The sequence below is a fragment of the Nocardiopsis baichengensis YIM 90130 genome, assembly GCF_000341205.1.
In the GTDB taxonomy this organism is placed as follows: domain Bacteria; phylum Actinomycetota; class Actinomycetes; order Streptosporangiales; family Streptosporangiaceae; genus Nocardiopsis_A; species Nocardiopsis_A halophila.
Genome location: NZ_ANAS01000033.1, coordinates 1 through 54844 on the forward strand (window position 1 = coordinate 1; position 54844 = coordinate 54844).

Below are 54844 nucleotides of genomic sequence, written 5' to 3' on the forward strand. Positions count from 1 at the left end.
CGAACGTGCGCCGCCGACCCGCCTCGGCCAGAACCTCCTGAGCGGTCCTGGCGCCTTCGCCCTGCGTCGTCGCGGTCACCGTGTCGCCTCCCCGTTGCCTCCGGCAGGTCCGTTCCGGCGCTGGTCAGATGCGCCCACGCGAATCTACCGCAGGGGGCGGATCGCCCGGATCGAGCGCTGTGCGCACCCGGCGCGCGACCTCGTCGGGGGAGGTCCCGGCCGGATAGACCGCGACCACCACCTCCTCCCCTCCACGCGGCCGCGCGGGCCCGCCGCGGAGCACGTCGGCCAGGCCCTCGGTGACGAACGCCATCGCCCGGTCGAACCGGTCCCAGGGGACCGGGTGCTCGGGTTCGCGCAGCCAGGAGCGCAGCACGTGGTTGTGCGCGGCGATCACCGAGGCCGCCACGGCCTCGGCCGCCAGCGCGCGTTCGGTGTCCCGCTCCCCGCCGGCCAGGTACCGGCGGAAGGCGGACTGGTAGCGCGCGGTCATCGCGATCTCCCGGTCGCGCAGCCGCGGCACCGCCCGGACCAGGCGGAAGCGGCGCACGGAGGTGTCCGGTTCGGCGGCGTAGCCCTGGAAGACCATGCGCGCGGCGGTGGTCACCGTGGCCACCGGGTCGCCGCCCGGGGCGGCGTCCAGGAAGCGCCGCACCCCCTCGTACAGCTCCTCGTGCTCGGCGAAGAGGATGTCGTCCTTGGTGCCGAAGCGCCGGAAGAGGCTGCGCCGGCTCAGCCCCGCCTCCTCGGCGACGTCGCCCATCGTGGTGGCCTCGTAGCCGCGCCGCTCGAAGAGCCGCACGGCGGCCGCGACCACCTCGTGCCCGGCGGGGCGCCCCCCGCCGCCGTCCGTACCGGTCCTACCCGTGCCGTCGGCCATGCCCCTCCTCCGTCTTCCTCCCGATAACGTACGCTGTCACTTAATGCCAGTATCAGGCACTCAGTGCCACACCCAGCCCCGGGAGGGCCGATGAGCTTCGACCTGTTCACCACCGCCGAGGAACACGAGGAGCTGCGCGACGCGGTGCGCGCGGTGGCCGAGGACAAGATCGCGCCGCACGCCGCCGCGGCCGACGAGAACAGCGCCTTCCCCCAGGAGGCCTACGACGCGCTGCGCGCGACCGACTTCCACGCCCCGCACATCGCCGAGGAGTACGAGGGCGTGGGCGCCGACGCGCTTGCCACGTGCATCGTGATCGAGGAGGTCGCGCGCGCCTGCGGCTCCTCCTCGCTGATCCCGGCGGTGAACAAGCTCGGCACCATGCCGCTCATCCTGGGCGCCTCGGAGGAGGTCAAGAGACGCTACCTGCCGGAGGTGGCGCGCGGGGAGGCGATGTTCTCCTACGGCCTGTCCGAGCGCGAGGCCGGCTCCGACACCGCCAGCATGCGCACCCAGGCCGTCCGGGACGGCGACTCGTGGGTGGTCAACGGCCAGAAGTCGTGGATCACCAACGCGGGCGTGAGCAAGTACTACACCGTCATGGCGGTGACCGACCCCGGGGGCAAGCGCGGCAGCAACGTCACCGCCTTCGTGCTGCACGAGGACGACCCGGGCTTCACCCTGGGCGAGCCCGAGCGCAAGCTCGGCATCAAGGGCTCGCCCACGCGCGAGCTGTTCTTCGACGACGTGCGCATCCCCGACGAGCGCCGCGCGAGCGGGGTCGGCGAGGGCCTCAAGATCGCCCTGCGCACCCTGGACCACACCCGGGTGACCATCGGCGCCCAGGCCGTCGGCATCGCCCAGGGGGCCCTGGACGCCGCCGTGGCCTACGTCAAGGAGCGCAAGCAGTTCGGCAAGGCCGTCGCCGAGTTCCAGGGCGTGCAGTTCATGCTGGCCGACATGGCGATGAAGCTGGAGAGCGCCCGCCAGATGGTCTACGCGGCGGCGGCCAAGTCCGAGCGCGGCGACGCCGACCTGCCCTTCTTCGGCGCGGCCGCCAAGTGCCAGGCCTCCGACGCCGCCATGGAGATCACCACCGACGCCGTCCAGCTCCTCGGCGGCGCCGGCTACGTGAAGGACTTCCCGGTCGAGCGCATGATGCGCGACGCCAAGATCACCCAGATCTACGAGGGCACCAACCAGATCCAGCGCATGGTGATGGCGCGCCAGCTGCTGAAGTAGGCGGCAGGGACGCGGAAGAGCCCTGGTGGCCCCTCCTTCCCAGGGGGCGACCAGGGCCCCGGTCAGCGGTGCCCGAGCTCCTCGGCGATGCTCGCGGCCCACGCGTCGATCGCCCCCTCGTCGCGGTGGTCGCCGTACCGGCCGCCCATCAGCCGGAACACCAGGCGCCCCGCCCTGGACAGGTGCTCGGGCCCGACCACCCCGGAGAACAGCCGGTGCCCGCGGACGGGGAAGGGCGCCGCCAGGTCCGCCTCGATGGCCGACGCCTCCGTGGCGGCCAGTCTCCGCCACGGTCCGCGCAGCGCGTCCGGCATGCCCACGCTGAACAGCCACACCGGGCGGGACCGGGTACGGGCGAGGTCGCGTCGGACGAACTCACGGCCCGTGTCCAGCCACGAACGGTCGTGCACGGCGCTGCCGACGACGAAGGCCCCGTACCCCCTCACGTCGCCGACGTCCGTGAGCGAGCGGACGTGGGCGTCGACTCCGGCCGCCCGGAGCCCCGATCCGATGCGCTGGGCGATCTCCCGCGTGGAGCCGTGCTCCGTCGCGTATCCCACCAGGACGATCATGGCGCCTCCCATGCCGTGGTGCCCGTACGGTCCAGCGAACGCCGCGCCGACCGCCCCTGGCAAGGGACGTCGGTCAGCGGCCGCGCAGGGCCACGGCGGTGAACAGGGCCGTGGCCGCCATGACGGCCGCCCCGGTCAGGGCCGCCGCGTTCAGGCCCTGGGTGAAGGCCGCGAACGCCGTCTCCAGCAGGTGGTCTCCCGCCGCGCCCATGCCCGCGGCCTGCTCGGCGGCGCCGGCCACGGTCCCGGGGACCTGCCCGGGCACGGCGCCCCGGTAGACGGCCGCGGCGACGGTCCCCAGGACCGCGATCCCGAGCGCGTTGCCCAGTTCGACGGCCGACTCCGACACACCGGACGCAGCGCCCGCGCGCTCGCGCGGGGCCGCCCCCAGGACCAGGTCGTTGGCGAGCGACCCGACGGCCCCCACGCCGAGGGTGACCACCGTGTAGGCGCCGATGAACAGCGCCACGGGCGACTCCGGCCCCACGGCGGCGATCCCGGTGAAGCCGAGCGCGCCCACGGCCAGCCCTGTGGACAGCACCGCGCCCCGGGAGAGGCGGCCGGCCAGTGCGCCGGCGAGCACGACCCCGGCGACCGTGCCGAGGAAGGTGGGCAGCGCCCACAGGGCGGCCTGGAGGGGGCTCAGGCCGTGCACGGTCTGCAGGTAGGTGAAGGCGAGGAAGCCCATGCCGGCGGCGGCCAGGGAGACCGCGCCGTTCGCGGCGACGGCCGCCCCGAACGCCGGGTTGCGGAACAGTCCCAGGTCGATCAGCGGGTGCGCGGCGCGCATCTGGCGGCGGACGAACAGCGCCCCGCAGGCCAGTCCCCCCGCCAGGGCGGCCCCGGCCGCGGCGTCGGGGCCGTACTCGGAGGCGTGCTTGACCGCGAAGACCGTGCCCAGCAGTGCGCCCAGCGAGAGCAGCGCCCCCGGCAGGTCGAAGGCCCCGCCCTCGGGCGCCTTGGACTCGGGCACCAGCAGCGGCGCCGCGAGCAGCAGCAGCGCCATCACCGGGACGTTGATGAGGAAGACCGATCCCCACCAGAAGTGCTCCAGCAGGGCGCCGCCGATGACGGGGCCGGCGACGGCGCCGCCGGTGAAGGCGGCCGTCCAGGCGCCGACCGCGGTCCGGCGCTGCGCGGGGTCGGCGAAGAGGGTGCGGATCAGGGCGAGCGTGGAGGGGGCGAGGGTGGCCGCGCCGACCCCCAGCAGGGCGCGTCCGGCGATGAGCAGCCCGGCGGTGGGGGCGAAGGCCAGCAGCGCCGAGGCCGCCCCGAAGGCGGCGCCCCCGGCGATCAGCAGCCGCCGGCGGCCGAACCGGTCCCCCAGCCCGCCCATGGCGATGAGCAGTGAGGCGAGCACGAAGCCGTAGACGTCCATCATCCACAGCCACTGGGCGGCGGTGGGGTCGAACGCGGCGGCGAGCGCCGGCGCCGCCACGAACAGCACCGAGATGTCCATCGATACCAGGAGCGCGGGCAGCAGCAGCACGGCCAGCCCGGCCCAGGCGCGGGGGCCGGCGCGGGGCGGGACGGCGCCGGGGTCGGCGGGGCCGGGGTCGCGGGTCGTCGTCATGGCCGTGATCGTACGTACGTCATAGACACCCGTCAATATGTACGTACGTCCAAGGACCGAGGTAGGATGCCGCCATGAACCACCGCGACGACCTCCTCGAAGGCGCCAAGAAATGCCTGGTGGAGAAGGGCTACGCGCACACCACCGCGCGCGACATCGCCGCCGCCTCCGGCGCCCACCTGGCCTCGATCGGCTACCACTACGGGTCGAAGGACGCGCTGATGAACGCCGCGGTCATCGCGGCGACCAGCGAGTGGGGCGACACCGTCGCCGAGGCGCTGGACGCGGTCGAGGCGCCGGACCCGCAGGCGCGACTGGCCGCGCTGGTGGACCGGATGCGCGCGAGCACGCCGCAGGAGCGCGAGCTGCTGATGGCGAGCGTTCAGGCCTACGCCGAGGCGCAGTTCTCCCCCGAGCTGCGCTCGGCGCTCGGCGCGGCCTACCAGGAGGCGCACCGGGAGTTCGCGGCGCTGCTGGACCCGGGCTCGCAGGACACCCCGCAGGGCCGGGCGCTGGGCGCCGCCGCCTACGCGGTGTTCTCCGGCATCCTCCTCCAGGAGCTGGTCGACCCGGACGCCCTGCCGGACACCGGGGCGCTCATGGCGGCGCTGCGCCGCCTCACCGGTGCGCCGTAGCCCCGCGGAAGGTCCGGCGGTACTCGGTGGGCGAGACCCCGGTCTCGGCCTTGATGTGCGCCCGCAGCGAGGCGGCGGTCCCCAGCCCCGACCGCTCGGCCACCCGGTCCACCGCCAGGTCGCTCTCCTCCAGCAGCCGGCGCGCGTAGTCCACGCGCTGCCGGTGCAGCCACCGCGCGGGCGAGACCCCCGTCTCCTCGCGGAAGCGCCGGGTGAAGGTGCGCACGCTCATCGAGGCCCGGCCCGCAAGCTCGGCCAGCGGCATCGGGCGTGACAGGTCCTCCTCGGCCCAGGCCCGGGCCACCGCGGTCGCCCCGCCGCGCGCCGACGGCGGCACCGGGCGCCGGATGTACTGGGCCTGCCCGCCGTCCCGGTGCGGCGGCACCACCGTCCCGCGGGCCACCTCGGCCGCCACCGCCGCCCCGTGGTCGCGGCGGACCATGTGCAGGCACAGGTCGATGCCGGAGGCCACCCCGGCGGCGGTGAGCACGTCCCCCTCGTCGGTGTAGAGCACGTCGGGCTCGACCCGCACCGCCGGGTACAGCTCGGCCAGGCGCGCCGCCGACCGCCAGTGCGTGGTGGCCCGCAGCCCGTCCAGCAGCCCGGCGGCGGCGAGCACGAAGGTGCCGGTGCAGATGGAGGCGTACCGCGCACCCGGCGGGATCCGCGCGAAGGCCTCCGCCAGCTCCCCCTCCAGCGGCCCGCCGACGGGCTCGTAGTCGACGTCGGAGGCGGGCACGACCACGGTGTCGGCCGCGGCCAGGACCTCCGGCCCCCGGGCCACGTTGAGGGTGAAGTCGGCGTCGGTGCGCACCTCCCCCGGCCGCACCGCGCAGGTGAGCACGTCGTACAGCCGTCCGCCCTGCGGGGACCGCGCCTCGCCGAAGATCCGGTGCACGATGCCGGTCTCCATCGGCAGGGCCCCGTCGCGGACCAGGACCGCCACCGTGTGCCGTGTTCGCTCCCGAGGGGTTCGCTCCATGGCCCGATTATTGCGCATGTCGGCCGACGGGCCACTCGTACCCCGGCGGGCCCGGGCCGCATGATCGATGCGGTCCCGAAAGCGAGGAGAGCGCTCCGATGAACGTCCTGTGGGTCTTCGCGCACCCCGATTCCCGGTCCCTGAACGGCATGCTGCGCGACACCGCCCAGCGCGCGCTCAGCGACTGCGGCCACGCCCTCATGGAGTCCGACCTGTACGCGATGGAGTGGAACCCGGTGGTCGGACCCGACGACTTCGGCCACGATCCGACCGAGCGCCTACGGGTGCCCGCCGCCACCAAGCGCGCGCGGAGCGCCGGGACCATGGCCCCGGACATCGTGGCCGAGCAGGAGAAGCTCGCCTGGGCCGACACGGTGGTCGTGCAGTTCCCGCTGTGGTGGTACGGGCTTCCGGCGATCCTCAAGGGGTGGTTCGACCGGGTCTTCACCATGGGCTTCGCGTTCGGGATCCAGGACCCCGAGACCGGCCGCACGCTCCGCTACGGAGAGGGGCCCCTGGCCGGCAGGCGCGCGCTGGCCGTGACGACCGTCGGTGCCCGGGAGACCTCCATCGGCCCGCGCGGGGTCAACGGCGCCATCGAGGACATCCTGTTCCCGCTGAACCACGGGACGTTCTGGTACACGGGGATGGACGTGCTGCCGCCGGTCGTCGTCCACAGTGCCGACCGCGCCTCGGCCGAGGACGTCGAGCGCGCCGGCAAGCACCTGGCCGAGCGGGTGCTGACCGCCTGGCAGACCGACCCGGTCCCCTACCGGTCGCAGAACGGCGGCGACTACGACGACGCCCTGGTGCTGCGCCCGGAGCTGGCTCCCGGGGAGACGGGCCTGGCCGCCCACCTGCTCCGCTAGGCGGCCGGCTCGAAGGAGGCCGTGATGGCGTCCAGGAGCCCGCGGTTCTCCTCCCAGGTGTCGGTCGGGGAGACGAGGAAGAGGGCGTACCCCTTCTCCTCGGTGTGGAAGGCCCGGTTGACCGCGTGCCGCTCGTCGAAGGTGAACTCCCAGTCGGCCGCGCTGATGTACCGGTCCACGAAGGGCTCGTCCAGGGCCGTGATCGCCTGCTTCTCATAGCCCGAGAAGTTGCCGGAGATCGCGCCCTCCTGCCGCAGCCAGTCCTGCTCGGCGTCGTCGCCGGGGTCGTCGGTCTGGTCGATCTGCAGGTAGCCGCCGCCGGGGAGGTCGAAGAAGACGCTGGTGCCGCTGCGCTCGCGGAACTCCCACCCCTCGGGCAGGTCCACGGAGAAGCCGGTCTCGTCCTCGTACCGGGCCATGGCGACGTCGGCCTCGGGCCCCTCTTCGGGCTCCTCGGGCTCGTCGGCCTGCGCTGAAGGGTCGCCGTCCTGCGCTGACGGTGCGCTCGGCCCGGGCTCCTGCGTTCCGGCCGCCTCCGGGGGCGTGCGGGGGGCCGGGTCGGCGCCGTCCAGCCCTCCGTCGCCCAGCCAGAAGGCCAGGGCGACGGCGGCGAGCGCCGTGGCGGCGGCGCCCCCCAGCGCCGCGAACCGGCGTCCGCGCCCCTTCCCGGACGGCGGGGGCTCGGCGGCGGACGCGGCGGCCGGGGCCTTCCCGGCCCGCTCGGCCGCCTCGCTCAGCATGCGGTGCGCCTCGGCGATGCCGGGCCGCCGCTCGGGCTCCTTCTCCAGCAGGGCGGCCAGCACCGGGGCCAGCGGGCCGGCGTTGCGCGGCGGCGGCACCTCCTCGGTGACGATGGCGGTCAGCGTCGCCACCGCCGCCTCCCGGTGGAAGGGCACCCGGCCCTCCACCGCCTGGTAGAGGGTGACGCCCAGCGACCAGATGTCCGAGGCCGGGGTGGCCGGGCCGCCCTGGGCCTGCTCGGGGGACAGGTAGCCGGGCGAGCCCACCAGCAGGCCGGTGCTGGTCAGCCCGGAGGTGCCCTCCAGCCGGGCGATGCCGAAGTCGGTGAGCACCGCCCGGTCGCCGGGGGCGATGAGCACGTTGCCGGGCTTGATGTCGCGGTGCACGATGCCGCGGTCGTGGGCGAGGGACAGCGCGGTGGCCATCTGCAGGCCGATGGCGGCCGCCCGGCCCGGGTCCAGCGCCCCGTCGCTCTTGATGACCTCGGAGAGCGAGCGCCCCCGCACCAGCTCCATCACGATCCAGGGCCGGTCGTCGCCGTCCACCACGTCGAAGACGGTGATGATGGAGGGGTGGCCCAGCCGCGCGGCGCTGCGCGCCTCCCGCAGCATCCGGGTGCGCAGCACCTCGACCTCGGCCTGGGGCAGCTGCGGGGGGATGGTCAGCTCCTTGACCGCCACGGGCCGGTCGAGCAGCTCGTCGGTGCCGCGCCACACGCGGCCCATGCCGCCCGCGCCGATCAGCTCGGTGAGGCGGTAGCGCCCGGCCAGCAGGTGGCCGGGCGCGGTCTGCTCTGAACTCATGGGTGGGGCTTTCCTCGGGTCCTCGCGGCCGCGGCCGCCGCGGCCGTGCCGTCACCTGGCGAGTCTAAATCCCCCGCAACGCCATGAAAGCGCACGACGAGGGACATCGTGCGCACCCGTCAGGCGGTGTCCGCTTCCGGACACCGAACGGCCGGACCGGACTCAGGCCGGGGCCGCCCCGCCCAGGCGCACCCGCAGCGCGGCCACGCCGTTGGAGACGATCGAGGGCACCTGCTCGGGCTCGGTGTCGAGGAGCTCCATGCCGGGGAAGCGGGCGAAGAGCGCGGGCAGGGCGGTGCCCAGCTCCAGCCGGGCCAGGTTGGCCCCCAGGCAGTAGTGCGGGCCGTGCGAGAAGGACACGTGGGACTTGTCCTCACGGGTGATGTCGAAGCGGTCGGCGGTGCCGCCGTGCTGCCGGGGGTCGCGCCCGGCGGAGCCGTAGGACACCAGCAGCGCGTCGCCCTCGGGCACGGTGGTGCCGTCGATCACCAGGTCCTTGGCGGCGAAGCGGAGCGGGACGTTCTGGATGGAGGTGTTCCAGCGCAGCGTCTCCTCCACCGCGTCGCTCCACGGGCGCTCCCCGCGCACCAGCGCCTCCAGCTGGTCCCGGTGGGTCAGCAGCGCCTGCACCGCGTTGGTCAGCAGGTTCATGGTGGTCTCGAACCCGGCGCCGATGATCAGGATGAGCGTCCAGACCAGCTCCGACTCGCTGAGCCGGTCGTTGTCCTCGTCGCGTGCGGCGATGAGCGCGCTGGTCATGTCCTCGCCCGGGGCGGCGCGCTTGCGCGCCACCAGGTCGGCCAGGAACCGCTGGGTGCCCTCGTGGTTCTCCAGCGCCTGCTCAGGGGTGATGGTCTGGTCGAACATCATCCCGATGCGCCGGTGCAGCTCGTCGCGGGCGCCGCCGTCCACCCCGAACAGGTCGCTGATCACCGTCATCGGCAGCGGGTAGGCGTAGTCGGCCTTGACGTCGGCGACCGGCCCGCCGGCGGCCATCGCGTCCAGCAGTTCGGCCACCAGCGCCTCGATCCGCGTGCGCATGCCCTCCACGCGGCGCGGGGTGAAGGCCTTGGAGACCAGCTTGCGCAGCCGGGTGTGGTCCTCGTCGTCGCGCGCGAGCATGTTCTCGGCGGCGACCCAGGAGATCAGCTGCCAGTCGGCGCGGATCCGCCCCTCCCGCCAGGCCCGCCAGTGGACGGGGTTCTTCTTCACATCCGGGTGGGTGACCACCTCGCGCACCGCGTCATAGCGGGTCACCGACCACGCAGCAACCTCACCAGGAAGTTCGACAGGGACGACGGCTCCGGTCTCGCGGAGCCGGGCGGCTTGGGGGTGGAGGTCTCCGGTGACGAGTCGGACGGGGTCCACGGCGTTCCTTCCTCTACCGGGGTCTGGGGGTCGAAAGCGACGGGAAGCCGCGTGAGGGCGTGGGCGAAGGGGGAGATCCTCCAGGACAGCTCCTCGGGCGCCGTGCCCAGCCGCAGCCGGGGCAGGCGCCGCAGGAGGACCTCGATGCCGGCCACGGCGATGGCCGTGGCGATGTCCTTGGCCGGGCAGCGGTGCGCGCCCACGCCCCAGGCGAGGTGGGCGCGGTTGGGCGCGTCCTCCAGGCGCTGGGCGTACTCCTCGGCGAGGAAGCGGTTGGCGGCGGCGAAGCCCAGCAGCACCGGGGTGCCCTCGGGCAGCGTGCCGCCGCCGGGGACCTCCACGTCCCGCACCGGGTACATCACCGGGTAGTTGGTGACCGGGGGCGCGCTCCACATGACGCGGTCGATCGCCTCGCCGATGCCGGTGCGCGCGCCGGCCAGGTCCTCGCTCAGCGCGCGGTCGGTGAGCAGCACCCGCACCGCGTTGGACAGCAGGGAGGCGCTGGGCTCGTGCCCGGCCCCGACCATGAGCACCAGGTGCTGCAGGACCTCCTCGTCGCTGAGCCCGGCCCGGTGCCGCATGAGGGCGCTGGTGACGTCCTCGCCCGGGTGCGCGCGCTTGCGGTCGATGTGGGCCGAGAGCACCGACTCCAGTTCGGCGTTGGCCCGCTCGGCGTCCACCCCGTCCCACATGTCGCGCAGGGCGGTGAAGAAGCGGCGGCCGGAGGAGGCGTCCATGCCGAACATGTCGTTCATGACCAGCAGCGGCAGGGGGCGGGCGAACTCCTCCATGAGTTCGGCCTCGCCGCGCGCGCAGAAGCCGTCCACGAGGCGCTCGGCGACGGCCCGCGCCTGGGCGCCGACCTTCCCGGGCTCGAAGGGCGCCAGGGAGTCGACCATTGCGCGGCGGACCCGCCGGTGCTCCTCGCCGTCGGAGAACAGCGCGTTGGGCCGGTGGCCCATCATCCCCAGCAGGGAGGAGTCGTCGGGGATGCGCCCTTCGCGCCAGTCCTTCCAGCGGCGGGCGTCCCGGCTGAACGTGCGCTCGTCGCGGCACCAGGCGGTGATGAGCGCGTAGTCGACCACCAGCCGTCCCTCCACGCCGGGTTCGAGCATGACCGGGACGACCGGGCCGTGCTCCTCGCGCATGCGCGCGTAGGCGGCGTGGTGGTCGGCATGGAAGCCGGGGTCGTACAGCTCCAGGTGGGGGCAGCCGGTCGCCAATTCACGGTTCCGTTCGCGCTCGCTCGCCGGGGGGGGGCGCGAGGAACGGTAGCGGTCCGGGGCCCAGAACGACAGGGGCGCCCCCACGGTCCGTGACCGCGGGGGCGCGCTGTGCTGGACATTCGGGTTGCGGACGGGCCGGAATCAGGAGGGGTCCACGGCCCGGAACCGGCGCAGCCGTAGGCTGTTGCCGACCACGAAGACGCTGGAGAAGGCCATCGCCGCGCCGGCGATCATCGGGTTGAGGAGGCCGGCGGCGGCCAGCGGCAGCGCCGCGGCGTTGTAGGCGAAGGCCCAGAACAGGTTGCCCTTGATGGTGGACAGGGTGCGGCGGGAGAGCCGGATGGCGTCGGCCGCCGCCCGCAGGTCCCCGCGGACCAGGGTCAGGTCGCCGGCCTCGATGGCCACGTCGGTGCCGGTGCCCATGGCCAGCCCGAGGTCGGCCTGGGCCAGGGCGGCCGCGTCGTTGACGCCGTCGCCCACCATGGCCACCGCGCGGCCCTCGGCCTGCAGCCGCCGCACCTGCTCGACCTTGTCCCGGGGCAGCACCTCGGCGACCACCCGGTCGATCCCGACCTCGGCGGCGACGGCCTCGGCCACCGCCCGGTTGTCCCCGGTGAGCAGGACCGGGGCCAGCCCCAGGCCGCGGAGGCGGCGCACCGCCTCGGCGCTGGTCGGCTTGACGGTGTCGGAGACGGTCAGCACGGCGCGTGCGGCGCCGTCCCAGGCCACGGCCACGGCGGTGCGGCCCTCGGCCTCGGCGGCCTCCTTGGCCCGGCGCAGGTCCTCGGGCAGGGACAGGGACCACTCCTCCAGCAGCGCGGTCCGGCCGACCAGGACCTTGCGGCCCTCGACGACGCCCTGCACGCCCAGCCCCTCCTGGTTGGCGAACCCCTCGGCGGCCGGCAGGTCCCCCGCGCGCCGGGCGGCGCCCTCGGCGACGGCCCGCGCGATGGGGTGCTCGGAGGCGTCCTCCAGCGCCCCGGCCAGGCGGAGCACCTGCTCCTCGTCCTCCCCCTCGGCCACGTGCACCCCGGAAAGGGACATGGTGCCGGTGGTGACGGTGCCGGTCTTGTCCAGGACGACGGTGTCGATGCGCCGGGTGGACTCCAGCACCTCCGGGCCCTTGATGAGGATGCCCATCTGGGCGCCGCGGCCGGTACCGACCATGAGCGCGGTCGGGGTGGCCAGGCCCAGGGCGCAGGGGCAGGCGATGATGAGCACCGCCACCGCCGCGGTGAACGCCGCGGCCGCCCCGGCCCCGGTGGCGAGCCAGAACGCCAGGGTCCCGGCGGCCAGCAGGATGACGACGGGGACGAACACCCCGGAGACCCGGTCGGCCAGGCGCTGGATCTCGGCCTTGCCGTTCTGCGCCTCCTCGACCATGCGGGCCATCTGCGCCAGCCGGGTGTCGGCACCGACCCGGGTGGCGCGGACGGTGATCCGGCCGCCGGAGTTCACGGTGGCCCCGGCCACCTGGTCCCCAGGGGCCGCCTCCACCGGCACCGATTCGCCGGTGAGCATGCTCATGTCGACCGCGGAGGTGCCCTCCTCCACGACGCCGTCGGTGGCGATCTTCTCGCCGGGGCGCACGACGAACAGGTCGCCCTCGGCCAGCTCCCCGATGGGGACGCGCCGCTCGGTCCCGCCGCGCAGCACCGCCACGTCCTTGGCGCCCATCTCCATCAGCGCCCTGAGGGCGGCTCCGGCGCGGCGCTTGGACCGGGCCTCGAAGTACCGCCCGAGCAGGATGAAGGAGGTGACGCCCGCGGCGACCTCCAGGTAGATGTCGCCGGCGCCGTCGCTGCGCGCGACGGTCAGCTCGAAGGGGTGGACCATGCCCGGCTCGCCGGCGGTGCCGAGGAACAGGGCGTAGAGGGACCAGAGGAAGGCGGCGAGGGTGCCCATCGACACCAGGGTGTCCATGGTGGCCGCGCCCTGCTTGAGGTTCTTCCAGGCGGCCCGGTGGAAGGGCAGCGCCCCCCACACGATGACGGGGGCCGCCAGCGTCAGCGACAGCCATTGCCAGTAGGTGAACTGCAGGACCGGGAACATCGCCATGGCGATCACCGGGACGAACAGCGCCAGGCTGACCACCGTGCGCTCGCGCAGCGGCCGTACCGGGTCGTCCCCGGCCGCGTCCGCCTCCTCGCCGCCGCTGCCGTCGGCGGCCGGGGCGGGCAGCGCCGCGCCGTACCCGGCCTTCTCCACCTGGGCGACCAGGTCCTCGGGCGCGACCCCGTCGGCGTAGTCGACCTGCGCCTTCTCGGTGGCGTAGTTGACGGTGGCGGTGACGCCGTCCATCCTGTTCAGCTTGCGCTCGATCCGGTTCGCACAGGAGGCGCAGGTCATGCCGGTGATGGCCAGTTCCACCCGATCGGTTCCGCTCATGCCGCTCTCCTGTCGTCTCCTCTACCCCTGATCATCGGGGATCACCGGGGGCGCACGCCCCGCGTTCGCCCACACCCCCATTGGTACCATACCCCCCCAGGGTATGAAAAGAACCGGGGTCCGCCCCCCGCGCCGGCGGGGGCGGCGGCTACATTTCCCCCATGTACTCCCTTGAGGACCGGACGGTGGCGGTCGAGGCGCACATCTCCGCCTCCCCCGCGCGGGTATGGGCCCTGGCCTCGGACATCACCGTTCCGCCGCGGTTCAGCGGCGAGCTGCAGAGCGCCGAATGGCTCGACGGAGCCGAGGGCCCCCGGGTCGGGGCGCGCTTCTCGGGCCGCAACCACAACGAGCACATGGGCGAGTGGACCACCACCAGCGAGGTGGCGGAGGCCGACGAGCCGCACGCCTTCGCCTGGCACGTCCTGCTCCCCGACGGGCGCCGGGTCGCCACCTGGCGCTTCGACCTGCGCGCCGAGGACGGCGGGACCGTGCTGCGCCAGTCGATGGCCGTCGGCCCCGACCCCGGACCGATGGACGAGCTCGCGGCCGAGCGGCCCGAGCGTGCGCGCCGGATCCTGGAGAAGCGCCTGACCATGCTGGAAGAGGGCATGCGGGCCACCGTCGACGGGATCCGCGGCCTCGCCGAGGGGTGAGGCCTACCCCGGGCGGGTATCCCCGGCGCCTCAGCCCTCCTTGAGGTCCAGACGGGCGATGGGGCGCCCGCTCACGGGGTGCGGGCCGCAGCCGAACCCCGCCTTGCGGAACATGCGCACGGTGCCGGTGTACACCTCGGCGCTGGGCGCGCGCCCGCCTGCGGTGTCCACCGGGTACCCCTCCAGGACGCGCCCGCCCTCGGCGCGGGCGTACTCGACCGCGGCGTCCAGGAGGCGGGTCCCCAGCCCGTGCTTGCGCCGGCGCGGCGGGAGCCAGAAGCACACCACCGCCCACACGCCGGGCTCGTCGGGGTCGACGGGGCGCAGCGCGCGGGAGCGGGACAGGCGGATGAACGCCTCGCGCGGGGAGACCGCCACCCAGCCGCACGGCTCGGCGCCGTCGTAGGCGATCAGCCCGGGGATCCTGCCGTCGAGGGTGAGTCTTCGCAGGGTCTCCTTGTTGGTGCGCCCCCGTTCGGGCGGCGGGCAGGACAGGCTCTCGGAGAAGTCCTTGGCCCGGCGGCGGAAGAACGCGCACCAGCAGTGCCCGTAGGCGCCGGTCGGGCCGAACATGCGCTCCAGGTCGTTCCAGCGGTCCGGGGTGGCGGGCTCGATCGAGACGATGGTCATCCAGTCCCCCTGGGAACAGGCACACAGATGTGAGGAAGAACACTAGCGAGTCGGGACGGTTCCGGCATCATCCCGCCGTCCGTCTTGCCATGATTCGTCGTCTTATCCGCGCTTTGCCGGATTCCCCGGCCCCGCCGCCCCGGCGAACGCGAAGGGCGCCCCTCCGGGAGAGGGGCGCCCTTGGAGGAAGAGAGGCGGTCAGCGGAGCGTCTTGACCTCTTCGCCCTCGCCTTCCCAGCACTGCACACCGGGGATCTGCGGGATCCGGTCACGGGTGAAGACCGGGTCCACCCCCTGCTTGCGCTGGTCGGTGTAGTCGCGCAGCACCAGCACGGCGGCGCCGGCCAGCGGCGCCAGCGCCACCAGGTTGACCAGCGCCATCAGGCCCATCGTGGTGTCGGCCAGGCTCCACACCAGCGCGACCTGGCCGATGGAGCCCAGGAAGGTCGCGACCAGGAAGACGAGCTGGAACCCGAGCATCACCTGCGGCCTGCCGCTCATGAAGCGCACGTTGGCCGCGCCGTAGTAGTAGTTGCCCAGCACCGAGCTGAAGCACAGCAGCAGCAGGACGAAGGTCAGCGCGTGCACGGACCAGCCGCCCAGGCTCGCCTGAAGGGCGTCCTGGGTCATGGAGGGGCCGCGCTCCTCGCCGTAGACCGGGTCGGAGACCAGGATCAGGAACGCGGTCATGGTGCAGATGACCAGCGTGTCGAAGTACACGCCGAACGTCTGCACCAGCCCCTGCTTGGCCGGGTGGCTCACCGAGGCGCTGGCGGCGGCGTTGGGGGCCGACCCCAGGCCGGCCTCGTTGGAGAACATGCCGCGCCGGACGCCCTGCACGATCACGGTGCCCAGGGCGGCCCCGGCGACCTCGCGCAGCCCGAAGGCGCTCTCGAAGATGAGCACGAAGACGGGCACGATCTGGTCGGTGTTGAGGGCGACCACCGCCAGTGCCATGAGGATGTAGACCAGCGCCATGAAGGGCACCAGCGCCTGGGTGACGTGGGCGATCCGTCGGACGCCGCCGAAGACGACCAGCGCGGTGACCGCGACCAGGACGGCGCCGATGGCCGGGGCCAGCCAGCCGGGGACCGACGCGCCGGTCACCTCGACGGAGTTCTGGACGGCGCCGGAGATGGTGTTGGACTGCACCGCGTTGAACACGAACCCGAAGGTGATGGTGATCAGGATGGCGAAGACCACCCCGAGCCAGCGCGCGCGCAGCCCGTGCTGCATGTAGTAGGCGGGGCCGCCGCGGAACCCGGTGGAGTCGCGCACCTTGTACAGCTGGGCCAGAGTCGACTCCACGAAGCTCGCGGCGCCCACGAGCAGGGCCATGATCCACATCCAGAAGACGGCCCCGGGGCCGCCGACGGCGATCGCGCCGGCGACGCCGACGATGTTGCCGGTGCCGATGCGCGCCGCGGCCGAGATGGAGAAGGCCTGGAACGGGGAGATCGCCTTCTTGCCGTCGGGGGCGGTCTCCGGATCTCCGCGCAGCTGGCGGACCATGTCCGGCACCAGGCGGATCTGCACGCCCGCGAGCCGCACGGTGAAGTAGAGGCTCAACAGGGCCAGCAGGGGGATGAGAAGGTACATCCAGAACGCGTCTGTGGCGCTCACCAGGAGGTCGTTTACGGTCTCCAAAACCCTGGGGCTCCTTTGCTTGCAGGGGGAGTGAGGTGGGCAACTGCCCTCAGTACCCCTGTACCGGGCGGGAACACCGGATTCCCGCACGCGTTGCCGGATGACTACCGTTCTGTGACCTCACGCCCGGTCCGCCGCCCCGATCTCCTGCGCAGGGTCACCCGTCCTGTTCGGAGGGTCAGTCGGCGGTCAGTCGGTCGCCGTGCTCTCCGGGCGTTTGTAGACCAGGTCCGCGTACTCGCGGTGGCGCTCGATCCACCCTTTGTAGAAGGGGCACAGCGGCAGCACCACCATGCCGCGCGAGCGCACGTCGTCCAGGGAGGAGCGCACGATCGCGCTCCCCACGCCGCGCCCCTCGTAGGCGGGGTCCACCTCGGTGTGGGTGAACACGACCATCTCCCCCGCCAGCAGGTACTCGGCGAATCCGGCCACCGCGTCCCCCGCACCCGCGTCCCGCGCCTCGTAGCGCCGCCGGGCCGGGACGTCGGTGACCGTCAGGCTCACGTCTGCCACCAGTTGCTCCTCAGCTTGTCGTCGGGGTCGGTCACCCCGTCCGGGCAGGCGAGGCCCGCGGTGTCCCACCCGAGCAGCGGCGCCCCCGCCTCGTACGCCGCCTGGTAGAAGGAGAGCACCGCCGCACGCGGGTCGGCGGCCGCGCGCGCCCGGCCGTAGCGCAGCAGCGCCAGGTGCCCGTGCGCGCCGTCCAGCCACTCGGCGCCGTCGGGGAGCGGCGCCCCGGTGAGCCCCTCGGGCTCGGGCGCCGTGTAGGAGTAGAAGGCCGGCTCGGGGACCGATTCGTCGCCGAACCAGAACCCGAAGCTGACCACCTCCTCGGAGTAGGCCTCGCGGACGAGCGCCCCGGCCTCCTCGGGGTGGCGGACCGCGCCGCCCCCGAAGCGCGTGACCGCGATGTCGAAGGTGTGCCAGAAGTGGTGCACAGGGCTGGTCTTTCCCGAGTAGCCCGCGGCGAACTCCTCCAGGACCCCGCCCACCCGGCCCAGCACCCTCCAGTACCGGTTCGCCCAGAACGGGTCGTAGGCGGCGTGCTCGGTGTCCTCGGCGAACGGCCGCGCCGCGTCCGGCAGGTCGTAGGGGTAGGGGCGGGCGATCTCCACGTGCACGCCCAGGGTGTCCAGGGCGGCGAGCACCTCCCGGTAGAAGGAGGCCACGCTGTGCCCGGCCAGCGGGAACGAGGCCTCGCGCCCCTCCTCGGTGCGGGCGGTCAGCCGGTGCCGCACGAAGTCGAAGTCGACGGTGAACAGCGGGTTGCCGTCCACCACCCCCATCGGGCGCGTGGTGAGCCCGGTCCCCGTCAGCCGGAAGGGCACGTGCCACCAGTGGTTGCGGCGCGGGCTGGACGCGAGCCGGATCTTGCCCACGATCTGCTCGAACCGGTGCAGCGTCTCCTTGGTCGCCGCCCACTCCTCCAGGGGCATCGACGGCAGGTCCTCCATGGTCAGCTCCATCCCCGTCGTGTCGCGCGCACCGCCGGGCCCGTGCGGCCGTCCCGCGAGCGGTAGACCACGTAGGGCCGGAAGAGGTAGAACCACGGCGCGCTGAAGGCGTGCACCAGCCGGGTGAACGGGAAGAGCGCGAACAGCGCCATCCCGACCAGGGCGTGGACCTGGAAGGCGGCGCCGGAGGCGGCCATGGCCGGCACGTCCGGGGAGAGCACCCAGATGCTCCGCCACCACACCGAGACCGTGGTCCGGTAGTCCGGCTCGTGCGCACCGGTGAACTCGGCGGCCGTGGAGACCAGGGTGGTGGCCAGCCCGGCGACGATCGCCAGCACCAGGACCAGGTACATCACCTTGTCGTTGGCGGTGGTGGCGCTGAACACCGGCCCGGTGGTGCGGCGCCGCCACACCAGCAGCGCCACCCCGGCCAGGGTGCACAGCCCGGCGACGGCGCCCAGCCCCAGGGCCACGGCGTGGTAGGCGGCGTCGGAGACCCCGGCCGCTCGGGTCCACTCCCGCGGCACGACCAGGCCGACCGCGTGGCCGACGATCACCACCAGGAGGCCGAAGTGGAACAGCGGGCTGCCGATGCGCAGCAGCCGGGACTCCTGGAGCTGGGAGGAGCGGGTCGTCCAGCCGAACTGGTCGTACCGGTAGCGCCAGAGGGCACCGCCGACGAAGAGCACCAGCACGACGTAGGGCAGGACGCCCCACAGCATCAGCTCGACCGTGCTCACGGCGCTCCCACCCCCGGCATCCCCAGATCGACGGGGGTGCGCTGCGCCCCGTAGGGCTCCAGGCCCACGTCCTCGGCGGGCGGCCCCTGCTCGGCCAGGCGGCGCGCCTGGCTCCGCTGGGCCGCCGCCGGGGGCGGCAGGGTCGCCGCGACCGCGTCGAGCACCCCGGCGTAGGGCGTACCGTGCCGGTGCAGGGCCGCGCGCAGCAGCTCCAGGCCCGGTTGGAAGCGGCGCAGCAGCGCCTCGCCCCACTCGGTGTCGCCCCGGGAGGCGAACTCCAGCACCACGCACAGGTGGTCCGGCAGCTCCTGCGGTCCGGGCCGCCAGCCGCACCCGGCGTAGATCTCCTTCAGTCGGGCCAGGGCGTGCCCGCGCCTGCGCGTGTCCCCGTCGGTGTAGAAGGTCAGGTGCAGCGCCCGGCGGCGGCGCATGTCGAAGGTCTCCACGTAGTGGGCGCCCAGTTCCAGCTCCCCGGCCGCCGAGGCGTGGGCGCAGAACGCGGCCAGCCCTTCACGGGCCGGTCCGGCGGGCAGCTCCTCCACGGCCGCGCGTACCGCCGGGAGCCGCTCCAGCATGCCCCGGTCGGGGTAGTCCAGCAGCAGGGCGGCGGCGCGCCGGACCACCGCGGCGTCCCGTGCGCGCATCACCGCTCCTCCCCTCGCGGAGGGAAGAGCCCTTCGGGCCGGCCGTTTCCGTCCCAGTTCAACAGGTTCACCCGGCCCTTCAGGTCGGCACGGTCGGCGGGGGCGTCGCTGGTCTGGCGCGTCCTGAGAGCGTGGAAGGTCTCCACACTGGCCGGGTCGGGCCGCCCGGATGCCTCCCCGAACGGAGGCGCGGGGGCGCGGCCGTGCGCCGGGCCCATCCCGCCCATGCCCGGCCCGGACTCGAAGTCCAGGCTGCACCCGATCTCCTCGATCACCCCCCGGTCGGCGTCGTCGACGCCGTAGGCGGTGGGGATGACGTAGCGGTCGTCGTACTTGGCCAGCGCAAGCAGCCGGTACAGCTCCTCGATGCGGGCGCCGGTGGTGCCGGCCTCCCGGGCGATGGACTCGTCGCGCTCCTGGCCCAGGTTGATCCGGCGCATGTAGGAGCGCACGGCGGCCAGGGTGCGCAGGGAGTGCTCGACCGGCCCCGGGTCGCCCGCGGTGAACAGTTCGGCCAGGTACTCCACGGGGATGCGCAGGGCGTCGATGGCGCCGAAGAGGTTGTGCACGTCCTCCCCGTCGTGGCCGGCGGCCCCGACCGCGTCCACCACCGGTGAGAGCGGGGGAATGTACCAGACCATGGGCAGGGTGCGGTACTCCGGGTGCAGCGGCAGGGCGATCCGGTGCCGCGCGATGAGCGCGTACACGGGCGACCTGCGGGCCGACTCCAGCCAGGCCTCGGGGATGCCGTCGCGGCGGGCCGCCTCCTGCACCTCGGGGTCGTCGGGGTCGAGGAACACCCCGAGCTGGGAGCCGTAGAGGTCCTTCTCGTCCTCGACCGCCGCGGCCGGCCCGACCTGCTCGACGTCGTAGAGGACCACGCCGAGGTAGCGCAGGCGCCCCACGCAGGTCTCCGAGCAGATGGTGGGCATGCCCACCTCGATCCGCGGATAGCACAGCGTGCACTTCTCGGCCTTGCCGGTCTTGTGGTTGAAGTAGACCTTCTTGTACGGGCAGCCGGTCACGCACATCCGCCAGCCCCGGCACTTGTCCTGGTCGACCAGGACGATGCCGTCCTCGACGCGCTTGTACATCGCCCCGCTCGGACAGCTGGCCACGCACGAGGGGTTCAGGCAGTGCTCGCAGATCCGCGGCAGGTAGAACATGAACGTCTGCTCGAACTCGAAGCGGACCTTGTCGCCGACCCGCTGCACCACCGGGTCCTGGGAGGCCAGCTCCGGGCCGCCGGCCAGGTCGTCGTCCCAGTTGGCGCTCCAGGAGACCTGCATCGGCTCGCCGGTCAGCAGCGAGCGCGGCCGGGCCACCGGGATGTCGTCGCCCAGCGGGGCGGTGATCAGGTGGCCGTAGTCGTAGGTCCAGGGCTCGTAGTAGTCGTGGATGGAGGGCATCACCGGGTTGGCGAACAGGGTGGCCAGCTTCTTGAGGCGGCCCCCGGCGCGCAGCTTGAGCCGGCCCGAGCGGGTGCGGACCCACCCGCCCTTCCACCGCTCCTGGTCCTCGTAGCGGCGCGGGTACCCCTGGCCGGGGCGGGTCTCGACGTTGTTGAACCAGGCGTACTCGACACCGCTGCGGTTGGTCCAGGCCTGCTTGCAGGTGACCGAGCAGGTGTGGCAGCCGATGCACTTGTCCAGGTTCATCACCATGGCCACCTGGGCCATGACGCGTCCGATGGCCATCAGTACTCCACCTCGCCGGTGCGCTTGCGCACGACGGTGACCTCGTCGCGCTGGTTGCCGGTCGGTCCGATGTAGTTGAAGGCGTAGCTGAACTGGGCGTAGCCGCCGATCAGGTGGGTGGGCTTGACCAGCAGGCGGGTCAGGGAGTTGTGGATGCCGCCCCGGCGCCCGGTCGTCTCGGTCTTGGGCATGTCCACCACGCGCTCCTGGGCGTGGTAGATGTACACCGTCCCGGCCGGCATGCGGTGCGAGACCACCAGCCGGGCCGCGATCACCCCGTTGCGGTTGACGGCCTCGACCCAGTCGTTGTCGCGGGCGCCGATCGCCTCGGCGTCGGCCGGGCTCATCCACAGCGCCGGGCCGCCGCGGGAGAGCGTCAGCATCAGCAGGTTGTCCTGGTACTCGGAGTGGATCGACCACTTGGAGTGCGGCGTCAGGTAGCGCACGGACACCTCGCGCTCCCCTCCGGCGCCCAGGGCCGGTTCCCCGAAGAGGCGGTGCATGTCCAGCGGCGGCCGGTAGCCCGGCAGCGCCTCGCCGAACTCCAGCATCCAGTCGTGGTCGACGTAGAAGTGCTGCCGCCCGGTGAGGGTGTGCCAGGGCTTGGCGTTCTCCACGTTCACGGTGAACGGCGAGTAGCGGCGGTCGGGCGCCTCCTTGCCCGACCACTCCGGGCTGGCGCCCACCGTCGTCGGGCGGGCCTGGGTGTCGCTGAAGACGACGCGGCGCTCGGCGCCGGCCTGGACGAGGTCGGAGAAGTCGGTCCCGGTCCGCTCCGCCAGCCGCTCGAACCCCTGGGCGGCCAGCCGCCCGTTGGAGGTCCCGGACAGGGCCAGGATCATCTCGCAGGCCTTGACGTCGGTGTCCAGCAGCGGCCGGCCGTCGGCCACGCCGCCCTGCACGGCGCCGTTGCGCTCGCGCAGCCACTCCACCTCGCGGTCGGGGGTGAAGGAGACGCCCTTGACCGGCAGCCCCAGCCGCTCGGCGAGCGGACCCAGCGCCGCCATGCGCTCGGCCACCGCCGGGTAGTCGCGCTCCACCACCACCAGGTTCGGCATCGTGCGTCCGGGCACGGGGCGCTCGCCCGTGCGCTTCCAGTCCGGCACGGTGCCGCCCGGCTGGGCCATCTCCCCCGGGGTGTCGTGGGCGTGCGGGGCGGCGACCAGGTCCTCGGCGGCGCCGAGCCGGGACTCGGCGAGGCCGCTGAACACGCGCGCGAGCCCGTGGAAGGCGTCGAAGTCGGTGCGCGCCTCCCAGGGCGGGTCGATGGCCGGGGTGAAGGCGTGCACGAAGGGGTGCATGTCCGTGGTGGACAGGTCGTGCTTCTCGTACCAGGTGGCGGCCGGGAGCACGATGTCCGACATCAGCGTGGTGCTGGTCATCCGGAAGTCCAGGCTCAGCAGCAGGTCGAGCTTGCCCTGCGGCGCGGGCTCGCGCCAGCGCACCTCCGCGGGGCGGTGGGCGGCCCCCGCCTCCGCGCCCTGCACCGAGGAGTCGGTGCCCAGCAGGTGGCGCGAGAAGTACTCGCTGCCCTTGGCCGAGGACCCGAGCAGGTTGGACCGCCACACGGTGAGCACGCGCGGCCAGTTCTCCGGCGCGTCGGGGTCCTCGGCGGCGAAGCGCAGCCGTCCGGCCTCCAGCTCCTCCACCGCGTACTCGGCGGGGTCCTTGCCCGCCTCGCGGGCCTGGCGGGCCAGGCGCAGCGGGTTGCGGTCGAAGGTGGGGTAGGAGGGCATCCACCCCATCCGCGCGGAGGCCGCCACCAGGTCGGCGGTGTGCCGCCCGGCCACCGAGCCCGTCCCCAGCGGGGAGGCCAGGGCGTCGGCGCCGTAGGTGTCGTAGCGCCACTGGTCGGTGTGGGTGTACCAGTAGGCGGTGCCCGCCATGAAGCGCGCGGGCCGGCCCCAGTCCATCGCCGAGGCGTAGGCGGCCCACCCCGCGCTGGTGCGGCACTTCTCCTGGCCCACGTAGTGCGCCCACCCGCCGCCGTTGACCCCCTGGCAGCCGGTGAGCAGCAGCAGCCCCAGGAACGCCCGGTACATGGTGTCGCCGTGGAACCACTGGTTGGTGCCGGCGCCCAGCACGATCATGGCGCGGCCGCCGCTGGCCTCGGCCGTGGCGGCGAACTCCCGGGCGATGCGCACCGCCCGGTCCGCCGGAACCGAGGTCAGGCCCTCCTGCCAGGCCGGCGTGCAGGGCTGGGTGGGGTCGTTGTAGCCCACCGGCCAGGTCCCCGGCAGCCCCTCGCGCCCCACCCCGTACTGGGCCATCATCAGGTCGAGGACGGTGGTGACGGTGTGCCCGCCCAGGGTGCGCACCGGGACCCCGCGGCGCATCTCGCGCCCGTGCCCGTCGGCGGTGTCGAAGCGGGGCAGCGCCACCTCGGCGGCGGGGGCGCCGGGGGCGTGGAAGGTGAGCAGCGGGGTGCGCCCGCCGGTGCGCAGGTTCCACTTGCCGGCCCCCTCCTCGCCCCACCGGTGGCCCAGGGTGCCGCCGGGGACGTAGGGCAGCCCGGTCTCCTCGTCGACCAGCAGCGGCTTCCACGCGGCGTTGGCCTCGCCGGCGGTCTCCTCCAGGTCGGCGGCGGTGAGGAACTTGCCGGGCACCCGCACCCCGTCCCGCTCCTCCAGGCGGACCAGGAAGGGCAGGTCGGTGTAGGTGCGCACGTAGGAGTCGAAGGCCGGGGTGCGCCGGTCGACGAAGTGCTCGCGCAGGACCACGTGGCCCATGGCCAGGGCCAGTGCGCCGTCGGTGCCCGGGTGGGGCGCCACCCACTCGTCGGCGAACTTCGCGGCGTCGTTGTAGTCGGGGGCGACCACCACCACCTTCTGGCCCCGGTAGCGGGCCTCGGCCATCCAGTGCGCGTCGGGGGTGCGGGTGACCGGGACGTTGGAGCCCCACAGCACCAGGTAGGCGGCGTCCCACCAGTCGCCCGACTCCGGCACGTCGGTCTGGTCGCCGAAGACGTGCGGGGAGGCCACGGGCAGGTCGGCGTACCAGTCGTAGAAGGAGAGCATCGACCCGCCGAGGAGGTTGACGAACCGGGCCCCGACGCCGTGCGAGACCTGGGACATGGCCGGGATGGGCGAGAACCCGGCAATGCGGTCCGGGCCGTGGGCGGCGATGGTGTGCACGTGCGCCGCGGCGGCGATCTCCAGGGCCTCGTCCCAGGTGACGCGCACCAGGCCGCCCTTGCCCCGGGCCGACTGGTAGCGGCGGCGCTTGTCGGGGTCGGCGGTGATCTCGGCCCAGGCGGCCACCGGGTCGCCCAGGCGCTCGCGGGCCTCGCGGTACATGCCCACCAGCACGGCGCGGGCGTAGGGGTACCGGACCCGGGTGGGCGAGTAGGTGTACCAGGAGAAGGCGGCGCCGCGGGGGCAGCCGCGCGGCTCGTACTCGGGGCGGTCGGGCCCCACCGAGGGGTAGTCGGTGGCCTGGGTCTCCCAGGTGATGATCCCGTCCTTGACGTAGACGTTCCACGAGCACGACCCGGTGCAATTCACGCCGTGCGTCGACCTCACGACTTTGTCGTGGCTCCAGCGGTCACGGTAGAACACGTCTCCCTCACGGCCGCCCGCCTTGAACTCGGCCCGCATATCCGCGGTGGCGGGGGTCCGCGTCAGATACGTTCCGATCCGCAGCAGGAGATCCCCGGCACTACCGGATCGACCAGCGGATTTACCGTTACTGGACATGAATCTCACCTGCCGTTTGCATTGCACCGGATTTCCCGAGACCGCGCGCCCTGGAAATGCAACCACTTCCGTCGAAGATCTCAAAGCATTTGCGCGACACGCCAGGTCCACTGGTCCCGGTCCTGCGGGGCGGCGACACCGTTCCGGCTTAGCCTGAATTCATCCGGAACCATCTCGGGGAGGGGCGTCGGCATGAGCGGGACCGCGGGCAGGACCGGGGGGCGGGCGGCGGCCCGGGGCACCGCCGGGGGCAACCTCGCCCTGGCGACGGCGGCGTTCGCGCTCACGTTCTGGGCGTGGAACCTGGTGGGTCCGCTGTCCAAGACCTACACCGAGGAGCTGTCGCTCTCCCCCTCCCAGACCTCGCTCCTGGTCGCGGTGCCGGTGCTGGTGGGGTCGCTGGGCCGGATCCCGGTCGGGGCGCTGACCGACCGCATCGGCGGACGGGCGATGTTCACCGCGGTCTGCTTCATCAGCATCGTGCCGACCTTCCTCGTCGGCATCTCCGGCGGCTCCTACCCGATGCTCCTGCTGTGGGGGTTCTTCCTGGGCATCGCCGGCACCTCCTTCGCGGTGGGCATCCCGTTCGTGAACGCCTGGCACCCGCCCGAGCGGCGCGGCTTCGCCACGGGCGTGTTCGGCGCGGGCATGGGCGGGACCGCGCTCTCGGCGCTGCTCACCCCGCACCTGGTGAAGGCGCTGGGGCTGTTCGCCACCCACCTGGCGATGTGCGCCGCCCTGGCGGCCATGGGCGCCGTCATGTGGGCGTTCAGCCGCGACGCGCCGTCGTGGACCCCGAGCACCGAGCCGGTGCTGCCCCGGATGCGCGACGCCCTGCGCCTCAAGGCGACCTGGCAGATGGCCCTGCTGTACGCCCTGGCCTTCGGCGGCTTCGTGGCCTTCACCACCTACATGCCGACGCTGCTGACCACGGCCTACGCCTTCGCCCAGACCGAGGCCGGGCTGCGCACCGCGGGCTTCGCCCTGGTGGCGGTCGTGGCCCGCCCCGTCGGGGGCGTGCTCTCGGACCGGATCGGGCCGGTACGGGTCTGCCTGGCCTCGTTCCTGGGGACCTGCGTGTTCGCCGTCGTCCTGGCGTTCCACCCGCCCGCGGAGTTCCCGGCGGGCCTGTCCTTCGTGCTGATCGCCTTCGCCCTGGGGCTGGGGACGGGGGGCGTCTTCGCGCTCCTGGCCACGCTGGTCGAGCCCTCCCGGGTGGGCACGGCGACCGGCCTGGTGGGTGCGGCCGGCGGCCTGGGCGGCTACTTCCCGCCGCTGCTGATGGGCGGCGTCTACCAGGCCACGGGGGCCTACACCATCGGCTTCGTGCTGCTGGCGGCGGTGGCCCTGGCGGTGGCGCTGTACACCTCGCGGGCGTTCCGCACCGCCGAGCCCTGAGGGCCGGCCGGTGCCCACACGGGGCGCGCACACGAGAAAGGCCCGGAACCGACCGGTGACCGGTTCCGGGCCTCCGCTGTGCGGTCCTGACGGGATTTGAACCCGCGGCCTCCACCTTGACAGGGTGGCGAGCACTCCTAACTGCTCCACAGGACCATCGACGCCGTCACACCCCTCCGGGGCGCCCCGCGTCCGCTGCACACCACTCTAGCGGGGTTTTCCAGTGCTCTGTCCCACCGCTCACGCGCGGACCCGGCGCACCCGCCCCTCGTCCCACACCGGATCGTCCGAGGCGTAGACCCCTCCGTCCGCTCCGAACACCAGGAACCGGTCGAAGGAGCGCGCGAACCAGCGGTCGTGTGTGACGGCGAGCACAGTTCCCTCGAAGCCCTCCAGAGCCGCCTCCAGGGCTTCGGCGGACTCCACGTCCAGGTTGTCGGTGGGCTCGTCCAGAAGCAGCATGGTGGCGCCCGAGAGCTCCAGCAGGAGCACCTGGAAGCGCGCCTGCTGCCCTCCGGAGAGGGAGTCGAAGCGGGTGTCGCGCCGGTGCACGAGCTCGTAGCGCTGCAGCGCCGGTGCGGCCAGGTCCAGGGGCATGGCGTGGTCCTCTTCGAGGATCGCCGCGAGCGTGCGCCCGTTCCACTCGGGGTGGTGGTGGGTCTGGGCGAAGTGCCCGGGCACCACCCGGGCGCCGAGCCGGGCCGTCCCGGTGTGCTCCACGGACCCCTCGTCGGCCAGCAGCCGCAGGAAGTGCGACTTGCCCGACCCGTTGGAGCCGAGCACCCCGATCCGCTCGCCGTAGAACACCTCGGCGGTGAACGGCCTCATCAGGCCGGTCAGCTCCAGGTCGGTGCAGGTGAGCGCGCGCACGCCGGTGCGCCCGCCGCGCAGGCGCATGTCGATGCGCTGGATCCTGGGCGGCTCGGGCGGCGGCCCGGCCTCCTCGAACCGGGCCAGCCGGGTCTGCGCCGCCCGGTAGCGGCTGGCCATGTCGTCGTTGTTCGCGGCCTTCTGGCGCAGCCGCCGCACCAGCGCGCTCAGCCGGGCGTGCCGCTCGTCCCAGCGGCGGCGCAGCTCGGCGAAGCGGGCGTGCCGGTCCTCGCGGGCCCGGTGGTAGCTCTCGAAGCCGCCGCCGTGCACCCACGCCGACGCGCCGGCGCCCTTGCCGCCCTCCAGGGTGACCACGTGCGTGGCGGTGGCCGCCAGCAGCTCCCGGTCGTGGCTGATGAACAGCACCGTCTTGGGGGTGGACCGCAGCCGCTCCTCCAGCCACCGCTTCCCCGGAACGTCCAGGTAGTTGTCGGGCTCGTCGAGCAGCAGCACGTCGTCGGGGCCGCGCAGCAGGGCCTCCAGCACCAGGCGCTTCTGCTCGCCGCCGGAGAGCGTGCCGAGCCCGCGGCGGTGGGCGCGGGCGTAGGGCAGGCCGATCGCCTCGACGGTGCACACGTCCCAGAGCACCTCGGCCTCGTAGCCCCCGGCGTCGGACCAGTCGGACAGGGCCTGGGCGTAGCGCAGCTGCACGGCCTCGGTGTCGTCCTCCACCATGGCCGCCTCGGCGGCGTCCAGCTCCCGGCCGGCCCGCCGCACGCCCGGCGCCGACACCGACAGCAGCAGGTCCCGCACGGTCGCGTCCGCGGGCAGGGCCCCGGCCGCCTGGGAGCCGATGAACTGGCGCATCACGCCGATCCGCCCGCTGCGGGTGACGGCGCCCTCGTGCGCCTCGGCGTCCCCGGCGATGATGCTCAGCAGGGTGGTCTTGCCGCTCCCGTTGGCCCCGACGAGCACGGCCTTCATGCCGTCGCCCACCCGGAAGGAGACCTCGTCCAGAAGAGTTCCCCCGTCGGGGAGCCGGTAGGAGACGCCTGCGACGTCGATGTGGCCCATGGCGGTCAGCCTGCCAGCGCGGCGGCGGGGCGTCGAAAGGTTTTCCGGGGGTCAGGAGTGCAGCTCCTCGATGCGCTCCTTGTGCTCCTCCCCCCAGTCGCCCAGGGGTCCCAGCGCCGTGTTGAGGGAGCGGCCGAAACCGGTGAGCGAGTACTCCACGCGCGGCGGCACCGCCGCCCTCGACGAGGGTGCGGACCCCTCCGACGACGTCTCGGCCCTGGTCCCGCTGCTGCGGAGCTGAGGGGTAAGGCAAGTGTCGCCGTTCGGCACAGGAGGAGCGCGCCGCTACCGACGTCCTATGGAGGCAGACGCGGAGTGAGGGGAAGGCGCGATGACGACACCTGCCGGAGGAGAAGGCGGTGGGATGCCCGAGCGGATCGGGCCCTACCGGATCACGGACCAGATCGGACGCGGCGGCCAGGGGACCGTGTACCTGGGCACCGGCCCCGACGGGGTCGAGGTGGCGGTCAAGGTGCTGTCCGGCTCCTGGGAGGGCGGAGACCTGCAGCGCGCGCGCTTCGCACGGGAGCTGGAGTCGGTGCGCCGCGTGGCGCCGTTCTGCACCGCGGCCGTGGTGGAGGCCGACGTGGAGGGCGATCCCCCCTATATCGCCAGCGAGTTCGTGCGCGGCCCCACGCTGCGCGCTGCGGTGCACAAGGAGGGGCCGCGCACCGGGGCGTCCCTGGACCGGCTGGCGGTGGCCACGGCGACCGCGCTGGTGGCGATCCACAGTGCAGGGGTGGTGCACCGGGACTTCAAACCGGCCAACGTGCTGCTGGGCCCGGACGGGCCGCGGGTCATCGACTTCGGGATCGCCCGGACCGGCGATGCGACCCTCACCCAGACCGGATCGGTGACCGGCACGCCCGCCTACATGGCTCCCGAGCAGATCCGGGGCGCGCGCGTGGGGCCGGAGGCGGACGTGTTCGCGTGGGCGGCGGTGATCGCCTTCGCCGCGTCGGGCCGGGGCCCCTTCGACGGGGACAGCGTGCACGAGGTGCTGCACCGGGTGGTCACCGAGGAGCCGGACCTGGAGGCGGTGCCCGAGCGGCTGCGGCCGCTGCTGCAGGCCTGCCTGGACAAGGACTCGGCACGGCGGCCCACCGCGGTGCGCGTCCTGGGCGCGCTGGTGGGCCGGGACCCGGGGCCGGAGGCCGAGGCGTCGTCCGAGGCGGTCACGGAGGTGCTCCGGGAGGGGGCCTCGGCGGCGGCGGGCCGCACGGTGGTCGCGACGGTCCCCCTGGCGCCCGCCCCGACGGCGCCCCTCGCCTCCGGTGGGACGGCCCCGGACGCGTCCACTGCGCCGCCCGCAGAACCGCCCGCAGGACCGCCCACCGGGCCGACCGCGACCGCCCCCCGGGAGGCGCGCGGGCGCGGACGGCGCCGGCGGCGGCCGGCGGGCGCGGTGGTCCTGGCCGTCCTGGCGGTGCTGCTGGTCGGCGGTGCCGCGTGGGTGCTGGCCAACGGCCTCCCGCAGGCGGGGTGGTGGACCCTGCCCGACGCCGTCCCCGCGCGGGACACCGCCCCGGCCGAACAGGACCCCGGGCAGGAGCCGCAGGCCCCCGGGGAGGGAGGCGAGCCGACGCCGGAAGGGGCCGGCGACCCCGTCGGCACGCCTGAGCCGGATCCCGAAGGGACGCCGGAGGAGGCCCCGGAGGACACGCCGGAGCAGACCCCGGACTACTCGCCCGAGGAGCCGCACGGAGAGGAGCCCGAGGAGCCGCACGAGGGGACGGACGCCCCCGCCGAGCCGGAGCCCAGCGGGGCCTGGGTCCCCTCCTCCGCCGACGAGGGCCCCACGGCGGCGTGGCCGGACGGCGAGGGGAGCGCCTAGCATTCGGGGGAGGGCGCGTGCCGCCCGAGGACCGCCGAGCAGGAAGGGGCGCACCGTGTCCGACCAGCCCGCCGACGCCGACGGGCCCCCGCTGCCGCAGGGGCCGCAGAGCACCCGCATCGACAAGTGGCTCTGGGCGGTCCGGCTGGTCAAGACGCGGGCCGAGGCCGCGCAGGCCTGCCGCGGCGGGCACGTGCGGCTCAACGACCGCCCGGCCAAGCCCGCGGCCGCCGTCGGCCCCGGCGACGAGGTGCGCGTCCGGCTGCACGGCACCACCCGCGTGGTCGAGGTCGCCCACGTCCTGGAGAAGCGGGTGGGGGCGCCCATCGCCCGCCGGTGCTACGTCGACAACACGCCCGAGCCGACCGCGGCCGCGCCGCCGCAGGCGTTCGCGCCCCCGCCCCGCCGGGAACGGGGAGCCGGGCGCCCCACCAAGCGGGACCGCCGCAAGATGGAGCGCCTGTGGCGCGAGGGCCTGGGCTGACCGGCCCCGGGCCGCCGGTTCACCGGTAGCCGGTGGTGTCCGCCTCCCGGCCGGCGTACTGCACCTCGGAGATGTAGCGCCAGGCGTCGGGGCGGCTGCCGTCGGTGTCGGTCAGGCCGTACACCTTGGCGAGGTGGCCGCTGGAGACCGTGGTCCCGGTCCACCGGGCCGCGTCCGGGTCGGCGGCCAGGGCCGCCACGCCCCGGCCGACCAGGGCCGGCGACTCGGAGATGGCGAAGTGCGGCTCCTTGGCCACCGCGTCCCGCCAGTTCTCCTCGGACACGCCGAAGTGATCCAGCATCGCCTCGGAGCGCAGCCATCCCGGGGTGACCGCGACCGCCGCGCCGCCGTGGTCGCGCAGCTCGTGCGCCTGGGCCTTGGCCAGGCGCTGCACCGAGGTCTTCACCAGGTCGTAGAACAGTCCGACGTCGGCGCGGTACCCGGCGTTGAACTCGGTGGTGCCGTCGGTCATCTCCACCACGAGCGCCCCGGGGCGGCGGATCATCAGCGGCAGCGCGAAGTGGCTGGTGGTCGCGTGCGTGTCGATGCCCAGGCGGAGCATGCGCAGGCCCTGTTCCAGGTCGTGCTCCCACAGGCGGCGCCCGAACTCGGTGAGGTAGACGTCGCCGCCCCACACGTCGTTCACCAGCACGTCCAGGCGGCCCTGCTCGGCACCGATCCGCTCGACCAGCGCCTTCACCTGGTCCGGGACCAGGTGGTCCACCTGGACGGCGATACCGGTGCCCCCGGCGCCGTCCACCAGCTCGGCGGTCTCCTCGATCGTCTCTGGGCGCCCCATCTCCGAGCGTGCGGTGCGCGTGGTCCGGCCGGTGGCGTACACCGTGGCCCCCTCGCGGCCCAGCTCCACCGCGATCGCCCGGCCCGCTCCGCGCGTGGCCCCGGCGACCAGCGCGACCCGTCCCTCCAGTGGTCGGTCCATGGTCCTGATGCCCCCTTCGTCTCCGTGTCCCCTCCAGGCTCGCGGCGCTTCCTGACACCTTCTGTCAGGTCTGTCCTACGGACACGTCCGGCAGCGGAGCGGAGGGGGAAGGGGAATGTCGCCCCGGGGAGACAGGGCCGGGGGCGGAGGAGAGCGTCCCATGGAGTGAGGAGTCGGACGAAGCGGACGAACCGGAGGTGGTCCTGTGGCGGCGGCGACCGCGCCGGAGCGCATCGGCCCCTACCGCGTCACCGCGCGGCTCGGCCGCACCGTCTACCTGGCCGCGGGGCCGGACGGCACCCCGGCCGCGGTCACGGTCGGGGCAGCGGGTGCGGCCGCCGCCCCCGCTCTGCGCGCGGCCTCGGGACTGTGCACCCCGCGCCTGCTCGCCGCCGAGCCCGGCGCCGATCCCCCCTACACCGCCTCCGCGCACGTGCCCGGCCCCGACCTGGCCTCCGCGGTCGAGCGGGACGGCCCGCTGTGCGGCGCCGCCCTGGACCGGGTGGCCGTCGCCGCCGCCACCGCGCTGGCCGCGCTGCACCGGGCGGGCGCCGCGCACGGCCGCCTCACCCCGGGCGACGTGGTGCTGGGGCCGGACGGCCCGCGGGTGGTGGGCGGCGGCACGCCGTCCCCCGCCGCGTGCGCGGCCGACGTCTACGCCTGGGCCGAGGTGGTCGCCTTCGCCGCGCGCGGGCGGTTCCCGGTCGACACCGAGGACCTGGTGGCGGTGCCGGACCGGCTGCGCGGCGCCCCGGCGGACACCGCGGGCGTCCCCGAACCGCTGCGCCGGCTGGCCGACGCCTGCCTCCTCGACGACCCGGACCGGCGCCCCGCCGCCGCCGCGGTGCTGCGGGCGCTGCTCGGACTCCCCGCCGGCGGGGGCGCGGGCGAGGAGGAGGTGCTCCGCGCGGGGGCGCGTGCGGCGGACGACCCCGCGACGCGGGTCCCGGACGGGGCGCCCGTGCCGGGGCCGGCCGAGCGCATCCGGGTGGTGGAGGCGTCCGAACCCCCGCCCGTGCCCGAACCGCCGAGCCTGCCCCGGCGCCCGAACGCGCACGGAGCCGGCCGTGCGGTGACGCCCGCCCCTGCGGGCGCGGAGGCACCGCTCCCCGCGGAACGGGCGCCGAAGCGGACGCACCTGACCGACCGCGAGAGGGCGCGCAGGCGGCAGCGGTTCCTGCTGGCGGTCTCCGCCGGGTGGCTGCTCGCCATGGGCGGGCTCGCCGGTTGGGCGGTGCTGAACGGCGTGATCGGGCCCGAGGCGCCCCCGGAGCAGGCGGCGCCCGTCGCTCCCGGCGGCTCCCCCGGCACGTCGCCCGCCGACGCCCTCCAGGGCGGCAGCACCGAGGCACGGGACGAGGCCGACGAGGGCCGGGAGCGCGCCCCTGAGCCGAGCCCGTCGCCGAGCCCGCCCGTGAGCGCTTCGCCCAGCGCCTCTCCCGGCGCCACCCCCAGCACCTCGCCGTCGCCCCAGGAGCCGCCGAGCGATCCTCCGACGGACCCGCCATCCGATCCGCCCACGGACCCGCCGAGCGACCCGCCTTCGGATCCGCCCTCCGACCCGCCGAGCGATCCGCCCAGTGACCCGCCCAGCGATCCGCCGAGCGACCCGCCCAGCGACGCGCCGACAGCCCAGCCCCCGAACACGCCGAGCCCCTCGGCCCTCTAGGGAACGAGCCCCAGCTCGGCCGTGAGGTCGGAGATGACCACCCTGCCCTTGTAAGAGCGAGCGCCGTCCGTCTCAACCAGGTACACCGACTCAACGGTCAGTGGCTGCACGACGTCGTCGGGAACATCGAACTCCACCTGCCGCGGCCCCTTCCAGGCGACCCGGGGGCCGTACAGGGGATGGCGGACGCCCTCGGCGTCGACCACGGCCAGAGCGACCGTCGCCCCCTTGCCGTCGCCCTTCACCTGGAGGCCGAACCCGAACGCCGCGGGGCGCGCGGGGATCGGCTCCGGCGGGAGCGCATAGGCCGCCCTCGTCCGGGCCGGCTCCGTGAAGTCGTAGCGGACCGCGACCCCGTGCCCGTGCCCTCCTTCGACCGGTCGCAGCGAGGCGTCCGCGCGGACGCCCTCGGCCGTCCACGCGTCACCGTCCTCGAAGGAGGCCAGGCTCCCGGTCGCCGAACCGATCGACACCGGCACCTCGACGCGCGCGCCACCGGCCTCGACGGTGACCTCCCCCGCCCCCTTGTCCGTCCCCGGCCACACCTCGAAGCTGCCGTCCTCATGGCGCTCCACCGACACCAGGTCCGGGTCGGCCCGCACGTGGGAGTCGCCCGGCTCCACAGGAGCGCGGGTGCCGTCCGGCGCCACCCCCGCTACGACGAACGCATCGGAGTCCCCCCGCCCCGGGAAGTAGAGCCGGTCAGGCGCGGCCTCCAAGCGCTCCGGGCCGGGAAGCACCTCCAGCTCCACGCTCCCCTGCACTCCGGACGCCTCGCCCGTCACCTGTACGGTCCCCGGGGCCCCGCCCCGGAACGCGCTCCCGTGCACCGTTCCGTCCGGCGCGGACAGCCGCAGCCCTGGTGGGCGCGCTCCACCGGCGACCGGGCCGAACGCCGCGTCGTGCAGGCCGGCCTCCAGGGTGCGGCGCATCCCGGAGAAGAGCCGGTGGGGGTCGTCCTGCGCGGGCGCCTCCGCACCGTGGCCGGGCCGGTGGTCCAGCCGGGGCCGCAGCCACAGCCCGGACGGCGCGCCGTCGCCCGCCGGGGCGGTGACCACCAGGCCGTTGGGGACCTCCCGGGGCGCCTCGCCGGTGCGGTTGCGCACGCTGAGCCGCCGCCCGCCGGGGTCGCGGGCCAGCAGGGCCGACGATCCGCCGCCGTCGAGCTCGATCGCCTCGGTGGCGCCGGCCTTCCGCAGCGCCTCGGCCACCTCGCCCAGGGTGGCCCCGGGGGCGCCCGGCACCCGGCCGTCGACGGCCACCGCCACCATACGGGTGCCGCCGGCGCCGAAGCCCAGGGCGGTGCGCGGCTGGCGGGCGCCGTCGTCGGCGCCGGTGGGCCGGCCGTCCCGGAGCAGCACACGGCGGCCGCCCAGCACGGTCCGGGGCCGCTCACCCCCGGCCTCGATCCGGTACTCGGCGGTGACCGGGTCGCCCTCGTCCAGGCCGGACAGCAGGTCGGCCCCGGCGCCCCGCCCCACCAGCACCCGTTCGCCCGCCGGGACGGGGCCCTTCCCGGCGCCCGCGCGCACCTCGCGTACGGCGCCCCGGGCCAGCACCGCCTCGGCGACCCGGTCGGCGCCGCGCACGGCCCGCGTGCGCGAGGCGGTCCCCCACTCCTCGGTGAACAGCCCCAGCCCGTCCTCGGGGATCCGGGGCGCGTTCAGTGCGTCGAGCCGGACCGCGCCGGCGGGGGTGCGCACGGTTCCGGTGAACCGCACCTCGCGCACGGACCCGCGGCCGTCCTCGCCGATGACGGCCGCGTGGCGGCGGTCCGGTGCGGGCGAGGAGAGCGCCCTGCCCTCTTGGACGGCCGCACCCAGGGGCGCGGAGGAGGCCCCGGCGTCGAAGAAGTCCCCGTTGAGCGCGGCGACGGTACTGCGGCCTCCGGGGACGGGATGGGCGCCGGCCATGTCCGCCACCGGCGCGGTCCCCGCCACCGCGCCGCCGTCGACGTAGTGGACCTGCGCGCCCGCGTCCAGGTCCGCGGTGAGCAGGGAGAGGGCGTGGCCCGCCTGGCCCGGGGGCCGGTCCAGGGCGAGGTCGACGCCGGGGGCCACCGGGGCGGTGCGCGGTGCGTCGGGGGCCGGGGACGCCTGAGCGGCGGGAGCGGCGGCCATGAGCACGGCCGCCGTGGAGACCGCCGCCGTCCGCACCCGCGCCGCCCACCCACGAAGACTCTCCGTGATCACCATTGCGCATAAAGTACACGCCTGCGCGCGGTGGGCCCGGGAGCCCCGGCGGAACCGTTGGTACGTTCGGCGCGTCCAGGGAGTCGGGGCACCGTGCCCCGGAACACGCCCTTCGGGAAGGGACGGGGTCACCCATGCGCAGTCCTCTGTTCGAGCAGGCACGCGAGAACGACCAGCCGGGCATGTCGCTCCAGAATCCGAAGATGCTCAGAGTCCGGTTCGACGGGGAGTTCATCGCCCGCCAGGGCGCGATGGTCGCCTACCAGGGCGACGTGGACTTCGCCTACAAGGGCTCGGGCGGCATGGGCCGGTTCCTCAAGAAGGCGTTCACCGGCGAGGGCGCGCCCCTGATGACGGTGAGCGGGCGGGGCGACGTGTTCCTCGCCCGCGACGCCTGGGACGTGCACCTGATCGACCTCGAAGGCGACTCCCTCACCGTCAACGGGGAGAACGTGCTGGCCTTCGAGCCCGGGCTGAGCTGGGACATCCAGCGGGTCCAGGGGGCGGGCATGGCCGCCGGCGGACTCTTCAACACCGTGTTCAGCGGGCACGGGCGCATCGCCGTCGCCTGCCACGGCTCGCCGGTGCTGCTCGACGTCGACCAGCCCACCTTCGCCGACACCGACGCCGCGGTGGCCTGGTCCACCTCGCTGACGACCGGGGTGCGGCGCACCGCCAAGGCGGGGGCGCTCATCGGGCGCGGCAGCGGCGAGGCCTTCCAGATCTCCTTCGAGGGGCGGGGCTTCGTCCTGGTGCAGGCCTCCGAAGGCGCGCCGGTGGCGCAGCCGGCCTCGGGATGACCCCCGGCCGGGTGGCCGCATCAGGCCACCCGGCGCCGCCGGTCCGGGCACACGGCCCTGTCATCGCGGGTCCGGTGAGACGACTGTTCAACGGTTGAACGGTTTTCGTCCCCGATCGTTGACCCCCGCGCGCGTGCGCACCTCCAATTGACGGGTGGACTCCGCCGACGCATGTCCCCCACACCCGTCAGGAGGCCCCGCACCATGCACGCACGCCGATCCCTCGCGGCGACCGCAACGGCCGCCCTCCTGCTGACCACCGCCGCCGCCGGAACCGCGGCGGCCTCCCCCGCACCCGACTCCCCCGCACCCGCCTCGGCCGAGGCCCCCGGCCGGTACCTGGTCGCCGGGCCGGACACGGCCGAGGAGCGCACCGAGATCGCCGCCACCGGCGCCGCCGTGGACGAGGTGAACGAGGACAGCGTGGTCGTGACCGCCGCGCCCGGACAGGCCGACGCGGTGGCCGGCCTCGGCCACGAGGTCACCCCGCTGCCCGGTCCCGGCCAGGACGGGCCCGGGGCGCTGGACTTCCCGCCCTCGGACTCGGACTACCACGACTACGCCGAGCTCACCGACGTCGTGGACAAGACCGTCGCCGACCACCCCGACATCGCCGCGAAGGTCAGCGTCGGCTCCTCCCATGAGGGGCGCGACCTGATGGCCGTCAAGATCACCTCCGACGTGGCCACCGACCACGACCGGCCCGAGGTGCTGTTCACCCACTCCCAGCACGCCCGCGAGCACCTGACCGTGGAGATGGCGGTCTACCTGCTGGGCATGCTCACCGACGACTACGGGACGGACCCGCGGGTGACCGAGATGGTCGACACCCGCGAGATCTGGATCCTGCCCAACCTCAACCCGGACGGCGCCGAGCACGACATCTCCGACGGGTCCTACAAGAGCTGGCGCAAGAACCGCCAGCCCAACCAGGGCTCCTGGTCGGTGGGCACCGACCTGAACCGCAACTGGGACTACAACTGGGGGTGCTGCGGCGGCTCCTCCTCGAGCCCGTCCTCGCAGACCTACCGGGGCGCCTCCCCCGAGTCGGCACCCGAGGTCCGGCAGGTGGCCGACTTCGTCCGCAGCCGCGTGGTCGGCGGCGAGCAGCAGATCACGGCCGCCATCGACTTCCACACCTACGGCGAGCTCATCCTCTGGCCCTACGGCTACACCTACGACGAGACCGGGCCCGGGATGAGCCGGGACGAGTACGACACCCATGCCGAGCTCGGCCGCCTCATGGCCGGATCGAACGGGTACACGCCGCAGCAGTCGAGCGACCTGTACATCACCGACGGGACGATCAACGACTGGCTCTGGGGCGAACAGCGGATCTTCAACTACACCTTCGAGATGTACCCCTCCAGCCACTGGGGAGGCGGGTTCTACCCCGGTGACGAGATCATCCCGCGCGAGACCTCCCGCAACCGCGAGGCGGTGCTGGACCTGCTCGGCTACGCCGACTGCCCGTACCGGGTGATCGACAAGGAAGACGAGTACTGCTGACCCGAGACCGTTCCCCTCACGGGGGTGTTCCGCTCCTTCTCCCCCCTCGGGAGCGGAACACCCCCTCTCGTGTCCGGCCCCTCGCGGCCGTCAGCAGGAGTTGTCGGCGCTGCCGTCCCAGGTGATGTTCCGCAGAACGGTGTTGACCGCGCACGGCCTCTCGTTGAACGCGGTGTCCCGGAGGGTCAGGTTCTCGAACGTGACGTCCGAGGTGTTGGCGAACTCGCTCCGGGCCGCGATCCGGATGTCCCCGGGACCCGCGATGGTGCCGCCTTCAGTGCCGACGGTGACGTTGTGGCAGTTCTCGATCAAGGCCGCGTTGCTTCCGGTGTCCGCGATGTCCACGCGCTCGATCACGGCGCCTCCGCTCTCGGACACGCAGAACAGACCTCTGCCGCCCCCGCGCGCGCGGACCTCGCCCACACGGATGTTGGCCGGGTAGCCGCCGTCGAGGAGACCGTTGCGGTTGGCCATCCGGAAGGCGGCGTAACCGGTGCCCGTCCCGGCCCCTTCGGCGTCGACCCGGTCGACCGAGGCGTTGACCGTGTCGTTGAGCAGGAGGCCGGAGTACCCGGTGTTCCGCGCGGTCACGGTGCCGATGTCGATGCCGTCGACGCCGTAGGTCTCCACGCCGTGGTTGTCGGTGCCGGAGACGCGGACGTCGTCGATGGAGATGTCGCGGGCCTCGCGCACCGAGTCGTCGTCGCGGCTGTCGATGCGCATCCCCAGGCCGCTGGAGAGGTGCAGGCCGACCTGGCCGAAGTGCACGTTCTGCGACGTGCGGACCCACACGCCGAAGTAGGGGGTCCCGGTCACGGACAGGTGGGGGACGGAGACGTCCCGGGCGTGTCGGATGCGCACCGCGGCGTTGTTCCCGGTCGGGGTGCCGCTCACGTCGATGGTGCCGCAGACCTCCAGGGAGGTGTGGCTGGGCAGGTCGAGGGAGGCGTCGGCGGGGATGCTGCCGGAGCCGCGGACCACGACGCCCTGCTGCTCCGTGCGGCCGGGGTCGAGGCTGTCCACGGCGGCGCGCATGGCCTCCAGCATGGCGCCGCCCTGGTAGACGACGTCGCCGCCGTTGCGGGACGTCCAGGTGTCGCCGTCGCGGACGGCCTCGGCGTGGAAGCCGCCGTCACCGCACGCGGCGGCGGGGGCGGCGGACGCCTCCCCTGCGCCGGGGAGCGGGGCGGCGGCGAGGGCCGTCCCGGTGCCGATGGCCGCGGCGGCCGCGGCCAGGACGCGGGCTCCGCGCCGGGGACGGCGCAGGGCTCGGGGCCGGCGCCGTCGGTCGTGGGGGTGCTCGGTGGAACGCATGGTCGGTCCTCCTGAGAGCGGGCGGGGGGGGGAATCGCTCCCACCTCCGGGGGAGGACGGAAGCTAGCACGGAAAGCGCCTTCCCAAAAGGGCCGCGGCGGGGACGGCGGAAGGGACGGGGCGCCCGGGGGTAGGGTTCGGGCACATGCGGGACGCCGAGGCCCCTCTGTCGCTCTTCCCCGACACGGGGGCGGACCACCTGGCCGCCCGCCTGCACGGCAGGCGCTCGGCCCTCGTCGGCGTGAACGCCACCGTGGGCGGCTCGGACGTGGTCCACGCCCTGGAGGACCTGCACCGCCTCGGCGTCCTGGTCGCGGTCCCCGCCTGCGGAGCCGCCCCCGACCCGATGCGGCTGCGGCGCAGCACCGCCCCGGTCACCTGCCGCCGCTGCCTCCGCCTCCAGGGCCCCCTACGCGTCCCCGAGGGCCAACTCCCGATCCCCGGCCTGCCCCTGTGAGGGCTCGGGCCCGCCCCTGGGGCACACGAAAAGACCCCGCGTCTGCTCCTGCAGATCACGGGGTCTGTCACACTCTCTTACGAGTGGCCAGGGACGGGGTCGAACCGCCGACCTTCCGCTTTTCAGGCGATAGCACACTCCCCACCGAATAGCGCTCTGAACTGCACACCCCCCAGATCTCTCCAGCAGAGCAGCGACCTTCAGCGCGCATTCAGCGCAGCGCCCGCGTTACCCCCCAAGAAGCTAGCCATAGGGGTCTCTTTAGAGCTTTAAGGGGCAACAGTGTCCGCAGCGCCCACAGGAGAGGCGATGGCATGAGCGACCAGCACGGACACTGCGGACGCTGAGAGATCAGATCAGTGTTCGCACAGAGTCCGCAGCGTCCACATTGAAACGCCCTCGTTCGCCGCTGAACAGCAGGGACCCCCAATGGCTAGCTTGAACAAGAGCATGAAGCCCCGCCTCACAAACCACGCCAACCAAGCATAAGATCCTACGAAGGCCACCGCGGATCGACGAACCAAAAGAAATATATCCTGGATATTTACTAAAGCTTGAAATAATTTACCTCAAAGAAGCACTACAATCAGGTATTGGCACATTTAGTCGGCAAGGCGAGGCAAAAATGAGCGGGATCACCTGGCTCTCCTTGATCGCAATCATCACCTCCATTGCGGCCGCCGCGACTTCCATCTTGGCTTTTATCTACTCGCGCAAAATAGACAAAAGAGAGCTATTCCTGCGCCTACATCACCAGATGACACAGCTGGACGCACAAAAAGGGAGGCGTCTACTCCATCAAGCAAAAAAGCGAGGTCGGATGCCAATCGACAAGGAAAGGGACTTGATCAACCACGCCATGGCATTGCTTGACATTGTCGGATTCTATCAAGAGAAGGGACACATCAAGGAAAGAGAAGTGATGAAATTATGGGGCGCCACTTTCCTTCAACTAGAAGAAGCCGGGAAGTGGTTTATAAAAAGAAGAACCATAGAGGAAAATCGCCACGGACAAGACCTGTGGCCATTTTTCAAAGATATGTGCGATAACGCACATAAACACCACGCCGCTCGACAACTTAGTCGGCTCAAGTGAGAAGCCACGTCCCATCGTGGACCCGGACAAACGGACCATCCTCCCGAAACGCATCGGTGACACGTACTGCGCGCGCCTCAGGTGCCGCATCTATGGCGTCTTCGACGCTCAGCCACGAGGCGACGAAAGCTTCGTCGGTCGCCCGCGGTTCGCCGGCTACCGGGTGGCAGCGGAAGGCCAGGGAGACCACTCCAAGCCTCATGTTCTTGTAGACACCGATCAGGCGCTCTGGTTTGACCTCGACTCCGGTCTCTTCCAAAACCTCGCGGATGACGCCGGCCTCCGGCGACTCGTCAAGCTCCAGAACACCGCCTGGCGGCACCCAGCGACCGTCGTCGGCTCGCTTGATCATTAGCACGTGGCCGTCGGAGCGGACCACGACACCGGTGACGCTGACGCTGTGACGCGGCGTGTCGCTCACGCGTCTCCCTCCTGGCGCCAGGAGTAAGTCAGGCGCCATTGTGCGGCGGACAGAACGTTGAGGCAGGTTTCGACAGGCCGGTCGCCGGCGTCGAAGGCTGTCCTCAGGATCGCGAAGACCGGTTGGCTGGGCGCCAGATTGAGGAAGTCGGCTTCGTCCGGTTCCGCTGGCCGCACATCGATGTCTTCGGTGAAGCGCACCGGTCCGTACCCACGCTGAGCGATCCGTGCGTACATACCACTCGGGCCAGTGTCAGGGAAGGCGAGGTCGACACTGCCGGCGATATCCATCGGGATGTAGGAAGTCGCGATCTGAACCGGCTTCTCTTCGGCGAGCATGTGCCGCTTGCGGATGAGCGCTTCCTGGTCCTCATCGAGCTGCAGTACTTCGGCGATGTCCGCTGGAGGAAGGATCGCTTCGCACTGGACGAGGGGAGCGCGAGGAGTGCGTCCTGACTGAGAGACCTGGTCAGCGTAGGCGCTTCCCCCGGGCTCGGTTCGGTAGTCCTTGTCAATGCGCCGCACACGCTTCACGGTGGGGACGTCAAGCACGACCGACCCGCGGCCGTGCTCCGTTCGGATCAAGCCTTCGGCCTGCAGCATCGCGACGGCTCGGCTGATCGAACTCTGGTTGAGCCCGTACTGGCGGGCGAGCTCTGGCTGACTCGGCAGGGTCGACCCCGGCGGGTACTCGCCCTGCTGGATGGCCTCCCGGAGCAGCTCAGCGACCTGCTTGTACCGGGCCCGCGGCTGCTCAAGGTTCGGCATATCCGGACCGCCTTCCGACATATGTGTGCTCCCGCCCAAAGGTATCGCCCCTGGTGTCGCGTCTGCGGATCGGCTTCTCGCTCCAACTTATGCGATAAGTCTTGACGCTTATGCAATAAGTACCTACAGTCATCAGTACCTGCCCGGAGCGGGAAGACGCCGCCCCTGGTGAGGACCCCTCTATGCCTTGGAGAGCCTGATGACCATCTCGGACACGCCCCCTCGCACCCTGCTGGCCGCGATCGACCGTGACGAGCTGAAGGCCCTCCTCTACGGCGAGGTCGCCACCGCCGACCAGGAGGCCGCACTGCGGGTGCTGGCCGAAGAGGCTGGCATCGACCATGCACTGCTGCCGCGCGAGGCCACTGGCACCATCGGCGAGGACCCGCGCACCCACGTTCCCGCCGCTGAGCAGCCCGAGCCGCAGCGGTCCGAGCCCCGCGAGCCCAGCCAAGACGAGCTGAACGACCTCGCCGACGACATCGCGGCCCTGGAGGCCGACGCCCTGGTCGCCGCCTACGCCGCCGACGTGGCCGAAGTCCTCGACACCGACATGGCCAACGCTGAGGCCACCGTCCGCGGCTGGGGCCCCTCGCCCCGACCCGGCATCCTCGCCTTCCTGCTGAACCACGGCTCGCTGTGGACCCGCCTTCGCCTGGTCACCGACCTGGCCGCATAACCCCGGTGGCGCCTGCCGCCCTCTACTCACTGCCCTCTACCAGCGCCCCCGGCGCTGCTCTGCCCTGCCCGAAAACCCCATCTGGAGGACTCATGAGCGCCGACGCGAACGCCCTGTTCCCGCACGACGACACCGACTACCCGGCCGACGCCATCGCCCCGGAGCTCTATCGGGAGATGGCCGCTCCCCGCCGTCTGGGAGAGCCCTTCGACGAGTTCCTCGCCCGCGTGACGGCGCTGGCCGACATGACCGCTGAGCAGCAGCCGAAGCCCGACACCACCCCCGCCCCCGCCGCCTCGTGGCGGCAGCGGGCGGCCTGAACCGCCGGGAGGGACGCATGGGAGTGCTTCTGCCGCTCCTCGGACTCGCCGCGCTGATCGTCCTGACGTGGGTGCTTATGCGCCCGCACTCCTGATGCCGCTGAACAGAACCTTCAAGGAGGCCAACGTGCCTACCCTTCGCGCCCGCATCACCGACCTTGTCCAAGCCGTCCTGGATGCCCTGGTCTCCGGCACGCCCGTGGTGGTGCGCCACCACACCAGGCGCCTGGTCCGCGACGCCGACGGCAACGTGCTCGGCACCGAACCCGACATGGAGATCATCCGCGGCGACGTGGTCGCCATCAGCGACGACAGTGGCACTGGCCCTTGGGCGGTCATCCGCGCCCGGGACTGGTCGCCGGCCGCTGACAACAACCGGCCCGAAGCCGCCGCCCGCGAGCTGATGACCCACCGCATCCCCCTGGGCGACCCGACCTTCGAGCTCGAATGGGGGACCCTGTGATGGCCGCCCGCACGCGCCCGCGCCGGTCGACCGGGGCGAGCCGTCCCCTGGCCGCGGCCGCCGTGCTGCTGCTCTTCGCCTGGCTGGTCTGGTCCCTGCTCGACAACCTCACCGGCCTGGAACCCGGCTCACCGGTGTGGATGGCGCTGTTCGGCGCGGCCGTGGGCATCGCCCTCTGGGAGGTCGCGCTCAAGCCCTTCTTCCGCGCCCTGAGCAGGGGGCTGTGATGTGCCGCCGGAGCTATCCGCTTCAGAGCGTCCGGTTCGCCGCGTCCGACGGCCCGCCGCAGGGCGCGCGGCTGCGCTCCGCACTGGCCATCGCGGCCTTCCTGGCGGTTCTGGCCCTGACCGCCCTCGATGCCCTCGTCACCGCCGCGGCAGGGACGCGCCCGCTCACCTTGTCGGTGCGCGCGTTCCTCCGCTGGCTGGCCGACGCCTACGAGCGCGCGGCCCACCCCGAGGTGATCGACGCCGAAGTCATCGACGAAGAGGAGGTGCGCAGGTGAGCGAGCAGCGCATCAAGGAGCTTGCCGAGATCCCCTTCGAGGGGTCCCTGGAGCAGGCCTTCAGCGACTACGCGACTGCGCTCAAGAAGCTTTCCCAGCAGCTGGCCTTCGAGTACGAGATGGCGGCCGGCGACTCCCAGGCCGCCATGTCCCGGCTGCACGGCAATCCGCTGCTGCTCGGGCTGGACGCCAAGCTCCAGGCCCGCCGCGTGGCCAAGCGGCTTCGCCGAGCCAACGAGCTGGCCAAGGGGCTGGAGACCGAAGGGCGCAAGTTCGCGCGCGAGTACCGCAAGCAGTTCCTCTACAAGAAGGGCTGACGATGACCAAGTCCGGTGGGGCCCGGATCGACGAACTCTCGGAGATCGACTTCCGGGGAAAGATCGGGCCGCAGGTCAACCAGTACGCCAAGAAGTCCCGGAAGCTCGCCCGGGACCTGGCGTCCGAGCTGGACAGCGGCGCCAGTGACGCACGTCGGGCCATGAAGGCGCTGAAGGGCCACCCGCTGCTGCTGGGGCTGGACGTGAGCCTGCGGGCCCGCAAGGTCGCCCGCAAGCTCAAGCGCGCCAAGGAGCTGGCTCAGGGCATCTCGGCCGAAAGCATCAAGTTCTCAGCGGAGTACCGCAAGCAGTTCATCCATGAGCCCGCCCTGGTACGGGACGGCAAGAGCAGGAAGGTCGACCTGTAATGGCACGCAAGCAGACGATCGAACTGGGAGGGGACGAGGCCATGGGGCGGGTGGCCGCCTCCGCTGCCTCCAAGGCCCTGGTGCTGGCGCCGCCGTGGCTGGTCCTGGTCCTCATGCTGGCCCTGGGGGCCCTCGGGCACGCCAAGTGGGGCGAGCCGCCCGCGGTGACGTGGGCAGCGATGGCCGGCACCCTGTCGTCGGTGGTGCTGGCCGGGCTGACCTGGGCTGTCTCCCACAGCCGTGGGCTTCTGGGGCGGGTGCACTCCACGGTCACCGCCGGCGGGGCAGCCCTGTGGGCCACCGTGGCGATGGTGACCGGCCCGCTCGCCGCGGTCACCTTCGGGGCCTGGTTCTTCGGGGGCATCACCCTGGCCGCCGGCTGGAACATCCGCGCCGTCATCCGGCTGAACAACCCCGACGACGTCGGACACGGCGACCCGCTGTCGCGCCTGTTCGAGCAGGCCAAGGGGACCTTCGGGCTGGAGGGGGCGCGAGCGCGCACCCGGGCCGTCACCGACCACAAGATCAAGGCCGAACTGTCCCTGCCCCCGGGCAAGAAGACCGTGGACGACGTGGCGAAGAAGGCTGAGTACATCGAGTCGGGGATGGGCTTTCCCGCCGGGTCGGTCCAAGTCGCCGCGAACGAGGAACGCGCCGACCAGGCGCACCTGACCATCACCGACCCCACGCTCATGAAGCGGCCGCTGCCCTGGGAGGGTCCCTCCAAGCCGGGCGGGTCGATCGCCGATCCGCTGCGCATCGGGCTCTTCCAGGACGCCGACCCGGTGCTGCACACCATCATCGGCCACCACCTGCAGGTGATGGGCATGTCCGGCTCGGGCAAGTCCATCGGATCGGCCTGGAACTACCTGGCAGAGATCATCACCCGCACCGACGCCGTGGTCTTCGGCGCCGACATCACCAAGGGCGACCAGACCCTGGGGCCGTTCCGCCCGGCCATGCACCGCTTCGAGACCGCCCCGGGCGGCGCCCGCAAGCTCATCAACGACATCGAGGGCCAGATCAAGCCCCGCACCGACTTCCTGGCCTCCAAGGGCCTGCAGAAGTGGGAGAAGGGCTGCGGCCTGGATTACTGGGTTATCTGGCTGGAAGAGGTGCCCGACATCATCGACGCCCTCGGGGAAAAGGGCGGCGACAAGCTGCTGCGCATCCTCAAGGCCCTGCGTTCGGCGGGTGGCACTGTGGTGATGAGCCTGCAGCGCAGCGACTACTCCCAGATGCCCACTCTGGCCCGGGGCCAGCTCGCTCACATGTGCCTCGGGGTGGCCACCTCCTCCGATGCCGGGTTCGGGCTCTCCGAGGCTCAGCAGGACGCTGATGCCCGCCCGGAGCTGTGGGGATCCAAGCGGCCCGGCATGGCCTACCTGGACGCACCGTCCATCTCCGAAACCCATATCGCCATGCCGCTGCGCACCTACGCCTGGGGCGACGGCGCTGTGGCCTCGAAGGCCATCAGCGCGCACGTCGCCGACTACCCGGCCTCTGCCAAGCGGGTGGACCAGTTCACCGCCAGAATCGCCGACCTTCCCGACCCGATGCCCACGGGCCCTTCAGAGGCGGCCGGCGACCAGAGCGCCGGAGAGGAAACCCAGGACTCCCTGGAGGGGCTCGCGGCCGCCGCAGAGCGGATCGTCGCCACACAGCGCATCGACCTGGAGCACGTCGCCCCGCACGAGCGGGCAAGGCTTCTGGAAGCGCTGGAGCGCAAGGGCATCATCGGCCCGGTCGGGCCCGGCGGCGACCGGGAGGTGCTGGTCAGCACCGACGAGGCCATCACAGAAATCCTCGACGACGGCGACCCCGTCGGGGAGTACCTGGCCACCGACGACCCCAGCCCGGAGATCGTGGCCGGCCCCGATGACGAGATCCCCGAGCTGACACTCGAAGAGGCCGCCGCCCTGGAGACCCCTATGGAGGCGCCCGAACGCCAGGTGAGCCCCACTGAGGCCCGCCAGATGGTCTACGACTGGATCCGCCAGAGGGCCGAAGAGGGTCGGCCGGCCTTCTCTGCTTCCGACCCCGGACTGCGGGAGATCCGCGAGCAGACCGGCAACGGCCGCGGGTGGCTCTACAAGGTCCTCAAGGAGCTGCGAGAGATCAAGGCGCTCTCCCGAACCGACGACGGGTTCCTGATCGAAGATCCCGGTTCCCTGCCCGAACCCGACCGGCCCCGGGTCGACGCGTGACACGCGTGGCCCCGCCGCCCGGGACGGCTCGGCTGCGCGTGGGAAGCGCGCGCAACGCTAAATGATCTTGTCACGCACGGGTGCCACGGCGCTGTCACGCCGGTGTCATGCGCCGTGTCACGGCCCCTGCCACGGCTCGTGACAGGCCGCTGACCTGTAACTCCCTCCCCCAGCCCCCGCCCGTGTCACGCCGTGCTGTCACGGCGCCGCCGGGCCCTCGATCACCGGACCTATTGGAGGACTCGTATGCCGACGCTGACCCCCGGTCTGGACACCCGGACCGTGCTGATGCTGGTGTCCCTTCTCGATCTGCCCGCCCGCGACGCCCTGGTCGACCGCGACTGCCAGCGCCGGGCCGCCGCCGTACTGGCCGACCTGCTGCCCAACGACCTGCCCGTCGTCTCCTGGTCGATCCGCAGCGGGGTTCACCCGCACGTGAAGCTCGACAGGCCCAAGGACGTGCCCGCCCTGGTCGGCCAGGCCCGGTCCCACCAGGTGGTGCGCGAGTACGCCTCTTTCTTCGGCACCGACGTGGTGCTGGAGCGCGGCGAGACCCCGACGACCATCACCGTGGTCAACGGGATCGGAGTCGAGGTGTGGTGCGCGCCCGAGTACCGCGACCGGATCGACACGGCCGCAGGGGAGGTGGCCTGATGCTGTGCATCACCACCCGCGGCCGCCTGAAGGCACTGGAGAACAGCCTGCACGAGCTGGAGCGGACCCGGACAGAGCTGGAGGCCGCGCGCACCGACCACCACGCTTCGACGATGGACCTGCTCGATCGCCTGCAGGATGAGCGCCGTGCCGCCGCCGGGCTGCAGCGGCGCTTGGGCGAGGCCGACAGCGAGCTGCGCACGCTGCTCAAGGGCCGCGAGCGCCTGCTGGCCGACGCTCACAAGGCCGGTCGCCTCGCCCGCACCTTCGCCCTGATGGAAGGTGCCGGCATGGGACACCCGTGCGGGACCGCTGAAGAGCGCCTCCTGGCCGGGGTCCGGCTCTGCGGGTGGGTCGACTGCCCCGGCTGGGGGTGCCAGAAGCCGGACTGCCCCGAAAGCAGGCGCGAGCTGGTCTGGCATCCCGATGCCCCCGAGCACGCCCACCTGGTGTGCGCCTGCGGCCAGGTGTGGAAGGCGGCGCCGGGCGCGGTCGAGCGCGGCGAACGCGAGACCCGCGACCACCAGAAACAGGGCACCCACCGCGGCCACTTGCGCCGCTGGTCGCTTCTGAGCCCTCCCGTTCTGGAGGCCATCGACCGCGCGCTCCCCGTCCCCTCCGACACACCGAACAAGGACGTGGACTGATGGAACTGCTGTCCGCGCTGGCCGCCGTCGCGGTCCGCCCGCCCTGGTGGCTGATCGCCGCTGTGGCGCTCGCGGCCGCCGTGGTCGGCCAGCGACTGCTGAAGAAGTACCTGACCAAGATCGCCAAGACACACAAGCCGCCGGAGAACGCCCCGAGCGGCCCCGCGCCCAACGCTCAGGCCACGCGCGAGGCCCGGGCTGGTGCGATGCACACCCTGGTCACCGTCGTGGTGCTGGCCGCCGCGGCCGTGCTGATCGGCTTCGCCTTCGCCATGTCCTATGCCGCCCTGTATCAGGCCGCCACCTGGCTGCAGGCGACCCCGTTCGGGGACCTGCGGTGGATGTTCCCGGTCGGTATCGACGCGGTCATCATCTATTTCCTGGCCCTGGACCTGGTCATGGAGTGGCAGGGGCGCCGGCACCCGCTCGCCCGCTACAGCGCCTACCTGCTCTCGGGCATCACCGTGCTGCTCAACGTCGGCCAGTCCGGTCAGCACGCCGGCTGGGTGGAACTGCTCGGGCACGCCGGGCCGCCCCTGGTCATCATCCTCATCTCCGAAGGCGTGGCCGCCTGGATCCGCCACGTAGCCGGGCTGGTCCACGGCGAGCTGCCCGAGCGCATCCCCGCCGGGCGGCTCATCGCCCACCCGGTCTCCACGCTGAAGGTCATGCGGCTGATGCTCGGCTGGGGCATCACCAGCTACACCACCGCCCTGAAGCTGGAGAAGGCCCGCCAGTACGCGGTGTCGATGCTCAAGCAGCAGCACGGCAGCGCCTGGCGGTCCCAGACCCCGGCCCATGTGCTGTGGATGCTCGGCAACGGCCACGACCTCCCCCGCGCCTTCCAACTGGTCGACGCCCTCACTCCCGACGTCCCCAAGACCGTCGCCGACATCGCCACCGAGGCGACGCCCGAGGCCGCACGCGAGGCGGCAGGCGACGCCCCGGTGTCGCACCCGGCGGCGCCCGAAGCGACACCGGACGCGCCCGTCGGGGTGGGAGACGGCGAGGGCGACAACGTCGCCGCCCTTGCCCAGTTCGGCATCGCCGACATCGAACGGTTCCTGTCGCGTGAGGACACCGGGCCCTGCGAAGGTGACGCCGACCTGTCGCATCCGCCCGAAGCAGGCGACGCGCCGTGCGACGGACACGACGACAGCGTTCCGCGCGGCCAGCAGGAGCCCTCCGACTGCAATGAAGCGGTTCCCAACGACCAGGCGGGCCCGGAGGGCGGTGAGGACGGCCTCACGCTCTTCGAGCGGGCCCGCCGGGCTCTGCGGGACCACCCGCGACTGACCGCGCGTGAGCTGTCCGAGCGGCTGGGCTGCACGCGCGGCCACGCCGGAAAGCTCGCTGCCGCCGTGCGCAAGGAGGAAGAGGGCAAGCGCCAGCGCGGCGACACCTCCGGCCCCTGAAGCGACACCCCGCGCGGGGCGGGGCCGCACCCGACCAGTCAGGTGTCGCCCCGATCTGCCCCGCCCGCTAGGGACCGCCGCCTTGATCGTCTGTTCTGTCGCCTGCCTAGGCGCCTGAGCGGACCACGATGCGGCCCTATGCGACAGGGCGCCCCGACAGGCGACACCCCCTCTACTCCGATGCGACACCGCCCCGGAGCCGTGTCGCCTCTCCAGTCGCGCTCTGCGCACGGACCAGGCCGACTTCGAACGGCCGGAACACCCTCGCCCGGTCCGGCGACACAAAGATGCCCGGGAGCGGCCCAATCCGCCAAGACGCGCCGCCCCCGGGCCCATCCCCTTTCCGACAAGCGCCGGAAGGAGGTGAGCCCTCATGGTACGAGCCCTGCTCCGACTCGCCACCCCTGCTTCCCGCTGCGTCTGCGGCGCACTGATCAACGTCTACCGACAGACCTCCTGCAACGGCTGCGGCCGCCCCGTCTACACACGCCACTGACCTCCGGGCAGCGCCCCTCGCGCCCCGGCCCGCGCGGTCGGGGCGCGAGAGGGGCCGTCCGGCCCGCCACCGCGCAATCGAAGGAGGCCCCCGTGACGACCACCGCCACCGAGACCACCGTGACCATCCCCGACAGCGCCGCTTTCGCCCGCACCCTGCAGTCCGCCCTCGACACGCGGGAGGTGCTGCTCACCACCTTGGGGGACAGCGTCTACGACGACAGCGAGATGCAGTTGGACTCCGACGGCCGCCGGATGTGGGTCATGCTCAGCGGGCCCGACGAGCTGGCCGGCATCATCGCCTGGCAGGTCCCCGCCGAAGGCGAGCCCATGAGCATGGCGCTGCCCCCGGCCCTGGCCCGCACCATCCTGGCCACCATCTCCTCCGGCGACGGCAGCTGCCAGGAAGGCGAGCCCATCACCCTCGCCCGGGTCGGAGGCCAGCTGGAGATCCGCCCGGACTGGGTCGACCCCGTCATCACCGTGGGGTGGGTCGACCGCGCGCCGCTCCCCTCCTGGCGCCAGCGGCTCGCGGCCACCGCGGCGGCCGACACCGTCGCCGGTACCCCGGTCCTGCTCGCCAAGCAGGCCAGGATCCTCGCCCACCTCACCAAGGACACCGGCTGCGCCCGCCTCGCCATGGTCCCGGCCCCCGATGCCGACGGCACGGCCGACCTGCTCGTGGCCAACGGAGACGTGGTGGCCCTCATGGGCGGCTTCAAGCCCTGCGAAGACGACCGCGACCTGTCCAAGGAGCTGCTGGCCTGACCCGGCCGGTGCCCCTCGCCCCCGCGCACCCCGCGCCGGGGGCGGGAGGGACCGACCGACGCCCGCGATTGGAGCCGCGGCATGGCCAACGACACGACCTTGACCCTGACCGGGAACCTGACCCGCGACCCCGAGGTGCGCTGGCTGGAAGGCGGCACCCCGGTCGCCAGCTTCCACGTCGCCTCCACGCCCCGCTACTTCGCCCGCGAGGCCGGCGAGTGGCGCGACGGCGAACCGCTGTTCCTTCGCTGTACCGCCTGGCGCGACCTGGCCGAACACGTCGCCGAATCCCTCGCCAAGGGCGCCCGGGTGATCGTGACCGGACGCCTCAAGCAGCGCGCCTTCCAAAGCGAGGACGGCGAGCACCGCTCCTTCTTCGAGCTGGAGGTCGACGACATCGGCCCCTCACTGCGGTGGGCCACCGCCACCGTCACCAAGACCCGCCGCGCCGCCGCCGGCCGCGGCGACCAGCCGCCCTTCTAAGGAGGAACCCCCGATGGCGATCACACCCGGCACCTACTACACCCTCACCTGCCGCCTGTGCGGCGACCCCTACGAGGACGACGCCGGCCCGGTGCTCTTCGAGAGCTACCGCGCCGCCGTCGCAGCCATGGCCTGCGGCGAGGGCGGCTGGAAGCCCACCGGCCCCGGCGGCCGCGAGACCTGCCCCTGGTGCCTGCGGCGCCTGGAGTGCGAGCGCACCGGCCACCCCTGGCGGGCCACCCACCGGCCCGGAGTGGTGCTGTGCGACCACTGCACGCGCTTCGAGCGCCGCGAGAACGCCGCGGGCCCGGTGCTGCCCGAGCTCCCCAGGTCCGCCCCCTCGCCGGCGCCGGTGCGCTGGCGCGGCCGCGACGGCGCCGACGACCCGGCCCCGTTCTAGAACCCGCCCCCTGCCCGGCCCGGAGCAACCGCGCTGCTCCGGGCCGGGCCCGTTCCCAAGGAGGCTCACCATGCCCCTGATCAGCTTCGGCCCCCGGAAGCGGGTGGCCGTTCTGTGCGACCGCTGCGGCCCCGCCTGGGCTGACGACCTCGCCGCGGGGTTCGACACCACCTTCTCCGACGCCGACACCGCGCGCCGGGTGCTGACCGCCTACGAGTGGACCTTCGACGGTGATCGCGTGCTGTGCAGCGGCTGCACGGTCCGGGAGGAATGCGGTGCCGAGTGCGAGGAGCACGGCCACGTGTGGGCCGACGACCTCGCCGGATCGCGCGAGGTCGGCTTCAAGGGCGAACCCCTTCCCGGGCACCGGTACTGCCGCCGCTGCGGCATCAACGTCCCGCTCGCCGTCGCCGACGGCGCCGACCACCCCGAGCGCGTGAGCGGCCTGCTCACCGCCGACGACCAGGCGGTGCTGGTCAGCCTCGAACTCGACATGCGCGAGGGGGAGGTGTGAGCTTCTCCCGCTTCTACGACCCCGAGGGCACCAGGTATGGCCTGCCGTCCTGGCCCTGGGGGTGGGCCCCGGCCCACCTGGCCACCCGGGCACAGCTCGCCGCCCGCGGGCTCCGGCCCGGCGGGCGGGAACCGGTCGGCCAGGTCACCTGGCGCTCCCGCCGCGCCCCGAAAGGGGGCGGCGGGATCCGCTTCGCCCTGCTCTACGACACCCGCCTCGCCCTGCCCAAGCGCACCCCGTCCGCGGCGGTGCTGGCGTCGCTGGAGCGGGCCATGGCCGCCCGCCGCACCTGCCCCACCTGCCGGACCATCTTCGAGTTCTGCATCCCCACCTCGCTCGGGGAGTGCCCCGACTGCCACACCGCCGCCGTCGCCTGAACGCACACACAGGAGCCCAACCATGCAGATGACCTTCGTGAAGACCCCGCCGCCCGACGCCTACCGGCCCCGCCACCGGCGGACCCTGCACTCCGAGATCGCCCGCGCCCTGCGCAACCGCCCGGGTGCCTGGGCAAAGGTCAGCGAGCACCCGACCCGCGCCACGGCGTGCTCTGTGGCATCGGCCATCAGGTGCGGCAACGGAAACACGGGCGCCCGTGCCTACCGCCCCGCCGGCGCCTTCGAGGCCCGCTACGTCACCACCGAGGACGGGCGCCACGAGGTCTACGCCCGCTACATCGGCACCCGCGCCGCCAAGGAGGCCCGTTGAAGTCCCACGACTGGCGGCGCCAGGGCCGCTGCCGCTTCGAGCCCTTCGCCCTGTTCTTCCCGCCCGACGGCGAGACCGGCGAGCAGCGCGACATGCGTGAGCGCCGCGCGAAGAAGGTGTGCGCGGCCTGCCCGGTCATCGACCAGTGCGGCGAGTACGCCCTGACCCGCCCGGAGCGCTACGGCATCTGGGGCGGCATGACCCCCGACGACCGCCGCATCGAGCGCCGCCGCCGACGCGAGACAGAAAGGAAGGCCGCCTGATGGCCCGATACCAAGACCCCGAATCCGGGTGCGGCGCCGACATCGCCATCACTCCCGCGCCTGCCCCCGGACACGTGTACGTGATCGTCACCGAGGACGGCGTGGCCGAACCCTCCGGCGTCCTGATGCCTACCGCCGACCTGCTCCGGCTGATCGACCAGGCGCACAGCGCCACCGCCTGAAGCATCCGCCGTGTGCCCCTGCCGCCCCGAGACCTGCTCGGGGCGGATGGGAGACACGACGGCCCCATACCCCCACCGCAAGGAGGGCTTCTTCGTCATGCCCGGATTCGCCCCGGTCGACTACCCCCTGGCCGCCGCCCGCCGCGGGTGGCACGTGTTTCCCCTCGCCCCCGGTTCGAAGAACCGGCCGCTGGTCAAGTGGTCTCGCGCCGCCACCGCCGACCCCGGCCAGGTGCGCGCCTGGTGGCACCGGTGGCCGACCGCGAACTACGGCGTCGCCACTGGCCCCAGCCGCCTGGTCGTGGTCGACCTGGACACCCCCGATCCGGGCGAGCAGCCGCCCGAGCGCTGGGACCGCCCCGGGATCACCGACGGCGCCGATGTGCTGGCCGCCCTGGCCGAACAGGCCGGGGCGGACTCTGGCGAGTTGCTGGGCACCTTCACCGTGGCCACCGCTTCGGGCGGCGCCCACCTGTACTTCGCCGCCCCGCCCGGCCTACAGCTCGGCAACACCGCCGGGGACAGGGGCCGCGGCCTGGGCTGGCTGGTCGACACCCGCGCGGCCGGCGGCTACGTCGTCGGCCCCGGATCGGCCACCCCGACCGGCGCCTACAAGGCGACCAGCCCGCCAGGGACGCCTGTGGTGGCTCTTCCCGGGTGGATCGCCGACCGGCTCAAGCCCCCGCCCACCGCCACCGCGGATGCGGTGCTCGCCGACATCGCGGGCGCCGACCGGCGACGCACCGCTTATGCCACCGCGGCCCTTCGCGGCGAGGCCGCCAAGGTCGCCCGCGCCGCCCCCGGCCAGCGGAACACCTCGCTGTACGTCGCCGCGGTCTCCCTCGGACAGCTCGCCGCCAAAGGCCTGCTGGAGACCGGCGAGATCACCGCGGTGCTCACCCGCGCCGCACAGGCCGCCGGCGCCGCCGGAGGCGACCCCGACCCGCCGCGGCAGATCGCCGCCACCATCCGCTCGGGCCTGAACAAGGGCCTGAGGGTCCCACGACGCACCCGTGAACGAACAGGAGCCGCCTGAGATGACCGCCCACGAGGACGAGGAAGGACAGGGCAAGAAGGTCTCCCAGGCCACCCGGCTCATCCAACTCGCCGACGACCTGGTCGACGTGGTCGCCGGGACCGACGGGCGCGCCTACGCCACCGCCCGCACCGGAGCTGCCCGGCACATCGCCTTCCCCCTCAAGGGCCAGCGCGGCCTGCGCGCCCGCCTCGCGCGCTTCTACGCCGACGTGTGCGGGTCGGTGCCCTCGCAGTCCGCACTCACCGACGTCACCGCCGTTCTCGAAGGCAGAGCAATGGATCTGGAACCGCGCCCCGTGGCACTCCGGCTGGCTAGCCATCAGGGGCGGGTGGTGCTCGACTTGGGCGGGGCCGACGGGCGGTGCGTCATCGCCGGGCCCGACGGCTGGCACGTGACCACCGACTCGCCGGTGCTGTTCCGCCGGACCGGACTCACCTCGCCTATCCCCGCCCCGGGCGAGGCGGGCCGCACCGAGGCCGGCATCGCCAAGCTGCGCTCCCTGCTCAACGTCGACGAACCCGGACTGCGGCTGCTGGTGGGGTGGCTGGTCTCCGGGCTGATCGCCGACATGCCCCACCCGATTCTGGCCGCCCGCGGCGAGCAGGGCACCGGCAAGTCCACCGCGCTGGCGATGCTGATGAACCTGATCGACCCCTCACCGGCGCCGCTGCGTTCGCTGCCCAAGGACCAGAAGGCGTGGGCGACCACCGCGGCCGCCTCGTGGGCTGTGTGCCTGGACAACGTGTCCACGATCGCCCCGTGGCTGAGCGACACGCTGTGCAAGGCCGTCACGGGCGAAGGCGTGGTCGATCGGGCGCTGTACTCCGACGACGACGTCACCGTGCTGTCCTTCCGGCGGCTGCTGGCGATGACCTCGATCGACACCGGCGCCCTGGCCAGCGACCTCACAGAGCGGCTGCTGCCAGTGGAGTTCCTGCCCATCAAGCGCGACCAGCGCCGCACCGACGCCTCACTTCAGCAGGCCTACCAGGACGCCGCCCCGGACATCCTGGCCGCCCTGTTGGACCTGCTCTGCCAGATCCTCGCTGAGCTGCCGCACACGCACCTGGACGAGCTGCCGCGTATGGCCGACTTCGCCCGCGTGCTCGGGGCCTTGGACCGGGTGACCGGCTGGTCGACCCTGGACACCTACCTCGCCGCAACAGAGGTCACCACGAGCGACCTGCTGGACGCGCGCCCCTTCACCGCA

General features: G+C 73.1%; 55 protein-coding genes, 1 tRNA gene and 1 pseudogene (1 of these 57 cut by a window edge). 33 read left to right on the forward strand and 24 right to left on the reverse strand.

Annotated elements, in window-relative coordinates:
* Positions 1–124 precede the first annotated feature (124 nt).
* Positions 125–880 carry a TetR/AcrR family transcriptional regulator gene (locus C892_RS0122580; protein WP_017559039.1) on the reverse strand — a complete coding sequence of 252 codons (756 nt, stop codon included), beginning with the start codon at positions 878–880 and terminating at the stop codon, positions 125–127.
* Positions 881–970: 90 nt separating this feature from the next.
* On the opposite strand from C892_RS0122580, the gene C892_RS0122585 reads away from it, so the two are divergent.
* Entirely contained in the window at positions 971–2122 is a 1152-nt protein-coding gene (locus C892_RS0122585; protein ID WP_017559040.1) for an acyl-CoA dehydrogenase family protein, read from the forward strand.
* 62 nt (positions 2123–2184) lie between these two features.
* On the opposite strand, the gene C892_RS0122590 is transcribed toward C892_RS0122585, so the two are convergent.
* The gene (locus tag C892_RS0122590; RefSeq protein WP_017559041.1) at positions 2185–2694 is read right to left on the reverse strand and encodes a flavodoxin domain-containing protein; all 510 of its coding nucleotides are present in this window, start codon (positions 2692–2694) and stop codon (positions 2185–2187) included.
* Between the two features lie 73 nt (positions 2695–2767).
* Positions 2768–4267, reverse strand: a complete 1500-nt coding sequence (locus C892_RS0122595) for an MFS transporter (RefSeq protein ID WP_017559042.1) — start codon at positions 4265–4267, stop codon at positions 2768–2770.
* A 74-nt stretch (positions 4268–4341) separates the two neighbouring features.
* On the opposite strand from C892_RS0122595, the gene C892_RS0122600 reads away from it, so the two are divergent.
* Entirely contained in the window at positions 4342–4902 is a 561-nt protein-coding gene (locus C892_RS0122600; RefSeq protein ID WP_017559043.1) for a TetR/AcrR family transcriptional regulator, read from the forward strand.
* Here C892_RS0122600 and C892_RS0122605 read toward each other — a convergent pair.
* Positions 4886–5884, reverse strand: a complete 999-nt coding sequence (locus C892_RS0122605) for a GlxA family transcriptional regulator (RefSeq protein WP_239647490.1) — start codon at positions 5882–5884, stop codon at positions 4886–4888. The two genes, C892_RS0122600 and C892_RS0122605, sit on opposite strands and share 17 nt — an antisense overlap.
* A 98-nt stretch (positions 5885–5982) precedes the next feature.
* Here C892_RS0122605 and C892_RS0122610 point away from each other — a divergent pair, with 98 nt between their 5' ends.
* Positions 5983–6753, forward strand: coding sequence for an NAD(P)H-dependent oxidoreductase (locus C892_RS0122610; RefSeq protein WP_017559045.1), 771 nt, complete (start codon positions 5983–5985; stop codon positions 6751–6753).
* Here C892_RS0122610 and C892_RS0122615 read toward each other — a convergent pair.
* The 4 genes from C892_RS0122615 to C892_RS0122630 all read right to left on the reverse strand — a co-directional run bounded on the left by C892_RS0122615 (position 6750) and on the right by C892_RS0122630 (position 13279).
* A complete protein-coding gene (locus C892_RS0122615) occupies positions 6750–8297 on the reverse strand; it encodes a serine/threonine-protein kinase (RefSeq protein ID WP_017559046.1) in 1548 nt (515 codons plus the stop codon). The genes C892_RS0122610 and C892_RS0122615 overlap by 4 nt on opposite strands.
* Before the next feature lie 162 nt (positions 8298–8459).
* Positions 8460–9554 carry a cytochrome P450 family protein gene (locus tag C892_RS0122620; protein ID WP_017559047.1) on the reverse strand — a complete coding sequence of 365 codons (1095 nt, stop codon included), beginning with the start codon at positions 9552–9554 and terminating at the stop codon, positions 8460–8462.
* Complete coding sequence (locus C892_RS0122625; RefSeq protein ID WP_017559048.1) at positions 9551–10888, reverse strand: cytochrome P450 family protein; 1338 nt, start codon at positions 10886–10888, stop codon at positions 9551–9553. The genes C892_RS0122620 and C892_RS0122625 overlap by 4 nt, the downstream gene beginning before the upstream one ends.
* 144 nt (positions 10889–11032) lie before the next feature.
* A complete protein-coding gene (locus tag C892_RS0122630) occupies positions 11033–13279 on the reverse strand; it encodes a heavy metal translocating P-type ATPase (protein ID WP_017559049.1) in 2247 nt (748 codons plus the stop codon).
* 161 nt (positions 13280–13440) lie between these two features.
* Here C892_RS0122630 and C892_RS0122635 point away from each other — a divergent pair, with 161 nt between their 5' ends.
* Entirely contained in the window at positions 13441–13935 is a 495-nt protein-coding gene (locus C892_RS0122635; RefSeq protein WP_239647491.1) for an SRPBCC family protein, read from the forward strand.
* Positions 13936–13965: 30 nt separating this feature from the next.
* Here C892_RS0122635 and C892_RS0122640 read toward each other — a convergent pair whose 3' ends face one another.
* The 8 genes from C892_RS0122640 to C892_RS0122675 all read right to left on the reverse strand — a co-directional run bounded on the left by C892_RS0122640 (position 13966) and on the right by C892_RS0122675 (position 24442).
* Positions 13966–14565, reverse strand: coding sequence for a GNAT family N-acetyltransferase (locus tag C892_RS0122640; protein WP_017559050.1), 600 nt, complete (start codon positions 14563–14565; stop codon positions 13966–13968).
* A gap of 198 nt (positions 14566–14763) precedes the next feature.
* Entirely contained in the window at positions 14764–16212 is a 1449-nt protein-coding gene (locus tag C892_RS0122645) for an alanine/glycine:cation symporter family protein (protein WP_017559051.1), read from the reverse strand.
* 189 nt (positions 16213–16401) lie between these two features.
* Positions 16402–16725, reverse strand: coding sequence for a GNAT family N-acetyltransferase (locus C892_RS0122650; RefSeq protein WP_017559052.1), 324 nt, complete (start codon positions 16723–16725; stop codon positions 16402–16404).
* Positions 16713–17678, reverse strand: a complete 966-nt coding sequence (locus C892_RS0122655) for a DUF5996 family protein (protein ID WP_017559053.1) — start codon at positions 17676–17678, stop codon at positions 16713–16715. Before C892_RS0122655 ends, C892_RS0122650 begins: the two co-directional genes overlap by 13 nt.
* The gene (narI, locus tag C892_RS0122660; RefSeq protein WP_040685553.1) at positions 17669–18388 is read right to left on the reverse strand and encodes a respiratory nitrate reductase subunit gamma; all 720 of its coding nucleotides are present in this window, start codon (positions 18386–18388) and stop codon (positions 17669–17671) included. Before narI ends, C892_RS0122655 begins: the two co-directional genes overlap by 10 nt.
* Positions 18389–18402: 14 nt before the next feature.
* On the reverse strand, positions 18403–19050 hold the full coding sequence (gene narJ / locus C892_RS0122665; RefSeq protein WP_017540847.1) for a nitrate reductase molybdenum cofactor assembly chaperone: 648 nt from the start codon (positions 19048–19050) through the stop codon (positions 18403–18405).
* Complete coding sequence (gene narH / locus C892_RS0122670) at positions 19050–20747, reverse strand: nitrate reductase subunit beta (protein WP_017559055.1); 1698 nt, start codon at positions 20745–20747, stop codon at positions 19050–19052. Before narH ends, narJ begins: the two co-directional genes overlap by 1 nt.
* Positions 20747–24442, reverse strand: coding sequence for a nitrate reductase subunit alpha (locus tag C892_RS0122675; RefSeq protein WP_026124566.1), 3696 nt, complete (start codon positions 24440–24442; stop codon positions 20747–20749). The genes narH and C892_RS0122675 overlap by 1 nt, the downstream gene beginning before the upstream one ends.
* A gap of 192 nt (positions 24443–24634) precedes the next feature.
* On the opposite strand from C892_RS0122675, the gene C892_RS0122680 reads away from it, so the two are divergent.
* The gene (locus C892_RS0122680; RefSeq protein ID WP_017559058.1) at positions 24635–25840 is read left to right on the forward strand and encodes an MFS transporter; all 1206 of its coding nucleotides are present in this window, start codon (positions 24635–24637) and stop codon (positions 25838–25840) included.
* A gap of 81 nt (positions 25841–25921) precedes the next feature.
* On the opposite strand, the gene C892_RS0122685 is transcribed toward C892_RS0122680, so the two are convergent.
* The 3 genes and pseudogenes from C892_RS0122685 to C892_RS32390 all read right to left on the reverse strand — a co-directional run.
* Positions 25922–25996 (reverse strand) — tRNA-Asp (locus C892_RS0122685).
* Positions 25997–26080: 84 nt separating this feature from the next.
* Positions 26081–27724, reverse strand: a complete 1644-nt coding sequence (locus C892_RS0122690; RefSeq protein ID WP_017559059.1) for an ABC-F family ATP-binding cassette domain-containing protein — start codon at positions 27722–27724, stop codon at positions 26081–26083.
* A gap of 51 nt (positions 27725–27775) precedes the next feature.
* Positions 27776–27895 (reverse strand): annotated as a pseudogene (locus C892_RS32390) (winged helix-turn-helix transcriptional regulator); the annotation flags it as partial.
* Positions 27896–28088: 193 nt separating this feature from the next.
* On the opposite strand from C892_RS32390, the gene C892_RS32025 reads away from it, so the two are divergent.
* Both C892_RS32025 and C892_RS0122710 read left to right on the forward strand, forming a co-directional pair.
* Entirely contained in the window at positions 28089–29558 is a 1470-nt protein-coding gene (locus tag C892_RS32025) for a serine/threonine-protein kinase (RefSeq protein WP_051060592.1), read from the forward strand.
* Between the two features lie 55 nt (positions 29559–29613).
* Entirely contained in the window at positions 29614–30042 is a 429-nt protein-coding gene (locus C892_RS0122710) for an Hsp15 family ribosome-associated heat shock protein (protein ID WP_017540854.1), read from the forward strand.
* A 19-nt stretch (positions 30043–30061) separates the two neighbouring features.
* Here the strand turns inward: C892_RS0122710 and C892_RS0122715 are convergent, their stop codons facing one another.
* Positions 30062–30982, reverse strand: a complete 921-nt coding sequence (locus tag C892_RS0122715) for an SDR family oxidoreductase (protein WP_017559062.1) — start codon at positions 30980–30982, stop codon at positions 30062–30064.
* A 205-nt stretch (positions 30983–31187) separates the two neighbouring features.
* Here C892_RS0122715 and C892_RS30145 point away from each other — a divergent pair, with 205 nt between their 5' ends.
* Positions 31188–32651: a serine/threonine-protein kinase gene (locus tag C892_RS30145; RefSeq protein ID WP_051060593.1), complete on the forward strand. Its 1464-nt coding sequence runs from the start codon at positions 31188–31190 to the stop codon at positions 32649–32651.
* Here C892_RS30145 and C892_RS0122725 read toward each other — a convergent pair.
* On the reverse strand, positions 32648–34846 hold the full coding sequence (locus C892_RS0122725; protein ID WP_026124567.1) for a phosphodiester glycosidase family protein: 2199 nt from the start codon (positions 34844–34846) through the stop codon (positions 32648–32650). The two genes, C892_RS30145 and C892_RS0122725, sit on opposite strands and share 4 nt — an antisense overlap.
* A gap of 131 nt (positions 34847–34977) precedes the next feature.
* Here C892_RS0122725 and C892_RS0122730 point away from each other — a divergent pair, with 131 nt between their 5' ends.
* Together C892_RS0122730 and C892_RS0122735 are read left to right on the forward strand one after the other, a co-directional pair.
* Complete coding sequence (locus C892_RS0122730; RefSeq protein WP_017540856.1) at positions 34978–35643, forward strand: AIM24 family protein; 666 nt, start codon at positions 34978–34980, stop codon at positions 35641–35643.
* 204 nt (positions 35644–35847) lie between these two features.
* Positions 35848–37152 carry a M14 family metallopeptidase gene (locus tag C892_RS0122735; protein WP_017559064.1) on the forward strand — a complete coding sequence of 435 codons (1305 nt, stop codon included), beginning with the start codon at positions 35848–35850 and terminating at the stop codon, positions 37150–37152.
* A gap of 90 nt (positions 37153–37242) precedes the next feature.
* On the opposite strand, the gene C892_RS0122740 is transcribed toward C892_RS0122735, so the two are convergent.
* Positions 37243–38466 (reverse strand): hypothetical protein, encoded by a 1224-nt coding sequence (locus C892_RS0122740; RefSeq protein ID WP_017559065.1) that lies wholly within the window; start codon positions 38464–38466, stop codon positions 37243–37245.
* A 145-nt stretch (positions 38467–38611) separates the two neighbouring features.
* Here C892_RS0122740 and C892_RS0122745 point away from each other — a divergent pair, with 145 nt between their 5' ends.
* Entirely contained in the window at positions 38612–38923 is a 312-nt protein-coding gene (locus tag C892_RS0122745; protein ID WP_017540859.1) for a hypothetical protein, read from the forward strand.
* 625 nt (positions 38924–39548) lie between these two features.
* Complete coding sequence (locus tag C892_RS31455; RefSeq protein ID WP_152513454.1) at positions 39549–40019, forward strand: hypothetical protein; 471 nt, start codon at positions 39549–39551, stop codon at positions 40017–40019.
* Here the strand turns inward: C892_RS31455 and C892_RS0122750 are convergent.
* Both C892_RS0122750 and C892_RS0122755 read right to left on the reverse strand, forming a co-directional pair.
* Positions 40012–40440, reverse strand: a complete 429-nt coding sequence (locus C892_RS0122750; protein WP_017559066.1) for an NUDIX hydrolase — start codon at positions 40438–40440, stop codon at positions 40012–40014. The genes C892_RS31455 and C892_RS0122750 overlap by 8 nt on opposite strands.
* The gene (locus C892_RS0122755) at positions 40437–41207 is read right to left on the reverse strand and encodes a GntR family transcriptional regulator (protein WP_017559067.1); all 771 of its coding nucleotides are present in this window, start codon (positions 41205–41207) and stop codon (positions 40437–40439) included. Before C892_RS0122755 ends, C892_RS0122750 begins: the two co-directional genes overlap by 4 nt.
* A gap of 199 nt (positions 41208–41406) precedes the next feature.
* On the opposite strand from C892_RS0122755, the gene C892_RS0122760 reads away from it, so the two are divergent.
* The 21 genes from C892_RS0122760 to C892_RS29430 all read left to right on the forward strand — a co-directional run.
* Positions 41407–41886: a hypothetical protein gene (locus C892_RS0122760; RefSeq protein ID WP_017559068.1), complete on the forward strand. Its 480-nt coding sequence runs from the start codon at positions 41407–41409 to the stop codon at positions 41884–41886.
* Between the two features lie 92 nt (positions 41887–41978).
* Complete coding sequence (locus C892_RS0122765; RefSeq protein WP_017559069.1) at positions 41979–42206, forward strand: hypothetical protein; 228 nt, start codon at positions 41979–41981, stop codon at positions 42204–42206.
* Positions 42207–42333: 127 nt separating this feature from the next.
* Positions 42334–42669, forward strand: coding sequence for a hypothetical protein (locus C892_RS0122775; protein ID WP_152513455.1), 336 nt, complete (start codon positions 42334–42336; stop codon positions 42667–42669).
* Positions 42669–42896, forward strand: a complete 228-nt coding sequence (locus C892_RS0122780; protein ID WP_017559072.1) for a hypothetical protein — start codon at positions 42669–42671, stop codon at positions 42894–42896. The genes C892_RS0122775 and C892_RS0122780 overlap by 1 nt, the downstream gene beginning before the upstream one ends.
* Complete coding sequence (locus C892_RS0122785; protein ID WP_017559073.1) at positions 42896–43174, forward strand: hypothetical protein; 279 nt, start codon at positions 42896–42898, stop codon at positions 43172–43174. The genes C892_RS0122780 and C892_RS0122785 overlap by 1 nt, the downstream gene beginning before the upstream one ends.
* Positions 43171–43491, forward strand: coding sequence for a hypothetical protein (locus C892_RS0122790; protein WP_017559074.1), 321 nt, complete (start codon positions 43171–43173; stop codon positions 43489–43491). The genes C892_RS0122785 and C892_RS0122790 overlap by 4 nt, the downstream gene beginning before the upstream one ends.
* Before the next feature lie 2 nt (positions 43492–43493).
* Positions 43494–43859 (forward strand): hypothetical protein, encoded by a 366-nt coding sequence (locus C892_RS0122795; RefSeq protein WP_017559075.1) that lies wholly within the window; start codon positions 43494–43496, stop codon positions 43857–43859.
* Positions 43859–46066 carry a hypothetical protein gene (locus C892_RS0122800; protein WP_017559076.1) on the forward strand — a complete coding sequence of 736 codons (2208 nt, stop codon included), beginning with the start codon at positions 43859–43861 and terminating at the stop codon, positions 46064–46066. Before C892_RS0122795 ends, C892_RS0122800 begins: the two co-directional genes overlap by 1 nt.
* A gap of 246 nt (positions 46067–46312) precedes the next feature.
* Entirely contained in the window at positions 46313–46720 is a 408-nt protein-coding gene (locus tag C892_RS0122805; RefSeq protein WP_017559077.1) for a hypothetical protein, read from the forward strand.
* Complete coding sequence (locus C892_RS30150; protein WP_017559078.1) at positions 46720–47367, forward strand: hypothetical protein; 648 nt, start codon at positions 46720–46722, stop codon at positions 47365–47367. Before C892_RS0122805 ends, C892_RS30150 begins: the two co-directional genes overlap by 1 nt.
* Positions 47367–48782, forward strand: coding sequence for a DUF2637 domain-containing protein (locus C892_RS0122815; RefSeq protein WP_026124569.1), 1416 nt, complete (start codon positions 47367–47369; stop codon positions 48780–48782). The genes C892_RS30150 and C892_RS0122815 overlap by 1 nt, the downstream gene beginning before the upstream one ends.
* Positions 48783–49370: 588 nt before the next feature.
* Positions 49371–50045, forward strand: a complete 675-nt coding sequence (locus C892_RS0122820; RefSeq protein ID WP_017559079.1) for a hypothetical protein — start codon at positions 49371–49373, stop codon at positions 50043–50045.
* An 81-nt stretch (positions 50046–50126) separates the two neighbouring features.
* Positions 50127–50528 carry a single-stranded DNA-binding protein gene (gene ssb, locus C892_RS0122825; protein WP_017559080.1) on the forward strand — a complete coding sequence of 134 codons (402 nt, stop codon included), beginning with the start codon at positions 50127–50129 and terminating at the stop codon, positions 50526–50528.
* A 13-nt stretch (positions 50529–50541) separates the two neighbouring features.
* Positions 50542–50928, forward strand: a complete 387-nt coding sequence (locus C892_RS0122830) for a hypothetical protein (RefSeq protein ID WP_017559081.1) — start codon at positions 50542–50544, stop codon at positions 50926–50928.
* A gap of 70 nt (positions 50929–50998) precedes the next feature.
* The gene (locus tag C892_RS31065; RefSeq protein WP_017559082.1) at positions 50999–51442 is read left to right on the forward strand and encodes a hypothetical protein; all 444 of its coding nucleotides are present in this window, start codon (positions 50999–51001) and stop codon (positions 51440–51442) included.
* A complete protein-coding gene (locus C892_RS0122840) occupies positions 51439–51819 on the forward strand; it encodes an RRQRL motif-containing zinc-binding protein (protein ID WP_017559083.1) in 381 nt (126 codons plus the stop codon). The genes C892_RS31065 and C892_RS0122840 overlap by 4 nt, the downstream gene beginning before the upstream one ends.
* A gap of 22 nt (positions 51820–51841) precedes the next feature.
* Positions 51842–52150 (forward strand): hypothetical protein, encoded by a 309-nt coding sequence (locus tag C892_RS29425; protein ID WP_017559084.1) that lies wholly within the window; start codon positions 51842–51844, stop codon positions 52148–52150.
* The gene (locus C892_RS0122850) at positions 52147–52413 is read left to right on the forward strand and encodes a WhiB family transcriptional regulator (RefSeq protein ID WP_017559085.1); all 267 of its coding nucleotides are present in this window, start codon (positions 52147–52149) and stop codon (positions 52411–52413) included. The genes C892_RS29425 and C892_RS0122850 overlap by 4 nt, the downstream gene beginning before the upstream one ends.
* Complete coding sequence (locus C892_RS0122855) at positions 52413–52595, forward strand: hypothetical protein (RefSeq protein WP_017559086.1); 183 nt, start codon at positions 52413–52415, stop codon at positions 52593–52595. Before C892_RS0122850 ends, C892_RS0122855 begins: the two co-directional genes overlap by 1 nt.
* Before the next feature lie 97 nt (positions 52596–52692).
* A complete protein-coding gene (locus tag C892_RS0122860) occupies positions 52693–53631 on the forward strand; it encodes a bifunctional DNA primase/polymerase (protein ID WP_017559087.1) in 939 nt (312 codons plus the stop codon).
* Position 53632: 1 nt separating this feature from the next.
* On the forward strand, positions 53633–54844 hold the 5' portion of the coding sequence (locus tag C892_RS29430; protein WP_017559088.1) for an AICE element replication initiation protein. The gene runs 591 nt beyond the window's last position; 1212 of the gene's 1803 nt are visible here — the first part of the coding sequence; it begins with the start codon at positions 53633–53635; the stop codon falls past the right edge of the window.

Excerpts from the sequence above, each read along its gene's own strand:
- C892_RS0122580 (WP_017559039.1), bottom strand. The coding sequence starts at position 880 with ATGGCCGACGGCACGGGTAGGACCGGTACGGACGGCGGCGGGGGGCGC.
- C892_RS0122585 (WP_017559040.1), top strand. The coding sequence starts at position 971 with ATGAGCTTCGACCTGTTCACCACCGCCGAGGAACACGAGGAGCTGCGC.
- C892_RS0122590 (WP_017559041.1), bottom strand. The coding sequence starts at position 2,694 with ATGATCGTCCTGGTGGGATACGCGACGGAGCACGGCTCCACGCGGGAG.
- C892_RS0122595 (WP_017559042.1), bottom strand. The coding sequence starts at position 4,267 with ATGACGACGACCCGCGACCCCGGCCCCGCCGACCCCGGCGCCGTCCCG.
- C892_RS0122600 (WP_017559043.1), top strand. The coding sequence starts at position 4,342 with ATGAACCACCGCGACGACCTCCTCGAAGGCGCCAAGAAATGCCTGGTG.
- C892_RS0122605 (WP_239647490.1), bottom strand. The coding sequence starts at position 5,884 with ATGGAGCGAACCCCTCGGGAGCGAACACGGCACACGGTGGCGGTCCTG.
- C892_RS0122610 (WP_017559045.1), top strand. The coding sequence starts at position 5,983 with ATGAACGTCCTGTGGGTCTTCGCGCACCCCGATTCCCGGTCCCTGAAC.
- C892_RS0122615 (WP_017559046.1), bottom strand. The coding sequence starts at position 8,297 with ATGAGTTCAGAGCAGACCGCGCCCGGCCACCTGCTGGCCGGGCGCTAC.
- C892_RS0122630 (WP_017559049.1), bottom strand. The coding sequence starts at position 13,279 with ATGAGCGGAACCGATCGGGTGGAACTGGCCATCACCGGCATGACCTGC.
- C892_RS0122635 (WP_239647491.1), top strand. The coding sequence starts at position 13,441 with ATGTACTCCCTTGAGGACCGGACGGTGGCGGTCGAGGCGCACATCTCC.
- C892_RS0122640 (WP_017559050.1), bottom strand. The coding sequence starts at position 14,565 with ATGACCATCGTCTCGATCGAGCCCGCCACCCCGGACCGCTGGAACGAC.
- C892_RS0122655 (WP_017559053.1), bottom strand. The coding sequence starts at position 17,678 with ATGGAGCTGACCATGGAGGACCTGCCGTCGATGCCCCTGGAGGAGTGG.
- narI (WP_040685553.1), bottom strand. The coding sequence starts at position 18,388 with ATGCTGTGGGGCGTCCTGCCCTACGTCGTGCTGGTGCTCTTCGTCGGC.
- narJ (WP_017540847.1), bottom strand. The coding sequence starts at position 19,050 with ATGCGCGCACGGGACGCCGCGGTGGTCCGGCGCGCCGCCGCCCTGCTG.
- narH (WP_017559055.1), bottom strand. The coding sequence starts at position 20,747 with ATGGCCATCGGACGCGTCATGGCCCAGGTGGCCATGGTGATGAACCTG.
- C892_RS0122675 (WP_026124566.1), bottom strand. The coding sequence starts at position 24,442 with ATGTCCAGTAACGGTAAATCCGCTGGTCGATCCGGTAGTGCCGGGGAT.
- C892_RS0122680 (WP_017559058.1), top strand. The coding sequence starts at position 24,635 with ATGAGCGGGACCGCGGGCAGGACCGGGGGGCGGGCGGCGGCCCGGGGC.
- C892_RS0122690 (WP_017559059.1), bottom strand. The coding sequence starts at position 27,724 with ATGGGCCACATCGACGTCGCAGGCGTCTCCTACCGGCTCCCCGACGGG.
- C892_RS32025 (WP_051060592.1), top strand. The coding sequence starts at position 28,089 with ATGCCCGAGCGGATCGGGCCCTACCGGATCACGGACCAGATCGGACGC.
- C892_RS0122715 (WP_017559062.1), bottom strand. The coding sequence starts at position 30,982 with ATGGACCGACCACTGGAGGGACGGGTCGCGCTGGTCGCCGGGGCCACG.
- C892_RS0122725 (WP_026124567.1), bottom strand. The coding sequence starts at position 34,846 with ATGGTGATCACGGAGAGTCTTCGTGGGTGGGCGGCGCGGGTGCGGACG.
- C892_RS0122730 (WP_017540856.1), top strand. The coding sequence starts at position 34,978 with ATGCGCAGTCCTCTGTTCGAGCAGGCACGCGAGAACGACCAGCCGGGC.
- C892_RS0122735 (WP_017559064.1), top strand. The coding sequence starts at position 35,848 with ATGCACGCACGCCGATCCCTCGCGGCGACCGCAACGGCCGCCCTCCTG.
- C892_RS0122740 (WP_017559065.1), bottom strand. The coding sequence starts at position 38,466 with ATGCGTTCCACCGAGCACCCCCACGACCGACGGCGCCGGCCCCGAGCC.
- C892_RS0122745 (WP_017540859.1), top strand. The coding sequence starts at position 38,612 with ATGCGGGACGCCGAGGCCCCTCTGTCGCTCTTCCCCGACACGGGGGCG.
- C892_RS31455 (WP_152513454.1), top strand. The coding sequence starts at position 39,549 with ATGAGCGGGATCACCTGGCTCTCCTTGATCGCAATCATCACCTCCATT.
- C892_RS0122755 (WP_017559067.1), bottom strand. The coding sequence starts at position 41,207 with ATGCCGAACCTTGAGCAGCCGCGGGCCCGGTACAAGCAGGTCGCTGAG.
- C892_RS0122760 (WP_017559068.1), top strand. The coding sequence starts at position 41,407 with ATGACCATCTCGGACACGCCCCCTCGCACCCTGCTGGCCGCGATCGAC.
- C892_RS0122765 (WP_017559069.1), top strand. The coding sequence starts at position 41,979 with ATGAGCGCCGACGCGAACGCCCTGTTCCCGCACGACGACACCGACTAC.
- C892_RS0122780 (WP_017559072.1), top strand. The coding sequence starts at position 42,669 with ATGGCCGCCCGCACGCGCCCGCGCCGGTCGACCGGGGCGAGCCGTCCC.
- C892_RS0122785 (WP_017559073.1), top strand. The coding sequence starts at position 42,896 with ATGTGCCGCCGGAGCTATCCGCTTCAGAGCGTCCGGTTCGCCGCGTCC.
- C892_RS0122795 (WP_017559075.1), top strand. The coding sequence starts at position 43,494 with ATGACCAAGTCCGGTGGGGCCCGGATCGACGAACTCTCGGAGATCGAC.
- C892_RS0122800 (WP_017559076.1), top strand. The coding sequence starts at position 43,859 with ATGGCACGCAAGCAGACGATCGAACTGGGAGGGGACGAGGCCATGGGG.
- C892_RS0122805 (WP_017559077.1), top strand. The coding sequence starts at position 46,313 with ATGCCGACGCTGACCCCCGGTCTGGACACCCGGACCGTGCTGATGCTG.
- C892_RS30150 (WP_017559078.1), top strand. The coding sequence starts at position 46,720 with ATGCTGTGCATCACCACCCGCGGCCGCCTGAAGGCACTGGAGAACAGC.
- C892_RS0122815 (WP_026124569.1), top strand. The coding sequence starts at position 47,367 with ATGGAACTGCTGTCCGCGCTGGCCGCCGTCGCGGTCCGCCCGCCCTGG.
- ssb (WP_017559080.1), top strand. The coding sequence starts at position 50,127 with ATGGCCAACGACACGACCTTGACCCTGACCGGGAACCTGACCCGCGAC.
- C892_RS0122830 (WP_017559081.1), top strand. The coding sequence starts at position 50,542 with ATGGCGATCACACCCGGCACCTACTACACCCTCACCTGCCGCCTGTGC.
- C892_RS31065 (WP_017559082.1), top strand. The coding sequence starts at position 50,999 with ATGCCCCTGATCAGCTTCGGCCCCCGGAAGCGGGTGGCCGTTCTGTGC.
- C892_RS29425 (WP_017559084.1), top strand. The coding sequence starts at position 51,842 with ATGCAGATGACCTTCGTGAAGACCCCGCCGCCCGACGCCTACCGGCCC.
- C892_RS0122855 (WP_017559086.1), top strand. The coding sequence starts at position 52,413 with ATGGCCCGATACCAAGACCCCGAATCCGGGTGCGGCGCCGACATCGCC.
- C892_RS0122860 (WP_017559087.1), top strand. The coding sequence starts at position 52,693 with ATGCCCGGATTCGCCCCGGTCGACTACCCCCTGGCCGCCGCCCGCCGC.